The organism is Sphingosinicella rhizophila (assembly GCF_032378825.1).
GTDB classification, from domain to species: domain Bacteria; phylum Pseudomonadota; class Alphaproteobacteria; order Sphingomonadales; family Sphingomonadaceae; genus Allosphingosinicella; species Allosphingosinicella rhizophila.
On sequence record NZ_JAVUPU010000002.1, the window covers coordinates 1 to 56,376 of the forward strand.

At 63.1% G+C, this 56,376-nt stretch carries 51 protein-coding genes and 1 pseudogene; 38 read left to right on the forward strand and 14 right to left on the reverse strand.

What is annotated here, in order from left to right:
- Positions 1 to 893 (reverse strand): annotated as a pseudogene (locus RQX22_RS03070) (methyl-accepting chemotaxis protein); the annotation flags it as partial.
- 345 nt (positions 894 to 1,238) lie between these two features.
- Here RQX22_RS03070 and sdhC point away from each other — a divergent pair.
- The 6 genes from sdhC to RQX22_RS03100 all read left to right on the forward strand — a co-directional run bounded on the left by sdhC (position 1,239) and on the right by RQX22_RS03100 (position 7,827).
- Positions 1,239 to 1,631 carry a succinate dehydrogenase, cytochrome b556 subunit gene (gene sdhC, locus RQX22_RS03075; protein WP_315723571.1) on the forward strand — a complete coding sequence of 131 codons (393 nt, stop codon included), beginning with the start codon at positions 1,239 to 1,241 and terminating at the stop codon, positions 1,629 to 1,631.
- A gap of 5 nt (positions 1,632 to 1,636) precedes the next feature.
- Positions 1,637 to 2,026, forward strand: a complete 390-nt coding sequence (gene sdhD, locus RQX22_RS03080) for a succinate dehydrogenase, hydrophobic membrane anchor protein (RefSeq protein WP_410001589.1) — start codon at positions 1,637 to 1,639, stop codon at positions 2,024 to 2,026.
- On the forward strand, positions 2,019 to 3,806 hold the full coding sequence (gene sdhA / locus RQX22_RS03085; protein ID WP_315723573.1) for a succinate dehydrogenase flavoprotein subunit: 1,788 nt from the start codon (positions 2,019 to 2,021) through the stop codon (positions 3,804 to 3,806). The genes sdhD and sdhA overlap by 8 nt, the downstream gene beginning before the upstream one ends.
- A 289-nt stretch (positions 3,807 to 4,095) precedes the next feature.
- Positions 4,096 to 5,496, forward strand: a complete 1,401-nt coding sequence (gene creD / locus RQX22_RS03090) for a cell envelope integrity protein CreD (protein WP_315723575.1) — start codon at positions 4,096 to 4,098, stop codon at positions 5,494 to 5,496.
- A 90-nt stretch (positions 5,497 to 5,586) separates the two neighbouring features.
- Complete coding sequence (locus tag RQX22_RS03095) at positions 5,587 to 6,756, forward strand: sugar-transfer associated ATP-grasp domain-containing protein (RefSeq protein ID WP_315723577.1); 1,170 nt, start codon at positions 5,587 to 5,589, stop codon at positions 6,754 to 6,756.
- Positions 6,757 to 6,795: 39 nt separating this feature from the next.
- Entirely contained in the window at positions 6,796 to 7,827 is a 1,032-nt protein-coding gene (locus tag RQX22_RS03100; protein ID WP_315723579.1) for a D-alanine--D-alanine ligase family protein, read from the forward strand.
- A gap of 25 nt (positions 7,828 to 7,852) precedes the next feature.
- On the opposite strand, the gene RQX22_RS03105 is transcribed toward RQX22_RS03100, so the two are convergent.
- Positions 7,853 to 9,301, reverse strand: a complete 1,449-nt coding sequence (locus RQX22_RS03105; protein ID WP_315723581.1) for a hypothetical protein — start codon at positions 9,299 to 9,301, stop codon at positions 7,853 to 7,855.
- 111 nt (positions 9,302 to 9,412) lie between these two features.
- Between RQX22_RS03105 and RQX22_RS03110 the strand changes: the two genes are divergently transcribed.
- From RQX22_RS03110 to RQX22_RS03160, 11 genes are all read left to right on the forward strand, one after another.
- On the forward strand, positions 9,413 to 10,399 hold the full coding sequence (locus RQX22_RS03110; protein ID WP_315723583.1) for a D-alanine--D-alanine ligase family protein: 987 nt from the start codon (positions 9,413 to 9,415) through the stop codon (positions 10,397 to 10,399).
- A 67-nt stretch (positions 10,400 to 10,466) separates the two neighbouring features.
- Positions 10,467 to 11,276, forward strand: a complete 810-nt coding sequence (locus RQX22_RS03115; protein WP_315723584.1) for an NTP transferase domain-containing protein — start codon at positions 10,467 to 10,469, stop codon at positions 11,274 to 11,276.
- A gap of 69 nt (positions 11,277 to 11,345) precedes the next feature.
- Positions 11,346 to 12,131, forward strand: coding sequence for a succinate dehydrogenase iron-sulfur subunit (locus tag RQX22_RS03120; RefSeq protein ID WP_315723586.1), 786 nt, complete (start codon positions 11,346 to 11,348; stop codon positions 12,129 to 12,131).
- A 25-nt stretch (positions 12,132 to 12,156) separates the two neighbouring features.
- Positions 12,157 to 13,287, forward strand: a complete 1,131-nt coding sequence (gene zapE / locus RQX22_RS03125; protein WP_315724572.1) for a cell division protein ZapE — start codon at positions 12,157 to 12,159, stop codon at positions 13,285 to 13,287.
- A 115-nt stretch (positions 13,288 to 13,402) separates the two neighbouring features.
- Positions 13,403 to 14,365, forward strand: a complete 963-nt coding sequence (mdh, locus tag RQX22_RS03130; RefSeq protein WP_315723588.1) for a malate dehydrogenase — start codon at positions 13,403 to 13,405, stop codon at positions 14,363 to 14,365.
- 16 nt (positions 14,366 to 14,381) lie between these two features.
- Positions 14,382 to 15,266: a succinate--CoA ligase subunit alpha gene (sucD, locus tag RQX22_RS03135; protein ID WP_315723590.1), complete on the forward strand. Its 885-nt coding sequence runs from the start codon at positions 14,382 to 14,384 to the stop codon at positions 15,264 to 15,266.
- A gap of 56 nt (positions 15,267 to 15,322) precedes the next feature.
- Complete coding sequence (locus tag RQX22_RS03140; protein ID WP_315723592.1) at positions 15,323 to 18,130, forward strand: 2-oxoglutarate dehydrogenase E1 component; 2,808 nt, start codon at positions 15,323 to 15,325, stop codon at positions 18,128 to 18,130.
- A 9-nt stretch (positions 18,131 to 18,139) separates the two neighbouring features.
- Positions 18,140 to 19,447 (forward strand): 2-oxoglutarate dehydrogenase complex dihydrolipoyllysine-residue succinyltransferase, encoded by a 1,308-nt coding sequence (gene odhB, locus RQX22_RS03145; protein WP_315723594.1) that lies wholly within the window; start codon positions 18,140 to 18,142, stop codon positions 19,445 to 19,447.
- Between the two features lie 10 nt (positions 19,448 to 19,457).
- On the forward strand, positions 19,458 to 20,855 hold the full coding sequence (lpdA, locus tag RQX22_RS03150) for a dihydrolipoyl dehydrogenase (protein WP_315723596.1): 1,398 nt from the start codon (positions 19,458 to 19,460) through the stop codon (positions 20,853 to 20,855).
- A 138-nt stretch (positions 20,856 to 20,993) separates the two neighbouring features.
- Positions 20,994 to 21,647: a hypothetical protein gene (locus RQX22_RS03155; protein WP_315723598.1), complete on the forward strand. Its 654-nt coding sequence runs from the start codon at positions 20,994 to 20,996 to the stop codon at positions 21,645 to 21,647.
- Between the two features lie 134 nt (positions 21,648 to 21,781).
- Complete coding sequence (locus tag RQX22_RS03160; protein WP_315723600.1) at positions 21,782 to 22,405, forward strand: trimeric intracellular cation channel family protein; 624 nt, start codon at positions 21,782 to 21,784, stop codon at positions 22,403 to 22,405.
- A gap of 25 nt (positions 22,406 to 22,430) precedes the next feature.
- Here RQX22_RS03160 and sppA read toward each other — a convergent pair whose 3' ends face one another.
- A complete protein-coding gene (gene sppA, locus RQX22_RS03165) occupies positions 22,431 to 24,299 on the reverse strand; it encodes a signal peptide peptidase SppA (RefSeq protein WP_315723602.1) in 1,869 nt (622 codons plus the stop codon).
- A 307-nt stretch (positions 24,300 to 24,606) separates the two neighbouring features.
- On the opposite strand from sppA, the gene groES reads away from it, so the two are divergent.
- Entirely contained in the window at positions 24,607 to 24,894 is a 288-nt protein-coding gene (groES, locus tag RQX22_RS03170; RefSeq protein WP_315723604.1) for a co-chaperone GroES, read from the forward strand.
- A 53-nt stretch (positions 24,895 to 24,947) separates the two neighbouring features.
- Entirely contained in the window at positions 24,948 to 26,591 is a 1,644-nt protein-coding gene (gene groL / locus RQX22_RS03175) for a chaperonin GroEL (protein ID WP_315723605.1), read from the forward strand.
- A 105-nt stretch (positions 26,592 to 26,696) separates the two neighbouring features.
- Here groL and RQX22_RS03180 read toward each other — a convergent pair whose 3' ends face one another.
- Both RQX22_RS03180 and RQX22_RS03185 read right to left on the reverse strand, forming a co-directional pair.
- Positions 26,697 to 26,939, reverse strand: coding sequence for a hypothetical protein (locus RQX22_RS03180; protein WP_315723607.1), 243 nt, complete (start codon positions 26,937 to 26,939; stop codon positions 26,697 to 26,699).
- A 160-nt stretch (positions 26,940 to 27,099) separates the two neighbouring features.
- Positions 27,100 to 27,360 (reverse strand): lipoprotein, encoded by a 261-nt coding sequence (locus RQX22_RS03185; RefSeq protein WP_315723609.1) that lies wholly within the window; start codon positions 27,358 to 27,360, stop codon positions 27,100 to 27,102.
- Between the two features lie 193 nt (positions 27,361 to 27,553).
- On the opposite strand from RQX22_RS03185, the gene RQX22_RS03190 reads away from it, so the two are divergent.
- From RQX22_RS03190 to metH, 4 genes are read left to right on the forward strand one after another with little or no spacing between them, the layout of a single operon-like run.
- Positions 27,554 to 28,513, forward strand: a complete 960-nt coding sequence (locus tag RQX22_RS03190) for an ArsR/SmtB family transcription factor (RefSeq protein WP_315723610.1) — start codon at positions 27,554 to 27,556, stop codon at positions 28,511 to 28,513.
- Positions 28,513 to 29,433, forward strand: coding sequence for a methylenetetrahydrofolate reductase [NAD(P)H] (gene metF, locus RQX22_RS03195; protein WP_315723612.1), 921 nt, complete (start codon positions 28,513 to 28,515; stop codon positions 29,431 to 29,433). Before RQX22_RS03190 ends, metF begins: the two co-directional genes overlap by 1 nt.
- Positions 29,430 to 30,464, forward strand: a complete 1,035-nt coding sequence (locus tag RQX22_RS03200; RefSeq protein ID WP_315723614.1) for a homocysteine S-methyltransferase family protein — start codon at positions 29,430 to 29,432, stop codon at positions 30,462 to 30,464. The genes metF and RQX22_RS03200 overlap by 4 nt, the downstream gene beginning before the upstream one ends.
- Position 30,465: 1 nt before the next feature.
- Positions 30,466 to 33,069, forward strand: coding sequence for a methionine synthase (gene metH / locus RQX22_RS03205; RefSeq protein WP_315723615.1), 2,604 nt, complete (start codon positions 30,466 to 30,468; stop codon positions 33,067 to 33,069).
- Between the two features lie 10 nt (positions 33,070 to 33,079).
- Here the strand turns inward: metH and RQX22_RS03210 are convergent, their stop codons facing one another.
- Complete coding sequence (locus RQX22_RS03210) at positions 33,080 to 33,700, reverse strand: TetR/AcrR family transcriptional regulator (protein WP_315723617.1); 621 nt, start codon at positions 33,698 to 33,700, stop codon at positions 33,080 to 33,082.
- Between the two features lie 36 nt (positions 33,701 to 33,736).
- Between RQX22_RS03210 and RQX22_RS03215 the strand changes: the two genes are divergently transcribed.
- Positions 33,737 to 34,180 (forward strand): ABA4-like family protein, encoded by a 444-nt coding sequence (locus tag RQX22_RS03215; RefSeq protein WP_315723619.1) that lies wholly within the window; start codon positions 33,737 to 33,739, stop codon positions 34,178 to 34,180.
- Between the two features lies 1 nt (position 34,181).
- The gene (locus RQX22_RS03220; RefSeq protein WP_315723621.1) at positions 34,182 to 35,009 is read left to right on the forward strand and encodes a hypothetical protein; all 828 of its coding nucleotides are present in this window, start codon (positions 34,182 to 34,184) and stop codon (positions 35,007 to 35,009) included.
- On the opposite strand, the gene RQX22_RS03225 is transcribed toward RQX22_RS03220, so the two are convergent.
- Positions 34,998 to 36,281, reverse strand: coding sequence for a DUF763 domain-containing protein (locus RQX22_RS03225; protein ID WP_315723623.1), 1,284 nt, complete (start codon positions 36,279 to 36,281; stop codon positions 34,998 to 35,000). The genes RQX22_RS03220 and RQX22_RS03225 overlap by 12 nt on opposite strands.
- Before the next feature lie 239 nt (positions 36,282 to 36,520).
- Here RQX22_RS03225 and RQX22_RS03230 point away from each other — a divergent pair, with 239 nt between their 5' ends.
- Complete coding sequence (locus RQX22_RS03230) at positions 36,521 to 37,459, forward strand: right-handed parallel beta-helix repeat-containing protein (protein WP_315723624.1); 939 nt, start codon at positions 36,521 to 36,523, stop codon at positions 37,457 to 37,459.
- A 66-nt stretch (positions 37,460 to 37,525) separates the two neighbouring features.
- Positions 37,526 to 39,568 carry a protein-disulfide reductase DsbD family protein gene (locus RQX22_RS03235; protein WP_315723626.1) on the forward strand — a complete coding sequence of 681 codons (2,043 nt, stop codon included), beginning with the start codon at positions 37,526 to 37,528 and terminating at the stop codon, positions 39,566 to 39,568.
- A gap of 3 nt (positions 39,569 to 39,571) precedes the next feature.
- Here the strand turns inward: RQX22_RS03235 and RQX22_RS03240 are convergent, their stop codons facing one another.
- The gene (locus RQX22_RS03240; protein WP_315723629.1) at positions 39,572 to 41,215 is read right to left on the reverse strand and encodes an amidohydrolase; all 1,644 of its coding nucleotides are present in this window, start codon (positions 41,213 to 41,215) and stop codon (positions 39,572 to 39,574) included.
- Between the two features lie 91 nt (positions 41,216 to 41,306).
- Between RQX22_RS03240 and RQX22_RS03245 the strand changes: the two genes are divergently transcribed.
- Positions 41,307 to 42,545, forward strand: a complete 1,239-nt coding sequence (locus tag RQX22_RS03245; RefSeq protein WP_315723631.1) for a threonine ammonia-lyase — start codon at positions 41,307 to 41,309, stop codon at positions 42,543 to 42,545.
- 124 nt (positions 42,546 to 42,669) lie between these two features.
- Positions 42,670 to 43,431, forward strand: a complete 762-nt coding sequence (locus RQX22_RS03250) for an arginyltransferase (protein ID WP_315723633.1) — start codon at positions 42,670 to 42,672, stop codon at positions 43,429 to 43,431.
- 45 nt (positions 43,432 to 43,476) lie between these two features.
- Here RQX22_RS03250 and RQX22_RS03255 read toward each other — a convergent pair whose 3' ends face one another.
- The 5 genes from RQX22_RS03255 to ctrA form a co-directional block, all read right to left on the reverse strand.
- Positions 43,477 to 44,241 (reverse strand): peptidase, encoded by a 765-nt coding sequence (locus tag RQX22_RS03255; protein ID WP_315723635.1) that lies wholly within the window; start codon positions 44,239 to 44,241, stop codon positions 43,477 to 43,479.
- 7 nt (positions 44,242 to 44,248) lie between these two features.
- On the reverse strand, positions 44,249 to 45,112 hold the full coding sequence (locus RQX22_RS03260) for a transglutaminase family protein (protein ID WP_315724574.1): 864 nt from the start codon (positions 45,110 to 45,112) through the stop codon (positions 44,249 to 44,251).
- Positions 45,112 to 46,047, reverse strand: coding sequence for an alpha-E domain-containing protein (locus RQX22_RS03265; RefSeq protein WP_315724576.1), 936 nt, complete (start codon positions 46,045 to 46,047; stop codon positions 45,112 to 45,114). Before RQX22_RS03265 ends, RQX22_RS03260 begins: the two co-directional genes overlap by 1 nt.
- The gene (locus RQX22_RS03270; protein ID WP_315723637.1) at positions 46,047 to 47,489 is read right to left on the reverse strand and encodes a circularly permuted type 2 ATP-grasp protein; all 1,443 of its coding nucleotides are present in this window, start codon (positions 47,487 to 47,489) and stop codon (positions 46,047 to 46,049) included. Before RQX22_RS03270 ends, RQX22_RS03265 begins: the two co-directional genes overlap by 1 nt.
- Before the next feature lie 93 nt (positions 47,490 to 47,582).
- On the reverse strand, positions 47,583 to 48,284 hold the full coding sequence (gene ctrA, locus RQX22_RS03275; protein WP_315723639.1) for a response regulator transcription factor CtrA: 702 nt from the start codon (positions 48,282 to 48,284) through the stop codon (positions 47,583 to 47,585).
- A gap of 201 nt (positions 48,285 to 48,485) precedes the next feature.
- Here ctrA and RQX22_RS03280 point away from each other — a divergent pair, with 201 nt between their 5' ends.
- From RQX22_RS03280 to RQX22_RS03295, 4 genes are read left to right on the forward strand one after another with little or no spacing between them, the layout of a single operon-like run.
- On the forward strand, positions 48,486 to 49,142 hold the full coding sequence (locus tag RQX22_RS03280) for an RluA family pseudouridine synthase (RefSeq protein ID WP_315723641.1): 657 nt from the start codon (positions 48,486 to 48,488) through the stop codon (positions 49,140 to 49,142).
- Positions 49,129 to 49,542: an alternative ribosome rescue aminoacyl-tRNA hydrolase ArfB gene (gene arfB, locus RQX22_RS03285; RefSeq protein WP_315723643.1), complete on the forward strand. Its 414-nt coding sequence runs from the start codon at positions 49,129 to 49,131 to the stop codon at positions 49,540 to 49,542. The genes RQX22_RS03280 and arfB overlap by 14 nt, the downstream gene beginning before the upstream one ends.
- Positions 49,543 to 49,545: 3 nt before the next feature.
- Positions 49,546 to 50,055: a GAF domain-containing protein gene (locus RQX22_RS03290; protein ID WP_315724578.1), complete on the forward strand. Its 510-nt coding sequence runs from the start codon at positions 49,546 to 49,548 to the stop codon at positions 50,053 to 50,055.
- A gap of 58 nt (positions 50,056 to 50,113) precedes the next feature.
- Positions 50,114 to 51,004: an RcnB family protein gene (locus RQX22_RS03295; RefSeq protein WP_315723644.1), complete on the forward strand. Its 891-nt coding sequence runs from the start codon at positions 50,114 to 50,116 to the stop codon at positions 51,002 to 51,004.
- A gap of 96 nt (positions 51,005 to 51,100) precedes the next feature.
- On the opposite strand, the gene RQX22_RS03300 is transcribed toward RQX22_RS03295, so the two are convergent.
- Positions 51,101 to 51,553, reverse strand: a complete 453-nt coding sequence (locus RQX22_RS03300; protein ID WP_315723645.1) for a universal stress protein — start codon at positions 51,551 to 51,553, stop codon at positions 51,101 to 51,103.
- Positions 51,554 to 51,691: 138 nt separating this feature from the next.
- Here RQX22_RS03300 and RQX22_RS03305 point away from each other — a divergent pair, with 138 nt between their 5' ends.
- The 5 genes from RQX22_RS03305 to RQX22_RS03325 all read left to right on the forward strand — a co-directional run bounded on the left by RQX22_RS03305 (position 51,692) and on the right by RQX22_RS03325 (position 56,164).
- Positions 51,692 to 53,032, forward strand: coding sequence for a pyruvate dehydrogenase complex dihydrolipoamide acetyltransferase (locus RQX22_RS03305; RefSeq protein ID WP_315723647.1), 1,341 nt, complete (start codon positions 51,692 to 51,694; stop codon positions 53,030 to 53,032).
- 125 nt (positions 53,033 to 53,157) lie between these two features.
- Complete coding sequence (locus RQX22_RS19285; protein ID WP_410001600.1) at positions 53,158 to 53,496, forward strand: endonuclease domain-containing protein; 339 nt, start codon at positions 53,158 to 53,160, stop codon at positions 53,494 to 53,496.
- Positions 53,497 to 53,505: 9 nt separating this feature from the next.
- Positions 53,506 to 54,903 (forward strand): dihydrolipoyl dehydrogenase, encoded by a 1,398-nt coding sequence (gene lpdA, locus RQX22_RS03315; RefSeq protein WP_315723651.1) that lies wholly within the window; start codon positions 53,506 to 53,508, stop codon positions 54,901 to 54,903.
- A gap of 81 nt (positions 54,904 to 54,984) precedes the next feature.
- Complete coding sequence (locus RQX22_RS03320) at positions 54,985 to 55,587, forward strand: DUF4142 domain-containing protein (protein WP_315723653.1); 603 nt, start codon at positions 54,985 to 54,987, stop codon at positions 55,585 to 55,587.
- Between the two features lie 175 nt (positions 55,588 to 55,762).
- Positions 55,763 to 56,164 (forward strand): cupin domain-containing protein, encoded by a 402-nt coding sequence (locus tag RQX22_RS03325; RefSeq protein ID WP_315723654.1) that lies wholly within the window; start codon positions 55,763 to 55,765, stop codon positions 56,162 to 56,164.
- The last annotated feature ends 212 nt before the right edge of the window (positions 56,165 to 56,376 follow it).

Genomic DNA, 56,376 nt, shown 5'->3' on the forward strand with positions numbered 1-56,376 from the left:
GCGTTGAGCGCCAGCAAATTGGTCTGGCCGGCAATATCCCGGATCAGACCCAGGATCGATTCGATCGCCTGGACATGATCAGAAAGTACGTTGCTGACGACCACCGCCTGGCTCGCCTGTTCGCCCGCGCGAACCGCTACGTCGGCGGCGACCTCGACCTCGCTGCGCGCATCCTCGATGGCGCGGATCAGGCCGGCAACGGTCTGGGTGGCTTCGCGCATGGCAAGCGCCGACTGCTCCGCCGCAGCCGCAACTTCCGCAGTCTTGCCGAGCATGCCTCGGGCGGCGGAAGAAGCGTCTGCCGCCTGCGCACGAAGCTTCTTGCTGTCGGCGGACGTCCGTTCCGCAACGTTCACGATCTCCCCGTTGAACTGGGTACCGCGGGCCGTCCGCTCAAGACTTTCCGTCCGCGCGCGGAGGAGATCGAAATGGGCTGCGTAGAGATCCACCTCGAGCAAGGTCATCTGGGTCAGACAGCGCGCAAGGCGATCGAGCCGCTCCGGATCATTGCCCAGCTTCTGTCCCAGGATAGAATGGGTTTCCGCGACGGCGGCACCGATCGCCGAGATGGTCGTCGTCAGCGAAATATTCCGGTCGGCGGCGCCCTGAACATGCTCCCCGATCAGGTCGACCCAGCGCTGTCCCCGCACATCGCCATATTTCGCGGCAAGATAGGGAAGGGTGAGTTTGACCAGATCCTGCAGACTCTTGTCCGCTTCGCCACTCCCGCCGCGGGCAGCACTCTTTATCTGCATCCAATAACGTTGGGCGACCCGGGTAAGCTCATCGGCGAGCAATGCGCCGATCTCGCGACAATTCTCGGCCAGCCGGCCATCGTCGAACAAGCTGATCCGTTCGTCCAAGCTTATCCGGTTTTGTCCTGTCGCCGTCATTGCCGATCCTGTTGCACAAGCCGCTTTCGCAATTGTTAAGGCGGGACCGGTTAAGATCGCCTTAGCCAATCGCTTCTCCGACGGCGTAGCTTGCAACCTCCTGCACTTGTCTGGGGGTCCAGACCCATAAACAGCAAGGCGTGATGGAATCAGAGCGGGTCGCGGACGAGGCTGCTTGACAAATCCAGGCGCCCGCTCTGATGCCATCCCGGAGGGGAAAGGGGATGTTTGGCTTTTGGCGGCGTTGGCCCACTCGCGCCTGGCACAAGCCAAATCTCCCTTTGTCCCGGCATTGCCGTTTATGGGTCCGGACCCTAGAAGCGGCGCGTCCACAGGGAGCATGTCATGCACCGCAATCCACAGCGCCCGCTTTCGCCGCACCTCAGCGTGTGGCGCTGGGGCCCGCACATGCTGGTATCTATCCTTCACAGGATCACCGGATCCGGCCTCGCCACGATCGGGGCGTTGGCCCTGATCTGGTGGCTGACGGCCGCCGCCACCGGCGCGGAAGCCTATGAATATTTCGTCAGCTGGGCGATTTCGCCTTATGGCATCTTCGTCGGCATCGGCTTGAGTTGGGCCCTTTTCCAGCACACGCTTTCGGGCCTTCGCCACTTCGTGATGGACATCGGTGCGGGCTTCGAGCTCACGACGAACAAGTTCTGGGCGAACATGACCTTGGTCGGTTCGGCCGTCCTCACCGCCTTGTTGTGGGCCTATATTGTGATGGTGAAATGATGAAGATGGAAACGCCCATCGCTCGCGTCCGCGGTCTCGGTTCGGCGCGATCCGGCGCCCATCATTGGTGGCTCGAACGGCTGACCTCGATTTCCACCCTGGTCCTGTTCGTCTGGCTGCTCATGTCGCTGCTGCGCCTGCCGTCGCTGGATCATCAGGCGGTCACGACATGGCTGGCCAGTCCGGTCGCGGCGGTGCCCATGCTGCTGCTGATCGTTTCGACCTTCTGGCATCTGAAACTGGGGCTGCAGGTCGTGATCGAGGATTATGTCCATGAGGACGGGTGGAAACTCTTTTCCATCACCCTGCTGAATTTCCTCACCATCGCCGGGGGCGCGCTCGCCTTTTTCTCGGTGCTCAAGATCGCCTTTGGCGGAGACGTTACGAATGGCTGAAGCCTATAAGATCATCGATCACCTCTATGATGTCGTCGTGGTCGGCGCCGGCGGCTCGGGCCTCCGTGCGACCATGGGCGCCGCCGAGACTGGCCTCAAGACGGCTTGCGTCACCAAGGTCTTCCCGACCCGGAGTCACACCGTCGCAGCGCAGGGCGGCATCGCCGCCAGTCTTGGCAATATGGGCCCGGACCATTGGACCTGGCACATGTACGACACGGTCAAGGGTTCCGACTGGCTCGGCGATCAGGATGCCATCGAATATCTGTGCCGCGAGGCTCCGGCCGCCGTCTATGAGCTCGAACATGCCGGCGTTCCGTTCAGCCGCACCGCGGAAGGGCGTATCTATCAGCGCGCCTTCGGCGGCATGATGCAGAATATGGGCGAAGGTCCGCCCGCGCAGCGCACCTGCGCCGCCGCCGACCGCACCGGCCATGCCATGCTGCACGCGCTCTACCAGCAGAGCCTGAAATATGACGCCGACTTCTTCATCGAATATTTTGCCATCGACCTGATCATGGAAGGCGGCGAGTGCCGCGGCCTGATCGCGTTGTGCATGGAGGATGGCACCATCCACCGCTTTCGGAGCAAGGCGGTGGTGCTCGCGACCGGCGGTTATGGCCGCGCCTATTTCTCGGCGACGTCGGCGCACACATGCACCGGCGACGGCAACGCGATGGTGCTTCGCGCCGGCTTGCCTCTCCAGGACATGGAGTTCGTCCAGTTCCACCCGACGGGCATTTATGGCGCGGGCGTCCTGATCACCGAGGGCGCGCGCGGCGAGGGCGGCTATCTGACCAATTCGGAAGGCGAGCGCTTCATGGAGCGTTACGCGCCATCGGCCAAGGACCTCGCCTCACGCGACGTCGTCTCTCGCTCGATGGCAATGGAGATTCGCGAAGGCCGCGGGGTCGGCAAGGAGAAGGATCATATCTTCCTCCACCTCGACCATATCGATGCCAAGATCCTCGCCGAACGCCTGCCCGGCATCACCGAAACCGGCAAGGTGTTCGCAGGCGTCGACCTTACCCGTCAGCCGCTGCCGGTGGTTCCGACAGTTCATTACAATATGGGCGGCATCCCGACCAACTATCATGGCGAGGTGGTGACGCTGAAGGACGGCAATCCCGACAGCGTGGTGCCCGGACTGTTCGCCGTTGGCGAAGCCGCCTGCGTTTCGGTCCACGGTGCCAACCGGCTCGGATCGAACAGCCTGATCGACCTCGTTGTGTTCGGGCGCGCCACCGGCCATCGGCTGGGGGAGCTTGTGAAGCCGGGCGACAAGCAGCCCGCGCTGCCGAAGGGATCGGAGGAAATGGCGCTCGGACGCCTGGATTTCTTCCGAAATGCCAAGGGCGCCAGTCCGACCGCGGAGATTCGGCTCCAGATGCAAAGGACGATGCAGGCCGATTGCGGCGTGTTCCGCACCGAAGCCTCGCTTGCCGACGGCCGGGCCAGGATCGACGCCGTCTATGGGCGGATGCGCGACATCGCCGTCACCGATCGCAGCCTCATCTGGAACACGGACCTGATCGAGACCCTGGAATTGGACAATCTGATCGGCCAGGCGGTGGTGACGATGCACGGCGCCGCCAACCGCAAGGAAAGCCGCGGCGCGCATATGCATGAGGATTATCCGAACCGCGACGACAAGAATTGGATGAAGCACACGATCGCCTGGTTCGACCAAGGCAAAGTCCGGATCGATTACCGTCCGGTCCATGACTATACGCTCACCGACGATATCGCCTATATCAAGCCCAAGGCCCGCATCTACTGAGCCCTTCAATGGCGCCGGAACGGTCTGGGAGGGCATGCACGTACCGACCCAGCTCCGACGTGCAGCGGCACATGGCCGGGGCAGAGCCTGGCCCGGCTATGCCTACTGGCGATCCGTCACCCAATAAGAAAAAATTCTAAGTTGAGCGCTGGAGAGCCGGCCGCGAACACACACATCATACCTCGTTCGACTTGATCTGGCGGATATGAAGATGCTGCATCGCACGTCTTACTATCGCGGTTGACGATGAACCGTGCTACAAGTACGATGAATCGAAACAGGAGATGTTATGGCCCTGCTCACTGGCGAACGTTCTCCCGGACAGAAGCTTGCCTTCGCCATCCTGATCGGCCTGCTTCTCGCGGTGCCGCTTTTTTCGGTATGGCTCATCAACTACGATCGGCAACAGCAGTCCAATTTCGCCAAGGCATCGATCGCGGAAGGCTGGGGAGGACCCCAGGTGATGGCGGGTCCGTTGCTGGTCATTCCCTATCGCACGACCATCACCGAAACGGTGGAGGAGGCGAATCGGCCGGTCGTTCGTTCCCGGCAGGTGTGGCAGGAATTGATCTTGTCGCCTGAGCTGGTGGACCTTGCCACCCGGATCCACCCGGAGCGCCGCCAGCGTTCGATCTACGAAGTGGTGGTCTATGAGGCCGAGGTGAGCGGCAATGCGCGGTTCGCCATGCCCGCCGATCTCAGCCGCTTCGGCGTCGCGGCCGCCGATATGGCGCTGGACCGCGCCGAGCTCCGCTTCGGCATCAGCGATCCACGCGGCCTTTTCGGCCGCCCTCCGCGGGTGCGCGTCGGCGGCACGACACTGGGGCTTCAGCCGGGCGGCGGTACGGCCGCGACCAGCGGCGCCGGCTTCTTTGCCTGGCTGGACGCGGCCGGGCTCGCCGGTGCGCCGATCAACGTCTCCTTCGCATTCGACGTTCGCGGCAATGGCTGGCTGTCGCTGGCGCCGCAAGCGGGCGATACGCAATGGCGACTGACCTCGTCCTGGCCGCACCCTTCTTTCCAGGGCGGTTTCCTGCCCGTGTCGCGAAATGTCTCTGACAAGGGATTCACCGCTACCTATCGGGTGGGCAATCTGGCGCTCGGCCAATCCCTGGTGAGCACGGGCACGAAGGCATCGCCCGGTCCCCTGACGGATCGTGTCGTGCCGGCAGACCCCTATGCGGGTGGGACGGCCGCCCCCGGGCACGAAGCGCGCGTCAGCCTTATCCAGCCTGTCGACCTTTATTCGCAAGTGAACCGCTCGGCAAAATATGGGTTCCTCTTCATCGGCTTTACTTTCCTGGCCTTCCTGCTGTTCGACGTGATCGGCGGCGTGCGCGTCTCTGCAGTGGAATATCTGCTCGTCGGGGCCGCCTTGGTCCTGTTCTTCATCATGCTGCTCGCCTTTGCCGAGGTGATCGGCTTCACCCCTGCTTATATCCTGGCGAGCGCGGCTATCGTCGGCCTCAACACGGCCTATTCGGCTGCCGTACTGAAGAGCTGGCGGAGGGCGGGCTTCATTTGCGCCTTGCTCATCGCGCTCTATGTCGTGCTTTACATCCTGCTCAGCCTCGAGGCCTTCTCGCTGTTGATCGGGTCGCTGATGCTGTTCGTGGCGCTGGCTGCGGTCATGTATGTCACGCGCAATCTGAATTGGGGTGCGCGTGACCGGGAGGTCCTGAGCCCCTGAGTCCCGGATGAGCAAGCCACTGGCGGCCGGGTGCCGGGCGCAGTATCAATTCGGCATCAACATTCCTCGGACGGTTGCAAGCTCATGGGCATGGGGCGTTTCTCAGTCTACCGTCTGAAAAAGGCATTCGCGCTCTATCCGGGCGTGGTGGCGCCCGTCTCGGCCGATTTTCTCAGCCAATATTATGCGCTGCGGCGTAGGGAGCGCCTTTTGCCGCGTGCGCTGTTGGACGCGGTGACCGGCTTACTTTTCCGGTTGTGGGTCCCGTTCCGCGCGCGCCAGGTTGCGCGACGTTACGGCCTCGGCGACGATTGGGTTAGATCGGCCGTGCGCATCGGCCGGGAAGGGTTCGCCGATCCGAACGATCTTGCCTTGTTCCGGATCGACCGGCGCCAGGACCTGCGCTGTTTCATGCGCCGCTATGAATATGCAGCCATCAGCAAGCGCATCAATCCGGCCTGCTGGCGTGACGATTGCGCGCTCGCCGATAAAATCCTGTTCTACGCCCGCGCCGCCGAACATGATCTTCCCCATCCTGTGGTGTTGGCCACGATCGTTGGGGGCAAGGCCCGGGTGGCGTCGGTCCCGCCTGGTTCCACCCTGGCGATGAAGCCGGCGGACGGCGAGGGCGGAAGCGGATTTCGCCTGATCGAATGGCCCGGCGGCGACAGGGCCGCGTTCGCGCGGTTCCTCGAAGATCAGCCTGGGCTGGGCGGTTCGCTCTGGCTGGTTCAGGCCAAAATGATCCCGCATCAGACCCTCGAGCAGATCGCGCTCGCGGCGCTGCCGACAGCGCGTATAACCACCATAAAGGACGAGCAGGGGAATCCCGAGCTCGTCACATCGGTGCTTCGCTTTCCATCCCTGGCGACAGCCATCGTCGACAATATCAAGGCTGGCGGCCTGATGGCGCCGATCGACCCGATCACCGGTCGCCTTGGTCCCGCCTGCCGTGGCAAGGCTGCTGGCGAGATCAGCAGGCATCCAGTGACGGGGGGCGAGGTCGCGGGCCTCCGGCTTCCCGATTGGGAGGCCGCCAAAAAGCTGGTGCTTCAAGCGCACGCCGCCGCTTTTCCGGAATATAGCATGGTCGGTTGGGATCTCGCATTCACGCCGGATGGCCCTGTCTTCATCGAAGGCAATGGCAAGCCTTGCATCGTCGTTGCCCAGCGCGCGACCGGGCGCGGCATCGGCGACACCCGTTTCGGTCAGCTCGTGCGTCATCATCTCCACATGCGGGAAGTCGCAATTAAGCCATAGATTTCGGCCAATGGCTCCTCGTTAGAGCAGGATATATTCATGCACATTCTGAAGATTTCCAAAGCGGACAAGAACCGTCTGAAGGTCATGTTCCTGGCCAAGCACGCGCTCGGCACGGGGGCGCCCGATCCTGCTGACGGAAATCATGCGATCTATCACCATGAGATGCGGACCACGCTGGAAGAGATCGGCTTCAATGTGGTGGCCGCCAACCGCTACGAAGCGATCTTCGAGCGGCCCGACGTCGATTATGTCGTCATCCTGCTGAACCGGGGCGGGTTCCTCAACAGCGAGATGCTGGCGCCCTTGTTGCTGACCCGCCACGGCATAAAATTCATGGGCGCCTCGCCGATCATCCGCGGTCTTGGCGATGACAAGCATCTCATGAAACTTGCGGCCGCGCATCGCGGGGTGCCGGTGACGGCCTGGGAGATTTTCCGGCGCGGCGGACGGCCCGTCGAACGACCGCGCTTCGACTGGGAGCAGCTCGTCGTGAAACCCAATGCGAGCTCGGCCTCCTGGGGGGTCGGCGCGTTCGACAATTGGGAGGATGCGCGCGGGCATGCCGAACACGTGCTCGGCGAGGGCCATGACGTCATCGTCGAGCCGCATTTCGGAAGCGGCGACGTCGTCATACCGGTCGTTGGCGCCGATGGTCCAGTGATCCTCCCGGCCATGCGCTTCCGCATGCCAGGGCAGGACGACAATTTCCGGTCCTATGAAGAGAAACGGGCGCTCGTCGAAGCGCCCAGGGAAATCCTGGAGAGGATCGAGGATCCCGTGCTCGCCGAACGCCTCGCAGATTATACCGGCCGCATGCTGCCGGAGGTCTGGCCGTTCGATTATGGCCGGTTCGAATATCGCCATGACGCCGAAACCGGCGAGCTCAAGTTCATGGAGGTCAACCTGTCCTGCAACCTATGGTCGAAAAAGACCGTTTCCGGCGCCGCCCGCTTGCTCGGCGTGAGTCACGTCGAATTGGTGGAGACGATCATTGCCCATAGCATGTTGCGGCAAGGCGTGATCGATCGGGTAGACAAGATTTCCGTGGAGGCGTCGCAGGCGGCCTGAACAACGGGAATGTGCTGGCTGCCGGTCATGCCGCACAGGCCAGGATCGCGTCGGCAACGACCTCCATGTCGGCTTCGAAGGATCGGCCGAGCGAATCGTCCGCAAGGCGCGCTCTTTCCACGATCATCGGCATCGACAGGCCGATACGAAGGGTCGCTCCCCAAGCGCCGTTGGCGGTCCTGACGCATTTTACCGGCTGGCCGAGGCGGATGCCTCGCTCGACCAAACGGCGATGCCAGTGCAGCGCATCATCCAGGCTGGCGCCCCCATTCAGCGTCGACAGATCGAGCGTCGACAAAGTCCGCATCTCGATCGGATGTCTATCCGCTTCGATCCTGTCGCCAGGAGGGTAGGGGGCTACGCGGCGTATGCCCAACCTTTCCACGATCGCGCTTCGCACCGCCTGGTGGAAGGCGAGGACGACCCGGCCGACCTCCTCCGGCCCCAGGGCCTGGAAACGTTCCAGCTCGAAGATCGCGGCCTCGAGGCGGAGAAGCAGGCCGATATTGGCATCGTCGGGCAGTTGGTCGGCACCCGGCCACCCGCGCGGCCATTCGGAGCGCCTGAAGATCGTCGCGAAGCCCTCCGCGAGCGGACGGGCCAGGGCCGCGACGCCTTGCGGCACCAGCGCGAAGCCGCTGAACGGGGGAGCGCCCATGAATTTGGAACCGGTGACGAAGACGATCCCGTTCCGATCGAGATAGGCATTGATTGCCGCGGGGGTGATCCTGGCCTGACAGGCGTCGACCACGAAGCTGATATTCTCCCCATGCCTTGAGAGCAGCCCGTCCAGATCCGCCAGCGCGGGCAGGATCAGACCGGTCTTGGAACCGTGCACGACATGGATCAAAGCATGTCGCTGATCGAGCGCCGCCGCCGCGATCGCTTCATCGATCTTGGCAACGATCATTCCCGAAGGAAGTGCGTGACCCGATTGGTCACGCACGGGAAAGTCGATCGTTTCCACGGAGCCGTTGCCGAAGCCGGGTACGGGCGCTTCGGGCGTGACGGGAAGGCCGAGCGCGGTCTTGCGGGCGAAATAGCGCCCGTGAGCGGAATGGATGCAGCCGCTTCCCACTTCGTCGGCGCCGATCAGGATGTTCTGGATGCCGTTGGCAGCCCGGCCGGCGGCGCAACCGAGCGCGACATATTCGAGGTCGGTTCCGGACGGCGCGAAGACGATTTCAACATCGCCGGCAATGGCGTAAGCTGATCGGATCTGTCTTCGCAACTGCTCGAGCCGATCTCCATAAGCCGGGCCGGACAGAGACCCGCCCATCTCCTCCGCCAGTTCTTCGACGTGGGCGAAGGCTTCTTCGGAAATGTCATTGGCGGTCGAGGATGCATAAGCCAGAATATCGCGGGGACGCGGGGCGCTGTGGTAACGGTTGAGGCCGGTCGACGGCTCGAGGAGGATGCGTCCGTCCCCGCCGCAGGCCATCAACAGCGACGCCCGTTCGGCGGTAGAATTCAATTTGCTGGCGGCTGGCTCTTCCACAGCCCCGCCATTATGACCGCAACGCCAGGCTCTCAAGCATGGTTCTTTCGAAAGCGAGATTTAGTGTCCGATATCGTTCAACCGCTCATGATTCCTGCCGAAGCGAAGCGGCGGCTGCGCATCATGTTCATCGCCAAACATGCGAAATGGGAAGGGGGCCTCCATCCGGAGGACGGCAATCACGCAATCTATCATGTCGAGATACGGGAGATATTGCGTGGGCTCGGGCTGAATCTCGTTCTCGAGGATAGGTATGAGGCGCTCTTCGACAAGCCGGAGGTAGACTTCGTCTTTCCTTTGCTGAACCGCGGAGGTTTCCTCAACAGCGAGATGATGCTGCCCCTGCTCTGCACGCGGCACGACATTCCGTTCCTGGGCGCCAGCCCTATCTTGCGCGGCATGTCGGACGACAAGCATCTCACGAAATTGGCGGCGGCCTGGCGCGGCATACCGACCGCCCCCTGGGCGATCTATCGCCGCGGCGCTCCCGTCGATCGCACAGCCTGCCCCGATGGGGATCGGCTGGTCATCAAACCCAATGCCTCTTCGGCGAGCTGGGGCGTGCAGGACGCGCACGACTGGACGGGCGTCGAGGCGGCCGTGGCCGACATCCATTCCCAGGGTCATGACGCGATCGTCGAGCCTTTCCTCAACGGCAGCGATGTTGAAGTGCCGGTCATCACGGTCGACGGAAAGCCGGTGATCATGCCGATGATGCTGTTCGAACAGGCCGATCCTTCGCATCTTCGAACCTATTCGGAAAAACGCGACCTGGTCGATCGCAGCCAGAAATATCGGCTGGTCGAGTTCGTCGATTCTAAATGGGCGCCGATCATCGCCGAACATACGATCAACCTGATGCAGGAATTCCGACCTTTCGACTATGGCCGTTTCGAATTCCGGCTCGACCGCGAAGGCGGCGAGGTCCGGTTCCTGGAGGTCAACCTCAACTGCAATCTCTGGTCCGAGAAGGTCTATGGCCGTTCCGCCGCGATTGCCGGGCTCAGCCAATCCCAATTGGTCGAGACGATCCTGTGCGAAAGCCTCGCACGCCACAATCTCCTGGCGTCCTGACCCCAGATCATTGAGCAATATCCGGCGCCCCGCTATCGCGGCTGGCAGAAGAGGATCCGAGCCGCCCATGCCCCACACCTTCACAGCCGTCATCCTTGCGGCACAGCGCGGCGGCCGGATCGATCCGCTGGCCGCCGAAGCCGGTGTCACCCACAAATGCCTGGTGCCGATCCTGGGCCGTCCGCTGATCGAATATGTGCTCGACGCCCTTATTGCCGTTCCCGGCCTCGAACGGATCCGCGTCTGTATCGAGCCCGGAGCGGTGGAAGCGGTGAAGCGGGTCGCCGGTGCCTCGGGTGAAAGGGGCATTCCGGTCGATTATGTCCCTTCGGCGGAAACGATCACCGAAAGCGCCTATGCATCGGCGGAAGGGGTGGAAGGGCCGATCGTCCTGACGACCGCCGACAATGTCAATCTGACCCCCGGCGCGGTGCTCCAGATGCTCCAGGAGATCGAGCACGGTGCCGATGCCGTGGTGGCGCTCGCGAGCAAGAGCAGCGTTCTCGCCAGCCATCCCGAGGCGCAACGCCGATTCTACGAATTTTCCGACGACGCCTATTCGAACTGCAACCTCTACGCGCTCGCGGGTAGGCAGGCCCTCGCGATGGCGGAGACCTTCCGGGAAGGCGGCCAGTTCGCGAAGAGCCCGAAGCGCATGATTCGTGCTTTCGGCCTGATCAACATCCTCCTGCTTCGTTTCCGCCTCATTTCGCTGAGCGGCGCGATGAAGCGTCTTTCCAGGCGCTTCGGCGGAAGGGTCAGGGCCGCTGTGCTGGCCGATGGACGTCATGCGGTCGATGTCGACAATGAGCGGACCTACCGGATCGCGAAGCTCATTCTCGAACGGAAGGCCGCCGGTCCGGGCGTCGCTGCTTAGGGTTCGGCCCTATCAGGGATTTGCGATTTTCCTTGAGATCGTTATCCCGGCGCCAGCAAAGGATGAAGCATGGCCGAATTCGCCCTCCCGAAGAACAGCAAGATCAAGCCGCGCGGCAAGACGTACAAGGCGCCGGACGGGGCGAAGCGGGTCCGCAGCTTCAAAATCTATCGCTACGATCCCGATACGGCGGAAAATCCGCGCTACGACAGCTTCGAGCTCGATCTCGACGAGACCGGACCGATGGTGCTGGATGCCTTGCTGAAGATCAAGAATGAGGTGGATCCGACGCTCACCTTCCGTCGCTCCTGCCGCGAAGGCATATGCGGTTCATGCTCGATGAACATGAATGGCCGCAACGGCCTCGCCTGCACGACGGCGATAGAGGATTATAAGGGCGAAATCCGCATCACTCCCTTGCCGCATATGGACGTGATCAAGGATCTGGTTCCGGATTTCACCCATTTCTTCGCGCAATATGCCTCGATCGAGCCCTGGCTGAAGACGGTGAGCCCCGATCCGTCGGGTAAGGAACGCCTGCAATCCCCCGAGGATCGTGCCAAATTGGACGGGCTCTACGAGTGCATATTGTGTGCCTGCTGCTCGTCGTCCTGCCCCAGTTATTGGTGGAATTCGGATCGCTTCCTCGGTCCAGCCATTCTGCTCCAGGCCTATCGCTGGCTGGCCGACAGCCGCGACGAGATGACCGGCGAGCGCCTCGACGAACTCGAGGATCCATTCCGCCTCTATCGCTGCCATACGATCATGAACTGCGCCAATGTCTGCCCGAAGGGGCTCAATCCGGCCAAGGCGATCGCCGAGACCAAGAAGATGCTGGTCGAGCGGGCCGTCTGATTTCAAGGCTTGGAAGGGCGTGGATGTGACGGCGGTCCTCGATCGCTACGAAGCCCTGCTGGCCGCGGGTGAACTGAAGCCGGACACCGATCAGCGCCGGGCGGTGGCGTCACTCGATCGCCTGGCCGCGGAATTGGAACAGGCGCCCAAGGCGGGTTTCTGGTCGCGCCTGGCCGGCAAGACGCCGGTATCTCCACGCGGCATCTATATGTGGGGCGGCGTCGGACGCGGCAAATCGATGCTGATGGACCTTGCCTGCGCCGCGATCGGCATCCGGGAAAAGCGCCGCGTTCATTTCCACGAATTCATGCTGGAGGTGCATCGGCGGTTGCGCAGCGAACGGGCGAAGGAGAAAGGGGACCCGATTCCCCCAGTAGCGAAGGCGATTGCGACCGACGTCCGCCTGCTCGCCTTCGACGAAATGGTGATCAACAACAGCGCCGACGCGATGATCCTGTCGCGGCTGTTCGCCAATCTTCTGGAAGAAGGCGTCAGTGTGATCGCCACCTCGAACCGGCCGCCACGCGACCTGTATCTCGGCGGCCTCAACCGTGAATTGTTCATGCCCTTCATCGATCTGATCGAGCAGAGGTTGGAGGTGGTGCCGCTCAATGGGCCGACCGACTACCGGCTTTTGCGGCTGGGCGGAGTCGCCACCTGGCATGTACCCGCTGGTAGCGAGGCCACCGAGGCGCTCCGCAGTGCCTTCTTCCGTCTGACCGATTATCCGCCCGAAGACCGGGCCCATGTGCCGTCCGAAGATATCGAGGTCCCCGGCGGCCGGAACCTTCATGTCCCGAAAAGCCTCAAGGGCGTCGCCGTCTTCTCCTTCAAGCGGCTCTGTGGGGAACCGCGCGGCGCGGCGGATTATCTGGCGATTGCCCGACGATATCACAGCGTCATCATCGTCGGCATTCCCCGGCTCGGCACCGACAAGCGCAACGAGGCGGCGCGTTTCGTGACCCTGATCGACGCCTTGTACGAACATAAGGTGAAGCTGCTCGCATCGGCCGACGCGCCGCCGGAGGCGCTTTACCCGGCAGGGGATGGCGCCTTCGAATTCGAACGAACGATCTCGCGTCTGATCGAGATGCAATCGCACGACTATCTTGCCCGCGGCCACGGGCTGGACGAGGATGTCACATCGCTTCAATGACGGGCTTGTAGAGCCGAGGAGGTTGCCCCTCGGCTGCGACCGGTCTAAGCGCGCCGCATCTCGCGGCTGTGATCGCAGCCGGGTCCCGTTCGAATCAGGAAAGGTTGGAGTCTCGATGGCTCGGAAGAAAATCGCGCTTATCGGCGCAGGCATGATCGGTGGAACCTTGGCGCACCTCGCTGCGATCAAGGAGTTGGGCGATATCGTGCTCGTCGACGTCGCCGAGGGCATTCCGCAGGGCAAGGCGCTCGATCTCGCCCAGGCCGGGCCCGTCGAGGGCTATGATGCGAGGCTTACCGGCAGCCAGGATTATGCCGATCTCGCTGGCGCCGACGTCTGTATCGTCACGGCCGGCGTCGCCCGCAAGCCCGGCATGAGCCGGGACGACCTGCTCGGCATCAATCTCAAGGTGATGAAGGCGGTAGGCGAGGGCATAAAGGCGCACGCTCCGGACAGTTTCGTGATTTGCGTCACCAACCCGCTTGACGCCATGGTCTGGGCGTTGCGCGAATTTTCGGGCCTGCCGCACAACAAGGTGGTCGGGATGGCCGGCGTGCTCGATTCCGCTCGCTTCCGCCACTTCCTCGCCGAGGAATTCAATGTGTCTGTCGAGGACGTCACGGCCTTCGTGCTAGGCGGTCATGGCGATACGATGGTCCCGGTGCCTGCCTATTCGACGGTCGGCGGCATTCCGATTCCGGATCTCATCAAGATGGGCTGGTCGACCCAGGAAAAAATCGACGCGATCGTCCAGCGCACCCGCTCGGGCGGCGGCGAGATCGTCGGGCTGCTCAAGACCGGGTCGGCCTTCTACGCGCCGGCGACCAGCGCCATCATGATGGCCGAATCCTATCTCAAGGACAAAAAGAGGCTGCTTCCGGCCGCCGCCAATCTGACCGGCCAATATGGCGTCGACAATCTTTATGTCGGCGTTCCCGTGATCATCGGCGCCGAGGGCGTGGAGCGCATCGTCGAGATCGATCTGGACGACAGCGCCAAGGCCAATTTCCAGGTCTCGGTCGACGCGGTCAGGGAACTGCTCGACGCCTGCAAGTCAATCGATCCCAGCCTCTCCTAAGGACAACCCCGAGACCATGAGCATTCTCGTATCTGCCGCGACCAAGGTGATCACCCAGGGGATGACCGGGGAAACGGGGACATTCCACACGCAGCAGGCGCTCGCCTACGGGACCAAGATGGTTGGCGGCGTCACGCCCGGAAAAGGCGGCCAGACCCATATCGGTCTGCCTGTCTTCAACACGGTCAGGGAAGCCGTCGACCGGACCGGCGCCGATGCCAGCGTCATCTACGTGCCGCCGCCCTTTGCGGCGGATTCGATCCTGGAAGCGATCGATGCGGAAGTGCCGCTCATCGTCTGCATAACCGAAGGCATTCCGGTGCTGGACATGGTGCGGGTCAAGCGGGCCCTGTCCGGCTCCAGGTCGCGGCTGATCGGCCCCAATTGCCCGGGCGTGCTGACGCCCAACGAATGCAAGATCGGCATCATGCCGGGCAACATCTTCAAGAAGGGGTCGGTCGGCGTCGTCAGCCGATCCGGTACCCTGACCTATGAAGCCGTGTTCCAGACGAGCAATGAAGGGCTCGGTCAGTCGACGGCGGTCGGTATCGGTGGCGATCCTGTCAACGGCACCAACTTCATCGATGTGCTGGAGCTGTTCCTGGCGGACGAGGAGACCAAGTCGATCATCATGATCGGCGAGATTGGCGGGTCGGCCGAAGAAGATGCCGCGCAGTTCCTGAAGGACGAGGCCAAGGCCGGCCGGGCCAAACCCACGGTCGGCTTCATTGCCGGCCGCACCGCGCCTCCGGGCCGCCGCATGGGCCATGCCGGGGCGATCGTCTCCGGCGGCAAAGGTGGCGCCGAGGACAAGATCGCCGCGATGGAATCTGCTGGAATTCGGGTATCGCCGAGCCCATCTGAGCTTGGCACGACCCTGGCCGAACTCTTGAAGGGCTGAACGCAGGCAGAGGGAAGCGCACGTTTCCAATCCGCAGGATCAAAGGCGACAAGCACGTGGATATCTTCAGCGATGGTGCGCGGGAACCAGGGCCCAGCTGGGCGCGAGACAATTGGCCGCTGATCGAGCTCGATGCCCTCAATGCCGGCCTCGATCCGACACTGATGACGATCGATGGCGTCCCGGCCAGGGCCAAAGCGGCCGCACAGGCCGCCGGCAAGTCCGGGGCCGAGATCCAGCAGGCGGCCGAGGATTCGATCCGGGCGATGATGCTGATCCGCACCTATCGCGTGCGTGGCCATCTCGCCGCCAATCTCGATCCTTTGGGGCTGTCGCAGCTTGAACTGCCGGCGGATCTCACGCCGGAATTTCACGGCTTTCGTCCGGACGAGCTGGATCGCCCCGTCTTCGTCGGCGGCACATTGGGCTTCGAATATGCGACCATAAGCGAGCTGGTCGAGGTGCTGCGGGCCAATTATTGCGGCAATGTCGGCCTCGAATATATGCATATCAACGATCTGGAGGAGCGCCGCTTCCTCCAGGAACGGATGGAAGGCCGCGATGCCACCATCAGCTTTACCGACGTCGGCAAGCAGGCGATCCTGCAGAAAGTGATCGAAGCGGAGCAGTGGGAGAAGTTCCTGGCCCGCAAATATGTCGGCACCAAGCGTTTCGGCCTCGACGGCGGCGAATCCATGGTGCCGGCGCTGGAAAGTGTGATCAAATATGGCGGCCAATATGGCGTCCGCGAGATCGTCTTCGGCATGGCCCATCGCGGCCGGCTGAACGTGCTCGCGAATGTCATGGCCAAGCCTTATCGCGCTATCTTCTCGGAATTTGCCGGCGGCTCGGCCAATCCCGAGGATGTCGGCGGGTCGGGCGACGTCAAATATCATCTGGGCACATCGTCCGACCGCGAGTTCGACGGCATCAAGGTCCACATGTCGCTCGCCGCCAATCCCAGCCATTTGGAGGCCGTCGACCCGGTCGTGCTCGGCAAGGTGCGCGCGATCCAGGTCGGCCGGGGTGACGACGATGTGGCGCTCGATGCCGTGCTGCCGGTCCTTCTCCACGGCGATGCCGCCTTTGCCGGCCAGGGCATCGTCGCCGAATGTTTCGGCTTTTCCGGCCTGCCCGGCTACGGCACGGGCGGCACGATCCATTTCGTCATCAACAATCAGGTGGGCTTCACCACCTCCCCGCAATTCGCGCGCTCCTCGCCTTATCCATCGGACATCGCCAAGTCGGTCCAGGCGCCGATCCTGCACGTCAATGGCGACGATCCCGAGGCGGTGACCTTCACTTGCAAGCTCGCCATCGAATATCGGCAGAGGTTCAATCGCGACATCGTCATCGACATGTGGTGCTATCGCCGCTTCGGTCACAATGAAGGCGACGAGCCGAGCTTTACCCAGCCGCTCATGTATGCCGCGATCCGCAAGCATCCTCCCATTTCGGAGATTTACGGCGCCCGCCTGCTGGGCGAAGGCGTGGTGGATGAGGCCTGGATCGCTGCACGCATCGAGGAATTCACCGCTCTGCTGGAAGGTGAGTTCGAAACCGCCAAATCCTTTCTACCGAACAAGGCCGACTGGTTCGAAGGCCGCTGGTCCGGTCTCGGCCGGCCCGGTACGCCGGAAACCGAGCGGCGCAATGTCTCGACCAGTGTTCCCAAAGAGGTCCTCTGCGACGTCGGCGCGACGCTCACAACCATTCCCGAGGGCCTGGCGGTCCATAAGACATTGCGCCGGATCATCGACGCCAAGGCCGAGATGCTTGCCAGCGGGTCCGGCTTCGACTGGGCGACGGCGGAGGCACTCGCGTTCGGCACGTTGCTGCGCGAGGGCTATAGCGTGCGCCTGTCCGGTCAGGACAGCGGCCGCGGCACCTTCAGCCAGCGCCATTCCGTCTGGGTCGATCAGACCGATGGCCACAAATATATCCCGTTGACCCAGATCGACGGAGCGCGTTTCGAAGTGCGGGATTCGCCGCTCTCCGAGTTCGGCGTGCTCGGATACGAATATGGCTATTCGATCGCCGATCCACGCACTCTGGTGCTCTGGGAGGCCCAGTTCGGCGATTTCGTCAATGGCGCTCAGGTCATCATCGACCAGTTCATCGCCGCCGGCGAAGCGAAGTGGCTTCGTGCCAGCGGCCTCGTCATGCTCCTTCCGCACGGCTATGAGGGCCAGGGGCCGGAACATAGTTCCGCGCGGCCGGAGCGCTTCCTGCAGCTTTGCGCCGACGACAATATGCAGGTCGCCAATTGTACCACCCCGGCCAATTACTTCCATATCCTCCGCCGACAGATGCACCGCGACTTCCGGAAGCCGCTGATCATCATGACGCCGAAATCGCTGCTCCGGCACAAGCAGGCCGTGTCGGCGCTCGACGATTTTTCGGGCGAAAGCCATTTCCGAAGAATTCTTTCCGATCCGTCAGCGCCGGACGACAGGGACGTCAGGCGGCTCGTCCTCTGCACGGGCAAGATCGCCTATGAACTGATGGAGGCGCGCGACGAGGCAGGCGACAAGGGAATATCGATCGTCCGGCTCGAGCAGCTTTATCCTTTTCCCTCCGAGCCGCTGACCATAAGGCTGCAACGCATGACAGGGCTGGAAGAACTGGTCTGGGCCCAGGAAGAACCGAAGAATAGCGGCTATTGGGACTTCGTCCGCCCGCGGATCGAAAAATGCCTGGCGGAAGCCAAGGTGGGTCCGACGCGGCCGGTTTATGCCGGCCGCAAGCGGGCGGCCTCTCCGGCGACCGGCCTGGCCAAGCGCCACGCAGCCGAACAGGCGGCATTGATTGCCGACGCGCTAGGCCATAGCAGGCAGGCAACGCAGCAGCGCAAAGCAGGATAGGGAGCGACAATGGCAACCGACGTAACCGTGCCGACGCTGGGCGAATCGATCACCGAAGCGACGCTGGGCCAGTGGCTGAAGAAGCCGGGTGATCCGATCAAGGCGGACGAACCGATCGCGAGTCTGGAAACCGACAAGGTCGCACTTGAGGTGCCCTCGCCGGTCGCGGGAGTGATGGGCGACCAATTGGTGGCCGAGGGCGCGACCGTCGAGGTGGGCGCCGTAATCGCCCGGATCGAAGCCGCTGCCGGCGCTCCGGCCAAGGAGAATGCTGGTGGACCTCCGGCATCGACGCCGGTCAATCCCAAAGGGGCGGGGGAGAATGTTGAACCGCGTACCGACGAAGCGCCGGCCGACGAAGCGCCGGCCGAGGCGGACGAAGGCGCGAGCCTGACTCTTTCGCCCGCCGTCCGCCGTGCCGTGCTCGAACATCATGTCGACCCCTCCAAGATCAAGGGTACCGGCAAGGACGGCCGCCTGACCAAGGATGATGTGCTTGCGGCCGCGAAGGCGCAGCAGGACGGCGCCCCATCGGCACCGGCGACGCAGGCGCCTGCCCAGGGGGCGCAGTCGCCTGCACCGGCGGCCGGACCGTCCCCGGCTGCGTCGCAGGGGGAGAGGCGCGAGGAACGGGTGCGCATGACGCGGCTGCGGCAGACGATCGCCTCCCGTCTCAAGGAGGCCCAGAACACGGCCGCCATCCTTACGACTTTCAACGATGTCGACATGAGCGCCGTCATGGAGGCGCGGGCCCGGTACAAGGACCTGTTCGAAAAGAAGCACGGCATCCGGCTTGGCTTCATGGGCTTCTTCGTGAAGGCCGCCGCGCTCGCCGCCAGGGACGTCCCCTCGGTCAACGCATCGATCGACGGGGACGAGATCGTCTATCACGATTATCTCGACGTTTCGGTTGCCGTGAGCGCCCCCAATGGTCTGGTCGTCCCGGTCGTTCGCGACGCGGATCGGATGAGCTTCGCGGAGATCGAAAAGAAGATCGCCGATTTCGGCAAGCGGGCGAAGGACGGCAGCCTGACCATGGACGATATGAAGGGCGGTACCTTCACCATCTCCAATGGCGGCGTGTTCGGCTCGCTCCTGTCGACCCCGATCATCAATCCGCCGCAATCGGCAGTGCTCGGCATGCATCGCATCGAGGAAAGGCCGGTCGTGCAAGGCGGCCAGATCGTGGCGCGTCCGATGATGTACCTCGCTTTGTCCTACGACCATCGTCTGATCGACGGCCGCGAGGCCGTGACCTTTCTCGTCCGCATGAAGGAAGCGCTGGAAGATCCCACGCGGCTCCTGATCGACCTTTAGGAAGTTGAAAATGGCAGAGACCGACTTTGACGTGATCGTGATTGGCTCCGGACCCGGCGGCTATGTCGCGGCAATCCGCGCTGCCCAGCTGGGCCTGAAGACGGCGTGTGTGGAGAGCCGGGAGACGCTGGGCGGCACCTGCCTCAATGTCGGCTGCATTCCATCGAAAGCCCTGCTCCACGCGTCGGAGCTCTTTGAGGAGGCCAATCACGGCACGCTTGCCAAATTCGGTGTGAAACTGGGTTCGGTCGAACTGGACCTGGACACCATGCATGGCGAGAAGGCCAAGGCGGTGAAGGAACTCACCGGCGGGATCGCCATGCTGTTCAAAAAGAACAAGGTGGAATGGCTGAAGGGCCATGCTGCCTTTACCGGCGCCAATAGCATCGACGTTGCTGGCAAGGCCTACACGGCGAAGAACATCATCATCGCCACCGGATCTTCCGTCACCCCGCTTCCCGGCGTCGAGATCGACAATGAGGTCGTGATCGATTCGACCGGTGCGCTCGCCTTGCCGAAAGTCCCCAAGCACCTCGTCGTCATCGGCGGCGGTGTCATCGGCCTCGAGCTCGGCTCGGTCTGGCGGCGGCTCGGCGCCCAGGTGACCGTGGTCGAGTTCCTCGCCGAGATATTGCCCGGCATGGACGGGGAAGTGCGCAAGGAAGCGCGCAAGATCTTCAAAAAGCAGGGCTTCGACATCAAGACCTCGACCAAGGTGACCAAGGTCGTCCGCAACGGCGCCGGCGCCACGATCACGATTGAGCCTTCGGCCGGGGGCTCGGCCGAAACGATCGAGGCGGATGCGGTTCTCGTCTCGATCGGCCGGCGTCCCAATACGGACGGGCTCGCGCTGGAAAAGGCCGGCGTCCGGCCCGACAATCGCGGTGTCATCGAGGTCGACCACAGCTTCCGCACGAAAGTGCCGGGCATCTGGGCGATCGGTGACGTCACGCCCGGCCCGATGCTCGCTCACAAGGCGGAGGATGAAGGAATCGCCGTCGCCGAAAATATTGCCGGCCAGACCGGCATCGTGAATCACGATGTGATCCCGTCCGTCGTCTACACCCATCCGGAGATAGCTTCGGTGGGCAAGACCGAGGAGGAGTTGAAGGAGGCCGGCACCGCCGTCAAGGTCGGCAAATTCCCCTTCCTCGCCAACAGCCGCGCCAAGACCAATCGCGACACGGACGGCTTCGTGAAGGTCATCGCCGACGCGCGCACCGACCGGGTGCTCGGCGTCCACATCATCTCATCCCTGGCCGGAACGATGATCGCCCAGGCCGCCCAAGCGATGGAATTCGGCGCGACTTCGGAAGATATCGCTTATACCTGTCATGCTCATCCGACCCATTCTGAAGCTCTCAAGGAAGCGGCGATGGCGGTGACGGGCCTGCCGATCCACATCTAAGGTCCGGATCTCAACATCTGAATAGATTTTCCGTACCCGGAGCCTGATGCCCGGAGGATGCCATGCCCATTGGGGCACGCATCAAGGAACGCTGCATCCATGCCGCCGTTATGCTTGCGTAACGGTTGGAGAGAGACGATGTCGAACCATCTGCCCTTGGCCGCGACGATAGCCGCGCTGACGCTCGCTTCCTGCGGGCCCAAGGCGATCATGCTGCCCGAGGACCCGATCGACCGCGCGGCCACTTGCGGTGTCGTCGCGGCCGCCGAAGCCAGGACGGCGACCGACATAAGGGAGGTGCTTCCCTTCGAGGCGCAAAGCCGGATCGTCCATTTTCCGTTGCTCGCCGGTTCGGCCGGCGGCGCGTTTTCAGGCGAGGCAGCGACCCGAACGAGCGCGCGGATGGCCGAGCTCGAAGGAGGGATCACCGGCGGCAAATGGGAGGATCTGATTCCGCAATGTCGGGCGGCCTATCTCGAGACGGCGAAAGCGCAATTGGCGCTGCCCGAAAATCGCTTCGAGGCCCAACTCGGCTGCAATCAGTTGGCAGATTTCATGGTGACGGCGCTTGCCGAACAGGAAATGGACTATGGCAATGAGCTTTCCGAATATCGCGATCTGGAAAGGAGGCTCGAGCAGCCGCTCGTGCCGGGACTGAGGGCCAGAGCCGGCGTCGAACCGGCGGCACAGAAGGCGGTGCGCAACGAGGCCCTTGCCGCCTTCGCAAGGCTTGGGCCCCCAATCGCGGTCTTGAAGCTTTGTGTCGATCGGTTCGGCGAAAAGGGACGCTGAGCGCCGATCGGCCGCTGGCAATGGGCCGTGGCGATTTTTCTATCTTTTCCGTGCCACCTCGCGGAAGCTGTGCCGGGACGGAGCAAGACCGAAGCCGGAGGCGTGATGCGGGCGATAAGATCGTGGAGGGGAATGTGACGGGCCCGGCCGCAGCGATCGGACCCGTTCTCGAACTGCTCGACCTGGCCGCAATCGCGGTTTTCGCCGTGTCGGGAGCGCTGCTGGCGGCCGTCAAGCGCCAGACCCCGGTCACCTTCATATTCTTCGCAGTGATCACCGGGATTGGCGGCGGCACCGTCCGTGACTTGTTGATCGGAGCCCCCGTCTTCTGGATCCATGAGAACGCCACCCTCGTCATCTGCGTCGTGGCGGCCCTGTCGGTCTGGTTCCTGCCGGCCAGGGTGTTGAGCGGACGCGCCTTGCTCTGGTTCGATGCGGCCGGCCTTGCCGCTTATGCGACCTACGGCGCGGCCAAAGGGCTCGCTTACGGCGTGGCGCCGATCCCGGCGATCGGGATGGGCGTGCTGACGGCGTGCCTCGGCGGAATCATGCGCGACATTCTGGCGGGGGAGCCGTCGATCGTGATGCGTCCCGAACTCTATGTGACGGCGGCAGCCCTTTCGGCGGCCCTGATGGTCGGTCTGGTGCTACTGGGCCTGCCCGGCGCCCTGGCCGGTCTGATCGCCACGGCGGCCGGCTTCGCGCTGCGGGGCGGCGCGATCTGGACCGGATGGTCTTTGCCCGCCTACCGGCGCTAACCCTCTCTCGTGAGAGACTCGCCGATCACGGGCCGAAGACGCCCAGCAGGAAGGTGATGGGCGAAAATCCTGCAGATGGCCGCCGGGCTGAATCTCCGCCGGGGCAATCCAGGCACCGTGCCTGGACGGCCGGTCCCGAAAGAATGCGGTCGGCGTCGCCAAGGGCTCGTATCAGCATCGCGTCGGGACGATCGCCCAGCCGACTGAAGGCGTCTCGCGCCGGATGCTGCGCACGCGCGTTGCCGAAATCGAAGAGGAAATTCTCGATGAAGCCAGGCTCTCGTTCCAGATAGACGGCCTTGGCCTTGGCCGGATCAAGCTTTGCCCGGCGGGCAGCCTCGGCGATCGCATCGTCGAGCGAGCCGAAGGAATCGATGAGCCCGAGCTGCCGCGCTGTGCCGCCGTCCCACACCCGCCCCTGGGCGATCCGGTCGACGCGTTCGACGGGCAGCCTCCTGGCTTCCGAGACCAGGGCAAGGAACCTGCGGTACATATTGTCCACACCCATTTGCAGCATCCGGCTCGCCGCCGGACTGGGCCCCTGCAATATATCTGGTTCGCCGGACAGGGGCGTCGTCTTCACCCCGTCCGCTCCGACACCCAATTTCGCGAGCGTGCCCTGAAAGCTGGGCAGGATCCCGAACACGCCTATCGATCCGGTGATGGTGCTCGGCTCAGCGAAAATATGATCGGCGGGGGTCGCGACCCAATAGCCTCCGCTGGCAGCGAGATTTCCCATCGAGACCAGGACGGGAAGCTTCCGAGCCTTTGCAGCCATCACCGCCCGGCGGATCCGTTCCGATGCGAGCACAGAGCCGCCGGGTGAATCCACCCGCAGCACCAGAGCCTTGATGTTCCGGTGCTTCAGACCTTCCTCGAGATTGCGCACGATAGTTTCCGCGCCCGCGGTGCCGGCGCCGGCCTCTCCGTCTACGATCTCGCCGGCGACAGTGAGTATGCCGATTTGTCCACCATCGTCGCTGGACGGGTGGTCCAGCACCCACGCCTCGTAATCGATGCTTCGATAGCTCCCCGGCACATCCTCGTCGCCGGTCCCGGCGATCTCGGCCACCCGGCTGCCAAAGGCGGTGCGATCGCCGAGACGGTCGACGAGCCCCGCGGCCAGGGCGGCACGCGCCATGTCACCGCCGGCCTCGGCGACACGCTCGGCAGGAGACGCGACGTAAGCCGCGAGCTGCGCCTTCGGCCGCGCCTGTCGCACATCCTGCTGCCAGCTTTCCCAAAGTGAGGCGGCGAGGGCCTGGGAGGCCTCGCGTGCCTCGGGCGACATGTCGCTTCGCGTATAGGGTTCGACAGCAGCCTTGTAGGTGCCGGCCTTGTAGACATTGGCGGTGACGCCGATCCGATCGAGCAGTCCCTTGAAATAGGGATTGGTTCCGCCTGGCCCTGCGATCATTACGCCGCCCATCGGATCGAGCCAGACCTCGGTCGCGTGGGCCGCGAGCTGATAGGAATCATCGTCATAGGCGGTGGCATGAGCAAGGACCGGCTTGCCGGCCCGCTTGACCGTCTCCATCGCCTCGCCCACCGAGGCCAAAGCGGTCTGGCCCCCCCCGGCAAAGATGTCGAGATCCAGGACGACGGCCTCGACGCGGTCATCGGTTGCAGCGGTCTTCAAGGCATGGACAAGGTCGCGCAGCCGATATTCGCGGACGAGTCCGGAGGATGTCAGCAGGTCCGAAAATGAAATGTCCGCGGGCTGCTCCACGACCGGTCCGTCGAGGCTGATCAGCAGCGCTCCGTGCGCGCTGCCCACCGTCGGGCTGGCCGACAGGAACATATAGAGGAAGCCGAAGAAGAGCAGCATGAACAGGAGGACGAGCCCGTCTTTCACGCCCACGAGCAATCGCCACACCTTGCCTGCAAATCGCATCGTCACACTTCCGCCTGCATTTGAATAGAGCCTGATTGACGCCATCGGTGGAAGCACCAAGCGCTTCCACCTCAAACGATCAGCCTCTAGCCGCGGCGCTAGAACAAGGCCGCAATAGTGTAAATGAGGGGTGCCCCGTCGGTTTACGAGATAAAAAACTTCGTGCCCACGCCTTGACCTCAAATGAACAGCGCCTAAATCGGCCCTGCTGGCACTCACGCGGGGTGAGTGCCAATAAGTTCAACCCAAGCGTCTGCCGCGGCTCAAAGGGCCGACATGGCAGCCGCACATGCAAGAGGTGACGCGCATGACTTTTCGTCCGCTCCATGATCGAGTGCTCGTACGCCGCGTAGAGGCCGAGGAAAAAACGGCCGGCGGCATTATCATTCCCGACACGGCCAAGGAGAAGCCGCAGGAAGGTGAAGTCGTCTCCGTCGGTTCCGGCGCGCGTGCCGAAGACGGCACCGTGACCCCGCTCGACGTCAAGGCCGGCGACAAGATTCTGTTCGGCAAATGGTCGGGCACCGAGGTCAAGATCGACGGCGAGGACCTGCTGATCATGAAGGAAAGCGACATCCTGGGGATCGTCGGCTGATCCTGATTTCGCCTGAAACCTCTTCTTACAACCCAGAATAAGGAATTCGAAAAATGGCAGCGAAAGATGTGAGATTTTCGCGCGACGCCCGTGAGCGCATCATGCGCGGCGTCGACATTCTCGCCGACGCGGTGAAGGTCACTCTCGGTCCCAAGGGGCGCAACGTCGTCCTGGACAAGAGCTATGGCAGCCCGCGGATCACCAAGGACGGCGTCACCGTCGCCAAGGAAATCGAGCTGAAGGACAAGTTCGAGAATATGGGCGCGCAGATGCTGCGTGAGGTTGCTTCCAAGACCAACGATCTTGCCGGCGACGGCACCACCACCGCCACCGTTCTTGCCCAGTCTATCGTGCGTGAAGGCATGAAGTCGGTCGCGGCCGGCATGAATCCGATGGACCTCAAGCGCGGCATCGACATCGCGGTCGGCAAGGTCGTCGAGGATCTGAAGAACCGCTCCAAGCCAGTCGCCGGTTCGAACGAGATCGCTCAGGTCGGCATCATTTCCGCCAACGGCGACACCGTCGTCGGTGAGAAGATCGCCGAGGCGATGGACAAGGTCGGCAAGGAAGGCGTGATCACCGTCGAGGAAGCCAAGGGCCTCGAATTCGAACTGGACGTCGTTGAAGGCATGCAGTTCGACCGCGGCTATTTGTCGCCTTACTTCATCACCAACCCGGAAAAGATGTCGGTGGAGCTTTCCGATCCGTACATCCTCATCCACGAAAAGAAGCTGTCCAACCTGCAGGCGATGCTCCCGATCCTGGAAGCGGTCGTCCAGTCGGGCCGTCCGCTGCTGATCATCGCCGAGGATATCGAGGGCGAAGCGCTGGCGACCCTCGTGGTCAACAAGCTGCGCGGCGGCCTCAAGGTTGCGGCCGTGAAGGCGCCGGGCTTCGGCGATCGCCGCAAGGCGATGCTCGAGGATATCGCCATCCTGACCGGCGGCGAAATGATCTCCGAGGATCTCGGCATCAAGCTTGAAACCGTCAGCTTGACGATGCTTGGCCAGGCCAAGCGGGTCACCATCGACAAGGACAATACCACCATTGTCGATGGTGCCGGCCAGTCCGAGCAGATCAAGGGCCGGGTCGAAGCGATCCGTTCGCAGATCGAGAATACGACCAGCGATTACGACCGCGAAAAGCTCCAGGAGCGTCTCGCCAAGCTCGCTGGTGGCGTCGCCGTGATCAAGGTCGGCGGCTCGTCCGAGATCGAGGTGAAGGAGCGCAAGGATCGCGTCGACGACGCCCTCCACGCGACCCGCGCCGCTGTCGAAGAAGGTATCGTACCGGGCGGCGGCACCGCCCTCCTGTACGCCGGCAAGATCCTCCAGGGTCTGACGGGCGCCAATGACGACCAGACCCGCGGCATCGATATCGTCCGTCGCGCGTTGCAAGCTCCGATCCGCCAGATCGCCGAGAATGCGGGCCATGACGGCGCCGTCGTTGCCGGCAAGCTGATCGACGGCGACGACCAGACCCAGGGCTTCAACGCCCAGACCGAGGTCTATGAGAATCTGGTCACCGCCGGCGTCATCGATCCGACCAAGGTCGTCCGCACCGCGCTTCAGGATGCTGCCTCGGTAGCGGGCCTGCTCATCACCACCGAAGCGGCGGTGAGCGAGCTCCCCGAGGACAAGCCTGCGCCGGCCATGCCGGGCGGCGGCATGGGTGGCATGGGCGGAATGGATTTCTGATCCGTTCCTGACCGCACCAACGAAGAAGGGCCGGAGAGCGATTCTCCGGCCCTTTTTTATCGCCCGTCTCACCCGACGGCACGACAGTGCATTTTCAGGTGCGGCCTACTGGCTGTTTGCTGCCACATTGTCCGCGGGCACGGACGGGCTCGTTTCCAAGGTGCCGTTATCGACCATGTCGTCTTCGGTGACGGTGAGACTGTCGGCCGACGTATCCAAGGTTTCCGAAATTTCGTTGAGCTGCCGCGATTCCTCCGGCGTTACGCCGCCGGCCCCATCATCGTCGCCGCACGCTCCCAGCAGCGCCAGTCCGGCTGCGACTGCGGTCCATCCCGCGATTCGTTTCATTACTGCCTCCGCTTGCTGTCAATCGGCTCAGCTTAAGTCCCGGACTGGCGAAATGCGACTCGCAATTCTGAAAACCGCAACCCTTCGCGACGCAGACAAAGAAAGGGCCGCATACCTAGACGGCATGCGGCCCTTTCCGAGCTATTGCTGAAAGAGCGCCTTAGTTGACGGCGTTCTCGGCAACGTTGCCAGCGTCGCTGGCAACATTCTCGATCGCGTCGCCGGCGTTGTCGGCGGCGTTGCTGAGATCGTCCAGCGCATTGCCGGCGGCATCTTCAGCCGAGAGGTTGACGTCCAGATTGGCTTCCGTGTCGGTGGCTTCGATATCCGTCACGTTGTTGGCGGTCTCGTCAGCGGCGCCGTTGCAGCCGGCAACGGTGAAAGCTGCGACGGCAGCCAGGGTGATTGCAATTTTCTTCATCGGGCACTTCCCTCCCTAGTGGGGCAATTGTTGATGCTGGGCGAGGCACCGGGAGGCTTTCCCCACCGGCTTCCAGCGGCGGGTTATGTAATAGAGTGAGGCGCTTATGTCTACTGTTCCAGTTGCCAATGGCAGCGGCGGCACCGACGATCGCCCTTGACGCACATATAAAGATATCTTTATATCCTTATCAATGTCTGGGACGGCCGAAATCTTCCGCGCGCTTGGCGATCCGACGCGGCTACGCATTCTCGCCTTGCTGCGGGCGATGGAGCTTTCCGTCGGCGAACTCGCGCATGTGCTCGGCCAGAGCCAGCCGCGCGTCTCCCGCCATGTGAAGATCCTGATCGACGCCGGCCTCGTCGAACGGCGCAAGGAGGGAAGCTGGGTCTTCCTCAGCTTCGGCGACGCCGGGAGGGTGCAGCCCTTGTTCGTCTTGCTCGATCACTGGGCCGAGGTCGGTGGTGGCGAGGATCCGTGGGCGATCGCCGACGCCGCCCGCCTGGCCGCGGTCCGGGCCGATCGGGCGGCTGCGGCGGAACGCTATTTCGCCAGCCATGCCAAGGACTGGGACGAGCTGAGATCGCTGCACATCGCCGAGTCCGAAGTAGAAGCCGCCATCGCCAGGGCCCTGGCCGACCGGCCGGTGGGCCGGCTGGTCGATATCGGTACCGGAACGGGACGGATGCTGGAATTGTTCGGCCGAGACTGCGCGCATGCGCTCGGCGTCGACCGTTCCCCGGAAATGCTTCGACTGGCGCGGGTCAAACTCGCCCAGGCGGGGCTCGATTCAGCCGAGCTTCGCCAGGGAGACATGTATTCGCTGCCGCTCGCTTCCGGCGCCGCGGACACGATCATCATTCACCAGGTGCTCCATTATGCGCAGCAGCCGGCGGCGGCAGTGGCGGAAGCCGCGCGGCTCCTGGGACCGGGCGGACGGCTGCTGATCGTCGATTTCGCGGCCCATGAACGCGAGGAACTGCGCAGCCGGGACGCGCATGTCCGGCTGGGTTTCAGCGACGAGATCATGCTCAAATATCTGGAAGCTGCGGGTTTGAAGGGACGGGTGGTCGAACATCTCGAAGGCGGGGAATTGACGGTCACGATCTGGGCCGGCGAGCGCAGCGAAGCGAAACTGAAGGTGGTGGCGTGATGGTTCCTGACGTTGCACCCAGCATCGACGGTTGGGCGAAGCCGCTATTTGCCGATGTCGCCGGTGACATCCAGGTGTCGTTCGAATTCTTCCCCCCGAAGACCGAGAAGATGGAGCAGACCCTGTGGGAGTCGATTGAAACGCTGGAGCCGCTGCAGCCGCGCTTCGTCTCGGTCACCTACGGTGCCGGCGGATCCACTCGTGAGCGCACCCACAATACGGTTGCTCGCATTGCCCGCGAAACCTCGCTTGCGCCTGCGGCTCACTTAACTTGCGTCGAAGCGAGCCGCGCGGAAATCGACGATGTTGCTCGGGCTTATTGGCAGGCGGGAGTGCGTCACATTGTTGCACTGCGGGGCGACCCGCCGAATGGCGGTAGCGTCTTTTATCCGCACCCGGATGGTTATTCCAACGCTGCCGAACTGGTAGCAGGACTTAGGAAGATCGCGCCGTTTGAGATTTCGGTGGCAGCATATCCTGAATGTCATCCTGACTCTTCGAGCAAGGCTGCCGATCTGGACAATCTCAAGGCCAAGATCGACGCGGGTGCGGATAGAGCCATTACTAATTTCTTTCTTTCGGCTGACGTGTTCCTACGATTTCGCGACGATGTGGCCGCAGCCGGTCTGGATTGCGAAATTGTACCCGGCATTCTGCCAGTCAGTAACGTCGCTCAGACTCGTAAGATGGCAGCCTTTTGCGGCGTCGCCATTCCCGCCTGGATGGACCGCCTGTTCGAAGGTCTGGACAATCTGCCGGCGGCGCGGCAGTTGGTCGCCGCGACCGTCGCCGCCGAATTGTGCGGCCAGCTTTATTCCGGCGGCGTCCGCAACTTCCATTTCTATACGTTGAACCGGGCCGAGCTCGCTTATGCGATCTGCCACCTGCTTGGATTGAGGCCGAAGGGACCCTCCGCATGACCATAAGCGAAGAGATCAGGTCCGAAGCATCGAGGCGCATACTGGTCAAGGACGGCGCCTTCGGCACCCAAATCCAGGCGCGCAAGCTCGGCGAGGCCGATTATCGCGGGAGCACAGATCTGGTTAGGGACCAGAAGGGCAATAACGACCTTCTCAATTTGACCCGTCCCGATCTGATTCGCGAGATCGTCGATGATTTCGCGCAAAGCGGGGCCGACATCCTCGCCACCAACAGCTTCAATGCCAATCGCATCAGCCAGGCCGATTACGGCGCCGAGGCCCTCGTCCGTGACATCAACGTCGCCGCCGCCCGCATCGTTCGCGAGGTGGCCGATCGTCATGCGAAGAAAGACGGCCGCCGGCGCTTCATCGCCGGCGCGCTCGGGCCCACCAACAAGACCTTGTCCCTATCTCCCAACGTCAACGATCCCGGCTATCGCGAGATCGATTTCGACACGTTGAGCGATGTCTATGTCGAGCAGATCGAGGCCTTGGTCGAAGGTGGTGCGGAGATCGCGCTGATCGAGACCGTGTTCGACACGTTGAATGCCAAGGCAGCCATCCATGCCGCCCGCCGCGTCGATCCCGCGCTGCCGATCATGCTGTCGATGACGATCACCGATCTTTCGGGTCGCAATCTGTCAGGCCATTCGATCGAAGCCTTCTGGGCCTCGGTGCGTCACGCCCGGCCGCTTTCGGTCGGCCTCAATTGCTCCTTCGGGGCGTCGCAGTTGCGCAGCCATATCGCGGCTCTTTCGGAAGTCGCGGACACACTGATCATGGCCTATCCCAATGCTGGCCTGCCCAACGATCTGGGCGAATATGACGAGGACGCGGCGACCACCGCGGCGCAGGTCCGTGAATGGGCGGAGCAAGGGATCGTCAACATCGTCGGTGGCTGCTGCGGCACCACCCCGGCCCATATCAAGGCGATTGCGGATATCGTGCGGGGTTTTACGCCGCGATCGATCCCGGAGGTGCCCCGCTGGACACGCCTCTCCGGCATCGAGCCGATGGTGATTGCGGCCTGACATGACCATTCTTCCCCGCGGCACCTTCGTCAATATCGGCGAGCGCACCAACGTCACTGGCTCCGCCCAGTTCAAGAAATTGATCATGTCCGGCGATTATGCCGCCGCCGTCGAGGTCGCGCGCCAGCAGGTGGAAAATGGCGCGCAGGTCATCGACATCAATATGGACGAAGGTCTGCTCGACGCCGAAGCGGCGATGACGACCTTCCTCAAGCTGATCGCGGCCGAGCCGGACATCGCCAAAGTGCCGTTCATGATCGACAGTTCCAAATGGAGCGTGATCGAGGCCGGGCTGAAATGCGTGTCGGGCAAGCCGATCGTCAATTCGATCAGCATGAAGGAAGGCGAGGCCGAATTCCTCCGGCATGCGCGTTTGGTGCGAGATTATGGTGCAGCGGTCGTCGTCATGGCCTTCGACGAGGTGGGCCAGGCCGATACCAAAGAACGCAAGGTCGAGATTTGCGAGCGCGCTTATCACCTTCTCGTGAGTGACGACTTTCCGCCGGAAGACATCATCTTCGATCCCAACATCTTCGCGGTCGCGACGGGGATCGACGAGCATCGCCGCTATGCGCTCGATTTCATCGAGGCATGCCAGGAGATCAAGGCGCGTTGCCCGCACGTCCATCTGTCGGGTGGGCTCTCCAATCTCAGCTTCTCGTTCCGCGGCAACGAGCCGGTACGACGGGCGATGCACGCCGTCTTCCTGCTCCACGCTATTCCCGCCGGCCTCGACATGGCGATCGTCAATGCCGGTCAACTCGACGTCTACGATACGATCGACGCGGAATTGCGCGAGGCTTGCGAGGATGTGGTCCTCGACCGCCGTGACGATGCCACCGAACGGCTGGTGGCCCTTGCCGAGCGCTATCGAGGGTCCGATCCGGTGCAGGAGAAGCTTGCCGCGGAATGGCGCGGCTGGCCGGTGGCGAAAAGGCTCGAACATGCCTTGGTGAAGGGCATTGACGGGTTCGTCGTCGAGGATGCCGAGGAAGCGCGCCAGGCGGCGTCGCGGCCGATCGAGGTCATCGAAGGGCCGCTGATGGACGGCATGAACGTCGTCGGCGACCTGTTCGGATCGGGCAAGATGTTCCTGCCCCAGGTCGTCAAGTCGGCGCGGGTCATGAAGAAGGCCGTGGCGCATCTCATCCCCTTTATCGAGGAGGAGAAGGAGAAGAGCGGCGCGACCAAGGGCAAGGGCCGGATCGTGATGGCGACGGTCAAAGGCGACGTTCACGATATCGGCAAGAACATCGTCGGCGTGGTCCTTCAGTGCAACGGCTTCGAGGTGATCGACCTCGGCGTCATGGTGCCCTGGCGTGACATCATCAGTGCCGCCAATGAGAATGACGCAGACATGATCGGCCTGTCCGGTTTGATCACGCCGTCGCTGGACGAGATGGTTACGGTCGCCTCGGAAATGCAGCGCGAAAACATGCAGCTGCCGCTGCTGATCGGTGGAGCCACCACCAGCAAGGTCCATACGGCGCTTCGCATCGACCTGGCCTATGAAGGGCCGGTCGTCCATGTGCTGGACGCGAGCCGCGCCGTCGGGGTCGCCTCGACCCTGGTTTCCGACACGCTGCGGGAGAAGTTCGTTTCCGAAACCAAAGGCAGCTATAATGAAATAAGGGACACGCGCGCCAGCAAGGGCCAGAACGAGCTTGCGACGCTGGAGGAAGCGCGGGCCAACGCATTTCCGTTCGATCCCGAAGGCATGGCGCCAACGCCAAGGCAACCCGGCATACATAATTTCGGCGAATGGCCGATCCGGGAGCTCAGACCCTATATCGACTGGACACCCTTCTTCCGGGCCTGGGAGCTGGCCGGCAACTATCCCGCCATCCTCGAAGACCCGCTGGTGGGCGAGAGCGCCCGTTCCCTGTTCGCCGACGCGCAGGCGATGCTCGACCGAATCGTCGCCGAACATTGGCTGAGGCCGCAAGGGACGCTCGGCCTTTGGCGCTGCAGGCGGGAAGGCGACGATATCATTGTTCTCGCCAGTAACGAGGAAACGCGCCTGGCCATGCTTCGCCAGCAGGTGAAGAAGCGGGAAGGGCGGCCGAACATGTGTCTGGCCGACTTCATCTCACCCGAGGGGGAGGATTGGATCGGTGGTTTCGCGGTCGCCATTCATGGCCTGGAACCGCATCTCGAGCGCTTCAAGGCCGACAATGACGATTATTCGGACATCCTGCTGAAGGCGATCTCCGACCGTCTTGCGGAGGCTTTTGCGGAACGGCTCCACCAGCACGTTCGGAACAATGTGTGGGGCTACGAAGCCGAAGATCACCAAACCAACCAGGACCTGATCCGCGAAAACTATACCGGGATTCGTCCGGCGCCCGGCTATCCTGCCTGTCCGGATCATAGCTTGAAACCGATCCTCTTCGCCATGCTCGGCGGTGCGCCTGCCGGCGTGGAGCTCACCGAAAGCTTCGCCATGCTGCCGACAGCTGCGGTATCGGGCTTCTATTTCGGGCATCGCGACAGCCAATATTTCGGCGTTGCCCGCATCGGCCGCGACCAGGTCGAGGATTATGCGGCGCGTCGGGGCGTCTCCCTCCAGGAAGCGGAACGCTGGCTCCGACCGAATCTGGACTGAAACCGCTCTCTTAAACGTCCAGGTGATCCAATATGTGCGGGAGCAGGGCTTCCGCCGCACGCTCTGCCGCGCCGGGCCCGGTGCCGAACAGGCCGTCCATCGCCAACCGAGCGAAACCGTGCACGATCGACCAGGCCGCGATCGAAGGCGCCATCGAGGGATCCAGGTCGCCGGCCGACGGCCGATCGCCGCGCACCGCTTTGTCGAGGATGAGGAAAGCGCGTTTTCCGGCGGCGGCATAATCAGGGTCCGCGTCGTCGATGAGCGCCTTTCTCCACAGGAGGTCGAATTTGGCCGGATGGGCGAGGGCGAAGCGGACATAGGCCATGCCTTGTGCGCGGATGCGTGCTTTGCGGTCGCCTCCCATATCGGCTGCTGACAGCGCATCGCCGAAAGCCTGGAAGGCCTGCGTCGCGACCGCTGTCAGCAGGCCGCGCGCATCCTTGAAATGATGGCCGGGAGCAGCCGGGGAGACACCGGCCCGGCGTGCCGTCTCCCGGAGCGAGAATCCGTCCACGCCGCGTTCCGTGATCACTGCTTCTGCCGCTTCGATGAGCGCCTGGCGCAACGCGCCGTGATGATATGAGCGCGGTGACGAGGTGATGTTGACACTGTTCAGATCTTTGGCCATATATGATCTATACACCGTCAAGATTGGAGCGCAACCATGATCGATCCGTCGCTTGCCTTCTCCTTCGCCGGCCCGTTGGCGATAGCGGGCTGGCTTGGCCTCATCGCCGCTTCATTCATTAGGACCGCTCGCCCTTATGCCTGGCCTGCCGCGCAGATCCTGATTCCGGCGATTCTAGCCTGTCTGTACGCCCTGCTTATCTGGCAGGGGCGCTCTGCCTTCGGTGACGGTGGTTTCGGCTCGCTGGCAGAAGTCCGCGCGCTCTTCGCGAACGACCATGCGCTCGCCGCAGGCTGGCTGCATTATCTGGCTTTCGACCTCTTCGTCGGCGCCTGGATCGCGCGCGACGGGGCGGAGCGCGCCGTTCCCGCTTTGCTCATCCTGCCCTGCTTGCCGCTCGCCTTCCTGTTCGGACCCGCCGGGCTCCTTCTCTACCTCGCTCTTCGGTGGATCTTCTCCGTTGCTCGAAAGGAGTCGTGACATGATCAGCCTTGCACTCGCCATCCGTCCAGCGGCGCCGTCGATCATTACTGTCCTGTTCGAACGGCACAGGATGCTTGCGACTTATGGCGCCATCATGGTCGCACTGGCCGCCTTGGCCATGGCCATGCAATCCATCGATCCGCGTGTGCTCGCGAGCGGCGCCGGCATTTGGGTGAAGCCCACCAAATTCTTCTTTTCCGTCGGTATCTTCGCGCTCACCGCCGCCTGGTTCTTCGGCTATGTGCGGCCGGAGCGGCGGCAATCGCCGGCAATGCGGCGGACCGCAATCTTGCTGATCGCCACCGGAACGTTCGAGCTCGCCTATATATGCTGGCAGGCTGCGCAGGGGCTCGAATCCCATTTCAACGTCGGCACGCCGTTCCACATCCTGATGTATGCCCTGATGGGCGCGGCGGCCCTGCTTCTCGTCGGCACGACCCTTCCTTTGGCATGGGAAATCGGGCGGAGACCGGCCGCCGGGCTCCCGCGGAGCTTCGTCGCCGCCGTGGTGATCGGCCTGCTTCTCACCTTCCTGCTCGGCGGCGGCTTTGGCGGCTATATGAGCAGCCAGCCCGGCCATGCGGTCGGCGCCGAGGGCGGCAATGTCTTCCTGTTCGGTTGGAACCGGCTGGGCGGCGACCTAAGGATCGCGCATTTCCTCGGCATCCATGCCGAACAGGCGATTCCCATCCTCGCCGCTTTGACGGCCGGCCTGGCCGTGCGCGGGCGATGGCTGGTGCTCATCGTGGGAAGCCTGGCCTATGTAGCAATCACCCTGACTGTCTTCGCACAGGCTGTGGCGGGCCGCGCGCTGCTACCCGTTTGACCGCTCAGATCGGATGGCGGCATCTCCATCCGGTCCTGATTCCCATCCGAAGATGCTGCGGCCCCCATATCCTTGGCTGAGCCGGCGCTCTTCGGAGATCAGCGCATCGACCGAAGGGCCGGTGGCATGCCTCTCGAGACGGCGAGCCTCTGCATCCAGCCTCCTGATCGCTGCCAGTTCCTCCGTCTGGCCGAGCTTCGCCTTCCAGACGGCATCCTTCATCACGGCGATGGTGCGATCATAGACTTTGATCGGGACGGGAAAAGGGTGGCGGTCCTTGCCGCCATGGGCGAGCGAGAAGCGGGCAGGATCGCTGAACCGGCAAGGCGTTCCATGGACCAGCTCCGCCACCATTGCCAGGGCCCGCACCGTCCGCGCGCCCACGCCGGGCACGAGCAGCAGCTCAGCGAAGTCCCGAGGGCCACGCTCCGCGGCGGCGGCGAGATTGCCGTGCAGCCGCCGGGCGACGACGTCCTTCGGTCTCACGTCGTGATGATCGGGCAGGATGAGATGCGGCAGCAGCGCCTGGCCGTCCATTGCAGCCGACGAGGACTTGCCAGCCGTTCCATCGGCCTCGGCGAGCCGACTCAGGATCCCCTCCGGTCCGACCGAGCCGAGCAGGTCGAGTTGTCGCCGTCGAGACGCGTCCGCGCGACGGTCGGCGAGATTGACGATCACGCCCTGGCCGTGCCCTTCGATTGCCGCATGGGGCGCATCGACGAAGCTGGCGACATGTTCGGAGAGCCAGTGATAGCGCCGGGCCTGCCGCCGATCGCCGTTCATGCCTTGCTGGACCACCACCCAGCGTCCGTCATCGGTGACGATGAAGCCGTGCAGATAGAGATCGAACCCGTCCTGCACTGCCGCGCTGTCGACCTTGGCGACAAGCCGGCTGGCTCTGCCCAATGCGACGCCGTCGATGCCGATGCGGTCGCCGATCGCAAGAAGCTCCTGTGCTGTCTTGCGGGAATGTCGTCCGCGGCCGCCGCAAACATGGATGCCAAGCTCTGCTGAAAGTGGCGTCAGGCCGCGTTTCAGCGCGCCTATAACGCTGGTGGTGATACCCGAGGAATGCCAATCCATGCCCATGACGGCGCCGAAGGATTGGAACCAGAATGGATGCGCGAGGCGGCGCAGCAATTCGTCTCGGCCATATTCATGCACGACGGCCTGGACGATCACGGAGCCGAGCCGGGTCATGCGTTCGCCGAGCCATGCCGGCACGCGGCCGCCATGCAATGGCAAATCGGCGCTGCCCGACCGCTTCGTCATTCAAGGGCGCAAGAAGGAATGGAATGGGTCATGCAAATGCATTCTGGAGAACGAAGAGTGAACATATCGCATGAATCTCCAATGGTCAAACTCTTGCAATGGGTTCGCTCTCCGGTCGCCGTGCTGGATAAGAATCGCATCAGCACCCGTCCCGCACTGGGTCAGGTCAGGTATTAACCGCCTTTGCCCATCGACTTCCCGCATTCGCAGGATCAACACCCGGCGAAATCGGAGGCCGGATGATGAAGAAGAGACTCGCGCTGATCGCTGCGACCTTGTTGGCAGGTCCGCTGCCTGCCCAGGACAGCGAGGCCCCATTCCTCGTCCGCGAGCAGAACCGGGCGTTCGGCACCCTGCAGCAGGCGGTGGATGCGATCGGCGACGGCAGCGGCACGATCGAGATCGCGCCGGGCAATTATCGGCAATGCGCCGTCCAGGAGGCCGGACAGATTGCGTTTGCGGCGCGGGAGCCGGGCACCGTCACGTTCGACCGCAAGACCTGCGAGGGCAAGGCGGTTCTCGTGCTGCGTGGCCGAAGCGCCAGCGTCGACGGCATCATCTTCCAGAACATCCGCGTACCCGACGCCAATGGCGCGGGCATCAGGATCGAGCGGGGCGACCTGATCGTCACCGAATCCCTGTTCCGCGACAGCGAAAGCGGCATTCTCTCCGCCGCCGATCCTTCCGGGACGGTTCGTATCGAACGGTCGACCTTCGCCGGTCTCGGCCGCTGCGATCGCGACCTCGATTGCGCGCACAGTATCTATATCGGCAATTACGGCCGTCTGGTCGTTCGCCGCAGCCGCTTCGAACGTGGCACTGGCGGCCATTATGTGAAGAGCAGGACTGCCCGGATCGAAGTCAGCGATTCCAGCTTCGACGATACGGCCGGCAAGGCCACCAACTACATGATCGACCTTTCCGAAGGCGCCACCGGCACGATCGCCCGCAACATGTTCGTCCAGGGTCGCGACAAGGAAAATTACAGCGCGCTGATCATGGTTGCGGCGGAAGGCCAGACCAACAGTTCCGAAGGCCTCGACATCAGCGACAATGATGCGTCGATCGCGCCGGGTATCGATCGTTCGACGTCCTTCGTGGCCGACAAGAGCGGCGATTCGCTTCGTATCGCCGATAATCGGCTGGGCCCACGCATCGCCCGGTTCGAACAGCGCTGATCCTGCGGCGCTGACCTGGGACGGAGGCGTGCTATAGGCGTGTCGCGATTCGACAGGAACCCTAGCGTGACGGCCTTCGCTGCCCGGCTTCTTTTCTTTCTTCTGGTGCTGCTGCCGCCCTGCGTGCCGGCGGCGGCGCAGCTTGCCGCGCCCGGACGGAATGCCATCGCCGCGTCTCTCGTTGCGGAGACTGACGCGCCGCGGGCGGGGGAGGCGATCAGCCTCGCGCTCGTCATGAAGCCCGAACCCGGCTGGCATGGATATTGGAAGAATCCGGGCGACGCAGGGGTCGAGCCGAGGATCGAGTGGCGGCTGCCGGCAGGCATCAGCGCAGGGGCACCGCTATATCCTGTGCCACAGCGGTTGATGATCGCCGGTCTCATGAACTATGTCTATGAAGGCGATTATGCGCTGTTGATCCCGCTCACGGTCGCGCCGGACCTTGCTCCGGGAACGAACGTCAGGCTGCGCGGCACCGCGCATTATCTGGCCTGCACGGACAAGATCTGTGTGCCTGAAAAGTCGGAGATCGCGCTCGACCTGGTGGTCGGTAATGGCAGGACTTCCACGCGAACAGAGCAGTTCGACCTGTACCGGCAGGCCTTGCCGAGACCGCTCGGCAGCCCGGCCCGAATGGAGCAGACCGGCGACAGCTTCCGCCTGGCGATCCCGCTGCCGGCCGCCTTGTCCGTTTCGGATCCCTATGTATTCCCGCTGACGGACCAGGCGATCGACTATTCGGCTCCACAGCGCTTCTCCCGCAGCGGCGACATGCTGATCGTCGAGGCAAAGGCGGCCGGCAAGCTTCCGGCAAGTCTTGACGGCGTTCTCAAGTTCGGCGCAGCCGACGGATTGTCCTTCACGGCCCGGCCGGGATCGGTGCCGCCCGCCGGGACGCCCTTGGCCGGAACGGAGAATGAGTCGGACGATGACATGGTCGCCATCGCCGCCGCTTTGGCCGGGGCCATCCTTGGCGGCCTCCTGCTCAACATCATGCCCTGCGTCTTTCCGATCCTCAGTCTGAAGGCGCTCAGCCTTGCCAAGGCCGGCGGCGGCGAAACGGCCGCGCGGCGGGAAGCCTTGGCCTATACGGCCGGGGTCGTCCTCACCTGCCTGGCACTGGGTGGCGGACTGCTGGCGCTCAGGAGCGGAGGCGCCGCGATCGGCTGGGCCTTCCAACTCCAGGATCCGCGTGTGATCCTGCTATTGCTCCTGCTCGTGACCTTGATCGCGTTGAATCTTGCCGGTCTGTTCGAGCTTCCCGCACTGGGCCGCGGCGACCGCCTGGCAAATGTCGGTGGCACCAGCGGCGCTTTCTGGACCGGCGCGCTTGCGGCCTTCGTCGCGACACCATGCACCGGCCCCTTCATGGGCGCGGCGCTGGGCGCGGCCCTGATCCTTCCTTCGCTCGCCGCGCTCGCCATTTTCGCTGGTCTCGGCCTAGGTCTGGCTTTGCCTTTCCTGTTGCTCGGCTTCGTCCCCGCCCTTCGCCGCAGGCTGCCGAAGCCCGGGGCCTGGATGGTCCGGTTCAGGCACATCCTTTCCCTGCCGATGTTCGCGACCGCGATCGCCTTGGCCTGGATATTGGAGCGCCAGTCGGGGACCGAAGGTCTTGTCCTTGGCATCGCGGTCGTTCTCGCGATCGGCGTGGCGGCGTGGTGGGCCGGCAAACGGCACGGCCTCTTGCCGCTGGTTCCCGGGCTGCTGGCCGCAGCCGCTTCCTTGATGTGGGTACCTACGGCCAGGGTGCCGGCGGCTCCAGCCGAAGCAGGCCCGCTTGCCGCCACCCCGTTCAGCGAGGACAAACTGAAAAGCCTTCGCGCCGCGCAACGCCCGGTCTTCGTCTATTTCACCGCCGATTGGTGCGTTACATGCAAGGTCAACGAGAAGGCGGTTCTGGCCCGCGATGAGGTGGCGAAGAGCTTCGCGGACAAGAAAGTGGCCGTGCTCGTCGGGGACTGGACCAGGGGCGACGCCGCAATCGGGCGCTTCCTCGAAAGACATGGCCGGTCGGGCGTGCCTTTCTATCTTTACTACGCGCCGGGCAAGTCGGCCGAAATCCTGCCCCAGATCCTCACCGTCGCCAAGCTGACCGGGCTGCCCACATAAATCTCAATTGGGCCAGACGCGGGCCCCGGCCATCCATGTCTCCAGGACCTTGGTGGCGCCGATCTGCTCGGGTGTGGCGTCGGCAAAAATGTCGCGGTCGATGAAAATGAAGTCGGCCATATGGCCCTTCTCCAGCGTGCCCAGCCGATCCTCGGCAAAGCCGGCATAAGCCGCGCCTCGAGTGAAGGCGTGGAAGGCTTGCAGCAGGGTCAATCGCTGTTCCGGCTGCCAACCTCCCGGCGGCTGGCCCTGTGCGTCCGTTCGCGTCATCGCCGCCATTATTCCGCGAAAGGGATTGGGCGATTCTACCGGGAAATCAGATCCGAAGGCCAACGGCACCTCGTTTGCCAGCATGCTCCGCCACGCATAGGCGCCGCCCAGGCGGTCCGTACCCATCCGCAGCTCCGCCATTTTCCAGTCCGACGTTTGATGCACGGGCTGCATCGACGCGATCGTGCCGAAGCGGGCAAAGCGCGACAGGTCGGCGGGATCGACGATCTGGGCATGTTCGACGCGCCAACGGCGATCGCCTTTATAGGTGTCGGCCATTTCGTGGATGGCGTCCAGCAACAGGGCATTGGCTTTGTCGCCGATCGCATGGACCGCCACCTGGAACCCGTCCATCGCTGCCCGGCTCATCAGATTCTTGAGTTCGGTATCGGTGACGAGATTGAGGCCGTGCTCGTCCGGGCTGTCGAGATAGGGCTGTTTCAGCCACGCGCCCCGTGATCCGAGCGCCCCGTCTATATAGAATTTGACCCCGCCCATCCGCAGCCGGTTGTCGTAAAGCCAGGGGGTCGGGCCGGTGCCGGCTATCTCCAGCAGGGGATCGATGCCGGCGGCGTAGGACATGATGCGGATGTTGAGCCGGCCAATGTCGCCGGCACGTCGCATCGCATGCCAATCGTCGCTGGCGGTGCCCATGTCGGCAACCGCGGTGAGGCCGTTGGAGAGCAGGATTTCCTGCGCCTTTTCGAAGGCGCGGTCGCGTATCCGCGGTAAAGGTTCTGGCACCGCCCGTTGAACGAGCGAGGCCGCCGCGTCGACGAATATGCCCGTCGGCACCTTGCCGTTTCTTTCGATCTTGCCGCCGGCCGGGGCGATGCTGCTCGCGTCGATCCCGGCTTCCTTCATCGCCATGCTGTTCGCCCAGCCTGCATGGCCGTCGACCCGTTCCAGCCACACCGGTCGGCCCGGAACCACTGCGTCGAGATCGGCCGCGGTCGGGAAGCGCCCGAGACCCCATTGCTCCTGGTTCCAGCCGCCGCCGACGATCCAGCGCGGATTTGGGTTGGCTGCGGCGAAAGCGGCGATCTTGGCCTGCGCCTCCGCCAGCGAGCGGGTGTCGCTGAGGTCGAGCTGCATCGCCTGGAAACCAAGACCCATGACATGACCATGGGCATCGATGAGTCCGGGGATCAGCGTGCGTCCCTTGCCATCGAACCGATAGCGGGTGCGATCCGCCTTCTTGTCACCCTTCGAATAGAGTTGCTGCACCTTGCCGTCGTCGTCGACGAGCATCGCGCTGAAGCGAATCAATTTGCCGCCGGCATTAAGCGTGTAGCCGTTGACATTGTCGACCAGGACGTCGGCGAAAGCCGCCGGGGTAAGCAACAGGGCAGCGAGTGCCGCCAGCAACCTCTTCATCGATCAAGCCTTTTTGGATGCAACCTACGTCTTTGCCCTGTCGCATAAGCATTGTTTCGCGCTTGCGCCATATCGGATACAGGCTCCGGCCATGGCCAGTCCCGCTCTCCGACAGACTTCCGCCGTCACGTTGTCCGATGTCCAGGCGGCCGCCCGCCGCATCGAAGGCGCGGTGGTCCGCACGCCCACCCAGCTCAGCCGGACCCTTTCGGACGCGACCGGCGCAAGCGTCTACGTGAAATTCGAAAACCTCCAGTTCACCGCCGCTTATAAGGAGCGTGGCGCGCTCAACAGACTGCTGCTGATGGACGAAGCTGTCCGCGCACGGGGCGTGATCGCAGCGTCCGCGGGAAATCATGCGCAGGCCGTGGCCTATCATGGTGCCCGGCTCGGCGTTCCCGTCACCATTGTCATGCCGATCCCGACACCCAGTGTGAAGGTGATGCAGACCGAGAGCCATGGCGCGACCATCGTGCTTCACGGCGAGACGTTCGACGAGGCCTATGCCGAGGCGATGCGGCTGGCTGCGGAGCGCGACCTCACCTTTGTCCATCCGTTCGACGATCTCGACGTCATTGCCGGTCAGGGAACCGTGGCGCTGGAGATGCTGGCGGATGCCCCCGATCTCGAGGTCCTGCTGGTGCCGATCGGCGGCGGCGGCCTGATTTCCGGGATTGCCACCGCCGTCAAGTGGATCAACCCCGACATCGAGCTGCTGGGCGTCCAGGCGCAGCTATATCCTTCCATGTATTGCAGCGTCACCGGCAAGAATCTGGCATCCGCCGGCGACACGATCGCCGAAGGCATCGCCGTCAAGGAACCTGGCCGGCGCACGGCCGAAATCGTCCGCGCCCTGGTCGACGAGATTCTGTTGGTTACGGAGCCCGAGATCGAAACGGCGATCAGTCTCCTGCTCCAGATCGAAAAGACGGTGGTCGAGGGCGCCGGCGCTGCCGGTCTCGCCGCATTGCTCGCCAATGGTGAGCGATTCCGCGGACGCAAGGTCGGGATCATCCTGACCGGCGGCAATATCGACACCCGCCTTCTCGCCACCGTGTTGCTGCGCGATCTTGTGCGTTCAGGACGGATGGCGCGCCTGCGCATCCAGCTCCAGGATCGGCCGGGCGCGATGCTGTCCGTCGTGAAGCTGTTCGACCAGCATCAGGTCAATATCATCGAGATCTTTCACCAGCGGATCTTCACCGCGCTTCCGGCAAAGGACACGTTCATCGACATTGAATGCGAGGCCCGCGACGCCGAGCATCTCCAGGGCCTGGTAAGGAAGCTGGAGCAGGAAGGATTCAGTGTCCATCCGGTAGAGATTGGCTGACCGCGCGTCCCATGCTGGAACGCGGCGCGATTAACCTTCATTTGGCCGTTCGGCACTCTTCCCTTCGGCGGCGCGAGGGCTCATAAAGATTCAGGCAACCAAGCCTGTTTTCCATGGAGTCTCGGTGAGCGCACCCTTCCGCTTCCCCCGTTTTTTCGTGACCAGCCCGGCGCCTTGTCCCTATCTGCCGGGCAAGACGGAGCGCAAGGTGTTCACCGAACTGACCGGACAGCATGCGACCGATCTGAACGATGCGCTCGGCCGGATCGGCTTCCGGCGGAGCCAGGGCGTCGCCTATCGGCCGAGCTGCATCGATTGCGCCGCCTGCATTTCCGTGCGGGTCGTGGCCGGCGAATTCCAGCCGAGCGCAACCCAGCGCAAGATGCTCCGCCGTCACGCCGATCTTGAGGTCACGGCCTGCAAACCCTGGACGACCGAAGAACAATATGCGCTGCTTCGGCGGTATCTGAAGATGCGCCATCCCGGCGGGGGCATGGCCGACATGGACGAAAGCGATTTCGCCGACATGATCGAGCAAAGCCCCGTGAAGACCTATGTCATCGAATATCGCGAACCGTCGGTCGATGGGCGCCCCGGGCGGCTGGTGGGCGCTTGCCTCACCGATCAGCAGGCGGATGGCCTGTCGATGATCTACAGCTTCTTCGAACCGGACGATCCCAAACGCCCAGGTCTTGGAACTTATATCATTCTCGACCACATCATCCGCGCCGGGCGCGCAAACCTGCCTTATGTCTATCTCGGCTATTGGGTCGAGGATTCGCGGCGCATGGCCTATAAGGCCCGCTTCCGCCCGCTGGAGAAACTCGGCCCGCAGGGCTGGAGCCGCTTCGAGCCGGACCAGCGGGAATTGCCGCTGGGCCGCTGATAATCGCGAAAGAGTGGAGCGTCTCGACGCGCTCTGCTCCATTGATCAGGATCTTGCCGCTCCCTTTTCGTCCATGAAGGGCGGGTTGGGGATAGCCCGGGTGGCTTCGTGGAGCAGCAGCGACCACCGCAGTGACAAGGCGTTGAAATAATCGTCGTCGGGTTCGATGCGGCGGGTGAGGACGGCCGATCCCTTGGCGCGCGGCATCACCATCAGGTCCAGCGGCCGGGCGACGCCAAGGTTCGAGCGCATGGCGCTGTCGAAGGAAAGGAAGGCGACCTTCACCGCTTCGTGGAGTGGCATGTCCATGGCTATGCCGCGATCGAGGATCGGCTTGCCATATTTGGTCTCCCCGATCTGGAGGAAGGGCGCTTCGACGCTGCACTCGATGAAATTCCCAGCCGAATAGATCTGGAACAAAGCGGGCGGCTGATCGCCGATACGGCCGCCGAGCAACAGCGAGACGGAGCTGCTCAGATTGATCGCCTCCAGGGCGCTGCCTACCGTATTGTTGGCGATCTGGACGGCCTCGCCCACCATCTGGGCGACCCGAAACATGCTCGTCGCGCTTCCGATCGTCCGGCTGAGTTCGGATCCGTCGCCAGCCGGCAGCCCCTCCTGGATCAGGCTGATCACCGTCTGGCTCATCGACAGGCTGCCGGAGGTCACAGCGAAAATCTGCCGTTTGGAACTGTCGGCCAGAGTGTGCAGCTTCTTATAGGACGAGAAATTGTCGACGCCGGCATTGGTACGGGTGTCCGCCATCATCACCAGTCCGTCGTTCAGCAGCAATCCGATGCAATAAGTCATGTCATTCTCAACCCTGGGACTGTGATTGGGCTTGGGTGCCACGCGATTGCGACTGGCGCTGGCCGTCTGTCTGCCGAACCTGCACGCCTACCGAAAGCTTTTCGCTGCCGCCGCCGTTGCGAGCGCCGGCAAAGGGTGCCGCGTCCTGGTAATCGAGGCCGGTGGCGATGCGGATATAGGCATCGTCGGCGCAGATGCCGTTGGAAGGGTCGAACGCGATCCAGCCGAGATGTTCGATCCAGGCTTCCGCCCAGGCATGGGCGGCCTCCTGCAACAACGCGCCGTCGCGACGAAACAAATGGCCGGACACGTAGCGGGCGGGGATACCGATCAGCCGGGCGACGGCGATGAAGATGTGGGCGAAGTCCTGGCAAACGCCATGGCCGTTGAAATAGGCGTCGGTCGCGGTCGTATCGACTTCGGTCTCGCCGGTGTCGAAGGTCATCCGGCTGTGGATGGCGGAGGTCAACCGGTGCAGCTTGTCCAATGGGCTGCCGCCCTGGGCGGTGAGAGCCGATGCGAGCTGATGGAGCGGGCGTCCAGGTTCGGTGAGCAGGGTCGGGCGCAGGAAGACCTGGCGCGGAAGATCGCCTGGAACCTCGCCGATTATGCCGCCGCGATCCTGGGTCAGCACCTTTCCCGTGACGCTGACCTTCAGGCTGTCGACGGGACCATCGACATAGAGCATGTGGATGATGTTGCCATAGCCGTCCCGGCCTTCCCGGATCCGCGCGTCGCGATCGACGTCGATCCGCCAGTCGACCACATTCTGGCTTTCGAAGCTGAGCGGTGTCAGTCGCAGCAACTGGATCACCCGCTTTGCCGGGCGGCTATAATGATAGCTGGTCTCATATTGGACGCTCAGCCGCATCACCCGAACCTGAATTGCGCGGCGATCGCCTGTCCGAGCGCCGCATTGTCATTGATAAAGCCGTTCAGATATTGGTGCAGCCCCTTGCGGAACACGCCGTCAATATCCGTGTCCAGCAAATAGCGCTCGCGTTGGCGCGCCAGCCGGTCGGCCTCGCCTTGCCGTCCGGTGAGCTCGCCGAGGTCGGCCAGCAGTTCGATGGTCTCGGCAGCACACGCCACCAGCGATCGCGGCAGCTCGCGCTTGAAGATGAGCAGGTCGGCCACCAACCAAGGTTTCAATGCATCCTGATAAATATGTCGATAGGCGGTTCGCGCGGAGACTGTGTGCAGGATAGTCGTCCATTGGTCGCGATCGAGCGCGCCGCCAATCTGTTCGCCCTGCGGAAGCAGCAGATAATATTTGACGTCCAGCAATCGCGCCGTGTTGTCGCCGCGTTCGATCACCGATCCCAGTCGCATGAACCAATAGGCTTCCCTGCGCAGCATGCGGGCCACGGCACCTTCGAAGCCGCGCGTCTCGGCCTTGATGGCTTCCACCAGGTTCAAGGTCGCCTGGCCGCCGCCGGGACTGGAACGGTCGCGGACGCTTTGCCAGGCCCGATTGACCGCCTCCCACGCCTCCCGCGTCAAGGCATTGCGCGCGGCGCGCGCATTGTCCCGCGCCGCGCCGAGGTAGGCGCGCACGGAATTGGGATTTTCCTCCGCAAGGGTCAGGTAGCGGCTGACGGCGAATGGACTGAAATTCTCGATGCTTCGGGCGAAGCTCGCCGCCTCCCCCGTAACGGCGAGCGCGCTCCGCCAGGCCTGGTCGGCCTGTGCGCCACCCGACAGGGCGCTGAGCCTGATGGTCGCCTCGACCAGGCGCGTCGTGAATTCGGCGCGCTCCATGTAACGGCCGATCCAGTAGAGATTGGAGGCGGTACGGGAGAGCATCATCCTTCGTCTTCCCGTTCGGCCAGGATGAAGCTGTCCTTTGTGCCGCCGCCCTGACTGCTGTTCACGACCAGCGAGCCCTTCGAAAGGGCGACCCGGGTCAACCCGCCGGGGACGATGGAGACACCGTTCGCGCCGGTCAGAACGAACGGCCTGAAATCGACGTGGCGCGGCGCGAGCCCATCCTCCGTAAGCGTCGGCACGGTCGACAAAGCCAGTGTGGGCTGGGCGATGTAGCGATGCGGTTCGGCCTTCAATGCGGCGCGGAACCGCTCGATCTCGCTTGCGCTCGCCGTCGGTCCGACGAGCATGCCGTAGCCGCCCGAACCATCGACCAGCTTGACCACCAGCTGGTCCAGGTGGTCGAGCACATATTTGAGCGCCTGCGGTTCCCGACACCGCCACGTTTCGACATTGGGAAGCCTGGCCTCTTCTCCGGAATAATAACGGACGATGTCCGGCATGTAGGAATAGATGGCCTTGTCGTCGGCGATGCCCGTGCCGGGCGCATTCACCAGTGTCACATTCCCCGCCAGATAGGCGGCCATCAGCCCCGGAACGCCAAGCAGGCTGTCGCGGCGGAACAGCAGAGGATCGAGGAAGGCATCGTCGACACGGCGGTAGATCACGTCAACCCGCACGCGCCCGTCGATCGTGCGCATCCATACGAAATCGTCGTCGACTTCCAGGTCGGAGCCTTCGACCAGCTCGATCCCCATATTGTCCGCAAGGAAGCTGTGTTCGTAGAAGGCCGAGTTGAAGTGGCCGGGGGTGAGCAGGACGCAGACGGGGTTGCGGACCCCTTGCGGTGCCACCGAATAAAGCGTGTCGCGCAGGAGATCCGGATAGGTGTCGACCGGCTCGACTTTGTTGATGTCGAACAGTTCGGGGCAGAGACGAAGCATGGCCTCGCGATTCTCCAGCATGTAGGAGACGCCCGACGGCGTGCGGCAATTGTCTTCGAGGACAAAGAATTGATCGGCGTCTGTCCGGACCAGGTCGATCCCGCAAATATGCGCGTAGATCCCGTGGGGCGGTTCGGCGCCCGCCATTTGCAACGCGAATTGCGGATTGGCGAGTATGATATCGGCCGGAACAACACCGTCGGCGATGATACGCCTTTGCCCATAGATATCGCCTATGAAGGCATTTATCGCCCGCACCCTTTGCTCCAGGCCTTCCGACAGGCTTTTCCATTCGCCAGCGGTGAAAACGCGCGGGACGATGTCGAACGGGATGATTCGTTCGGCCGCTTCCTCCTCGCCATAGACGTTGAACGTTATGCCCAGAGTACGGAAGGCGACTTCGGCGGCCTGTTGGCGACGCACGAGCTCGGAATGCTGTGTCTCGGTCAGCCAGCGCGCAAGCGGTTCGAAGCCGGGCCGGGGCTTTTTCCCCCGCCTCGTACCCCACAATTCGTCAAACGCCGGTTTCGATCCCATTTCAGGTTGAATGCACGAAACCGGCAGAGGGTGCAAAAAAGGCCTCCGCGTCGCCGCGAAAGCCCTTTTCGTTGTTGCCAGTCGGGAGCAGGATCAGGCGACTTGGGCCGTCTCGACTTCTTCAGGATCGCGCAGGACGTAGCCGCGCCCCCAGACGGTCTCGATATAATTGTCGCCACCGCAGGCCAGGCTCAATTTCTTCCGCAACTTGCAGATGAAGACGTCGATGATCTTCAATTCCGGCTCGTCCATCCCGCCATAAAGGTGGTTGAGGAACATTTCCTTGGTGAGCGTGGTGCCCTTGCGGAGCGACAGCAGCTCCAGCATGGCATATTCCTTGCCGGTCAGATGGACGCGCGAGCCATCGACCTCGACGGTCTTCGCATCCAGGTTGACGGCGAGCTTACCGGTTCGGATGACGGACTGGGAATGGCCCTTGGAACGGCGGACGACGGCATGGATGCGTGCGACCAGTTCGTCGCGGTGAAATGGCTTAGTGACATAATCGTCGGCCCCGAAACCCAGGGCGCGAACCTTGGAATCCATCTCGCTGATTCCGGAAAGGATCAGCACCGGCGTTCCGACCTTCGCGAGCCGCAATTTCTTAAGCACGTCATAGCCGTGCATGTCCGGCAGGTTAAGATCCAGACAGATGATGTCGTAATCATAGAGCTTGCCGAGGTCCAAACCCTCTTCGCCCAAATCGGTCGTATAGACGTTGAAGCCTTCGCTGTTCAGCATCAACTCGATACTCTTCGCGGTCGTCGGCTCGTCTTCGATCAGCAGAACACGCATTGGCTCGCCCCTTCGCTCCTGCGGTTCCGGCGCCGCTCATCGGCCCCGGCTCCCCCTGGGTGCTATTCATTAACCATTGGAGATGTGAACGCAAAAGGTTAATTTCGAATTAAATCAGGATTCCCAACGAGTCGCGGCGCTGCGTTGCGCCGCCGCCACAGCCGTGGCAGGGCCTGGGCAACGAGGTGTGCGAATCCTGACATGTGGGAAAAATATGTTCTTTTCATCGATGGCGAGGCCATCGTCATCGACAAGCCTGCTGGACTGGCGGTGCATCCGGGCTCCAAGACACCCGAGAGCCTGGAAGATTATCTCCGTCATTTCCGCTTCGGCTTCGAAAGGGAGCCGCTTCCCGTCCATCGCCTCGACCGCGATACCAGCGGCTGCCTGCTGCTGGCCCGCAATCCGAAGGCCCATAAGCGTTTCCAGCGCGCGTTCGAGGACAAGAAGGTGACGAAAACCTACCTTGCCGTGCTCGATGGCGTGCCCGAACGGGAGGAAGGCGTCGTCGACATGGCGCTCGGCAAGGTGTCCAGCGCTGAACAAGGCTGGCGAATGGTTGCTGATACCAAGGGAAAGCCGGCGATCAGCCACTGGCGCCGGCTGGCCGTGAGGGGCAGCCAATCCGTCATATTGTTCCTGCCGGAGACCGGGCGAACCCACCAATTGCGGGTGCACGCAGCTTCGGGGCTGGGCATTCCTATTGCGGGGGATCCCGTTTACGGGCGCGGGAAGGGACCGATGCTCCTCCACGCACTTTCGCTGACGATGGATCGTGATGGCAAGCCGCCCGTGGCGGCGAAAGCACCCTTGCCGCCCACATTCGTCAGCGCCGGGTTCGGCGATGTCCAATTCTGAATCCTGGGCGATCCCGGAAGAAGCGCTGAAGGAAAGCTTCATCGCTGCCAGCGGACCCGGCGGCCAAAATGTCAACAAGGTGGCGACCGCAGTCCAATTGCGCTGTTCCGTCTTCAAGCTCGGCCTTTCACCGCTTGTTTATGCACGGCTAAAGGAACTGGCGGGCAGCCGGATGAACAGCGAGGGCGAGATCATCATCACCGCCCGCACTTATCGGACGCAGGAAGCGAACCGGGAGGATGCGCGGGCGCGGCTGGCGGATCTTGTCGCCAGGGCGCACATCAGGAAGGCCAAGCGGATCAAGACCAAGGTCAGCCGGGCCGCCAAGGCACGACGGGTCGAGGCCAAGTCGCAGCGCGGCGCGGTCAAGCAGATGCGGGCCAAGCCCCGATTGGATTAGATGATGTTTGCTTTTGAACTTGGTGCCGGGGACAAACGGGAGTTGTACCGGCAGCTCTGTGCAGCTGCCGATGCGCTGACGCACGGCGAGTCCGACGCGATCGCCAATATGGCCAATGTGTCGGCCCTGATCTGGGAAGGGTTGCTCGAACTCAATTGGGCGGGCTTCTATCGCAACCTCGGCGGCGAGCTCGTGCTTGGCCCCTTTCAGGGTCGCGCCGCCTGCATTCGCATTCCCTTCGGCAAAGGCGTCTGCGGGGTCGCTGCCGCGACCCGGCAGCCGCAATGCGTTGCCGACGTCCATGCCTTTCCCGGCCATATCGCCTGCGACAGCGCATCCGCATCGGAGCTGGTGATACCGCTGGTCCACGCAGGCGAGTTGATCGGCGTGCTCGATCTCGACAGCCCGATTCCTGGACGCTTCGATGACGATGATCTGGCGGGCTGTGTCGAATTGGCACGAATCGTCGCACCTCGCATTGCCCCAGTGGAAATGGGACCGCGCCAAGGTTAAAAATGTCTTAAGCGGCCCCGCCCTTGCAGGGTTCGCCAGGCATATAAGGATGCGGATCATGAAGAAGCTGAGCCTCTTTGCAATGGCGGCATCGTCGACCGTCCTGATACCGGCGGCGATGGCCCAGGCGGCGGCTCCGAATCCAGACCAAGGGGCCCATCGGCCCGGCGGCGGGGCGGTCGCGCAGCACAGGGTGCCGCAGGCGGGGCATAGCTGGCGCCAGGGCACCCGTCCGCAAACCCGCCACGTCGCGCCACCGCAGGTGCGGCACCGGGGAGGGCGCATGGAGATGCGCCAGCATCACGGCATGAAGCCGGCCGGCCAACATGGCGGCGGTTTCGCGCACGTCCGCCGCATCGATCGCGGTGGGATGTTGCCCCACGCCTGGTTCGGCCCGCGCTATCATGTTCGCAATTGGAACCTTTACGGCTTTTCCCAGCCATTCGGCGGCGGCCATTGGGTGCGTTATTATGACGATGCCCTGCTGGTCGATCCTTATGGCCGCGTTCTTGACGGTCGCTACGGCGTGAATTGGGATGTGGAGGGCGAACGCTGGGACTATGACGACAATGGCGTTCCCGCTTATGTCGGCGAAGGCGATTTTCAGCCCGGCCAGGATGATTATGAATGGGCCGAGGATTATGCGCGTGGCAACCGTGACGAAGGGTTCGTCGACGACGCCCCTGGCGATGAGCGTCCAGGCGAGCGCGGCCGCCGCTACACTTATGCTTATCCCGGCTACGCACCGCCCGGCTATGACTGCAATTGCACCGGCTATGGCTATGGCTATGGCTATGGGCCGGTCCTGGTGACGGAGACTATCGTCACCACTGCGCCAGTCATGGAATCCGTCACCCGCTACGAATATGTCAAGGAGCGACCCGCCCATCGGAAGGTGCGGCCGGTTTACCGCAGCAAGGATCGCAAGGCCGTCCGCCGGTCCAAATAGCTGTCGAGTCAGAAGCTCATCGGGTAGATCGGAAGGCTCGCGAGCAAAGGAAATTTGGCCTTTCCCCATACGACCGGTCGGGAATGGGGCCAGCCATCAGCTTAGAGCGTCCAGCGCTTCGTCGCTGAGCTGCCCCGGCACGATCACCAGCGGGCAGGCAAGGCCGCCGGCTATACCGGCGAAGTGGTTGACGAGCGGCCCGGGGCCGCCCTCAGCGGCGGCGCCCAGGACGAGCGCGGCAATATTGTCCCGTTCCTTGAGTATCTCGGTAATCGCCTTCACCGGATCGCCCTGGCGTACCAGGATCGATGGTGTCACGCCGGCTTCCTCGACGATCGAGCCGGAGGCTTGCAACGCCTTGGCTTCCGCGCGGAGGCGCGCCTCCTCTTCCATGGCCGCCTGGACGCCGCCCCATTGGACGAACTCGGCTGGGGGTATCAGCGCCAGGATCTCGATCTGGCCGCCGGTGCGCGCAGCTCTTCGCGCGGCCCAGCGCAACGCTGCCCGCGCCTCTTCGGTCTCGTCGATCACGACCAGATATGCGCGCATCCCCACTTCCCCTCAGGGTCCAAATGCCAATGCTGCGACAATATGAGGGGAGGCGCAAGCACCGCCCCCTTGACCCAGCCCCTCTTCTTGCTGTTTGGCTCCAAACGCCCCAGCCGGAAGCGAGGAGCGCGAAGCGCGATGCCCATCGAACTCAAAATGCCTGCTCTGTCCCCGACCATGGAGGAAGGGACACTTGCCAAATGGCTGGTGAAGGAAGGCGACAAGGTCGCTTCGGGCGATCTTCTCGCCGAGATAGAGACAGACAAGGCGACGATGGAGTTCGAGGCGGTCGACGAAGGGGTGATCGCCAAGATTCTGGTTCCCGAAGGTTCGGACGCAGTAAAGGTCGGCACGGTCATCGCCCTGATCGCTGCCGAAGGCGAGAAAGTGGCGGCTGCCGACACCGCCCCGTCTCCCGCTTCCGTCCGCCAGGCGGCAGAGGAACCGGTCGCGAAGGATGGTGGCGAGACGGGCGCCCCGCAGCCGCCCCCCGACAAGGCGCCTGCGGCTGACGAAGCCAAGAGCGCCGAAGCCGCTCCGGCGAAGGAAGGCCCGGCGGCAGCGCCTGCCCGTCCGGCCGAATCCGGGGAGCGGGTCAAGGCCAGTCCGCTCGCCCGCCGCCTGGCCGAGCAAAAGGGCATCGACCTTACGGCCGTAACCGGTTCCGGGCCGGGCGGCCGGATCGTCAAGGCCGATATCGACGGCGCCACCGGGAAGCCGCGGGCTCCTGCGGCCGGCGCCGCGACCGCTGCCGCTTCGCAAGCGGCGCCTGCTGAGGGCGTGCCGGAAATCCCGCATGACACGGCCAAGCTGACCAACATGCGCAAGACGATCGCGCGCCGATTGACCGAATCGAAGCAGACGATTCCTCACATCTACCTCACCGTCGATGCCCAGATCGATGCCTTGCTGAAGCTTCGCGGCGACCTCAACGCCTCGCTGGAGTCGCGCGGCATAAAGCTTTCGGTCAACGATATGCTGATCAAGGCGCTTGCTGCCGCCTTGATCGAGGTGCCCGCCTGCAACGTCCGGTATACCGGCGAACAATTGCTCACCTTCAAGCGCGCCGATATTTCGGTTGCGGTTTCGATCCCAAACGGTCTGATCACGCCGATCATCACCGGCGCCGACACAAAGAGCCTGTCGGTCATCGCCACGGAAATGAAGGACCTTGCGGCGCGCGCCCGCGAAGGCAAGCTGGAGCCGCACGAATATCAGGGCGGCACCGCCAGCATATCCAACATGGGTATGTACGGTATCACCCAGTTCGATGCCGTCATCAATCCGCCCCAGGCGATGATCATGGCGATCGGCGCCGGCGCCAAGCGCCCGTGGGTCGTCAACGACTCGCTGCAGATCGCGACCGTGATGAGCGTCACCGGCAGCTTCGACCACCGCGCCATCGACGGCGCCGACGGCGCGAAGCTGATGCAGGCCTTCAAGCGGCTGGTGGAACAGCCGTTGGGGATGTTGGCTTAGGTCCGATCATGATTGAAGACGCCGCGACCCCTCTCTCCCACCTCGCTCCCCTTCCGGGAGAGGGGCCGGAGAAAGAGGAGTCGTTTCTAACCACCGCCTGCCAAATCCGCTCCCGCGCCAAGGAAATGCGTTCTGCTCCTACCGATGCTGAACACCGCCTGTGGCAAATATTGCGCGTCAAGCGCCTCGTCGGCTTCAGATTCAGACGGCCGCTCCCGATCGATCACTATATCGCTGACTTCGTCTGCTTGAACCAACGGCTGATTGTTGAAGCCGATGGCAGCCATCATGGCAAAGAGCCACACGGGACAAGCCACTCATATTTAAAAGCGCAAGACTTCCGCATCCTCCGCTTCTGGAAGTACGATATTTTCAACAATGAGGAGGGGTTGCTTCAGTGCATTGCCGACGCGCTAGCATCCCTTCTCTCCAACCCCTCTCCCGCGGAGGGGAGAGGAGGTTAGAGGTGTTCCATGGCTGATCAATATGACCTCATCGTTCTCGGCTCCGGGCCCGGCGGCTACGTCGCGGCTATTCGGGCTTCGCATCTCGGGCTCAAGGCGGCGATCGTCGAGCGCGAGAAATTGGGGGGCATCTGCCTCAACTGGGGCTGCATCCCGACCAAGGCACTGCTCCGCACTTCGGAGATCAATCATTATCTGACCCATGCCAGCGCCTATGGCCTGAAGGCCGAGAAGGTGAGCTTCGACCTTTCCGCGATTGTCGATCGCAGCCGCAAGGTCGCCGGCCAGCTCAATGCCGGCGTCAAAGGGCTGATGAAGAAGCACAAGATCACCGTCGTGGAAGGCGACGGGGTGCTGACTGGCAAGGGCGCGATCAGCGTCACCAAGGACGGCAAGAAGACCGATCTTGCAGCGAAGAACATCATCATCGCCACGGGCGCGCGCGCGCGCGATCTGCCCTTTGCCAAGACCGATGGCGAACGGATCTGGACCTATCGCCACGCCATGGTGCCGAAGGAAATGCCGACCAAGCTGCTGGTCATCGGATCGGGCGCCATCGGCGTCGAGTTCGCCAGTTTCTATTCCGACATGGGCGTGCCGGTGACGATCGTCGAAATGCTCGACCGAATCCTGCCAGTGGAAGACGAGGATGTCTCGGCCTTCGTCCACAAGGCGCTGACCAAGCAGGGCATGACGATCCACATTTCGTCGGGCGTCGACAAGCTTGAGACCAGCACGTCGGGCGTCCGCGCCGCGATCAAGGCCAAGGACGGCAAGGTCGATTCTCAGGACTTTTCCCATGCCATCGTCGCGATCGGCATCGTTCCCAATAGCGAGAATATCGGCTTGGAGGGGCTGGGCGTGAAGATGGCGCGTGGCCATATCGACACCGATCCCTATGGGCGCACCAATGTCGAGGGCCTGTGGGCGATCGGCGATGTCACCGGTCCCCCCTGGCTCGCCCACAAGGCCATGCACGAGGCGGTCGTCACCGTCGAGGCGCTGGCCGGGCGGAAGGACGTTCACCCGCTCGACAAGTCAAACATTCCCGGCTGCACCTATTCGCGGCCGCAAGTCGCCTCGGTCGGCTTGACCGAAGCCAAAGCGAAGGAGACGGGCCGCAAGCTCAAAATCGGCAAATTCCCCTTCGTCGGCAACGGCAAGGCGATCGCGCTCGGCGAGGCCGAGGGCTTCGTGAAGACCATTTTCGACGCCGAGACCGGTGAATTGCTCGGCGCGCACATGGTTGGCGCCGAAGTGACCGAGCTGATCCAAGGTTATTGCATTGCCCGCCAGCTCGAAAGCACCGAGGCGGAACTGATGCAGACCACGTTCCCCCATCCGACCCTGTCGGAGATGATGCACGAAAGCGTTCTCGACGCATATGGCCGTGCTCTTCATTACTGAGATCAATAAGAATTCTCGGAACGCGGAGAAGAGTTTCCTCGTTGCTGCCCGGTCGTCCGAAATGAGACTGGGAGAGGAAGCATGAACATCAAGATCCTCGCGGCGTCGGCCGCGATCCTTGCTCTGGCCGCCTGTGGCGGCAACGAGCCCGCCGGCGACATCGTCGTCGACAACGAAGCGCTGAATGCGGCCGGCGAGGCCGATCCGGGCAATATGAGCCTCATGACCGCGGATCCGGCGGGGATGCCTGCGAACGGTCAGGAATATTCCACGATGGCGGCCGCCAGCGACATGTATGAAATAGAAAGTTCGCGCCTCGCGATCGAAAAGTCGCAGAATGACGAGATCAAGGAATTGGCCCGCATGATCGTGGCCGATCATGAAAAGTCCACAGCCGATCTCAAGGATGCCGCCGGCAGGGCGCAACCACCGATCGAGGTCGCTCCAGCCATGAATCCGGAACAGCAGGCGAATATGGAGGCGCTTCGTTCTGCGGCGGATCAGTTCGACCAGACATATTTGCAGCAGCAGGTGTCTGCGCATCAGAAGGCGCTTGCGATGGTGCAGGCTTATGCCGCGTCCGGCGAGGTCGAACCCTTGAAGCAGCATGCCGCAAACGTGTCGGGTCCGATCCAGAAGCATCTGGAACGGGCCCAAGAGCTCGCTCAGCAGGCTCCGCAGTAAAGGCCGGAAGGGCGGGCTTCGGCCCGCCTTTTTGCGTCATGCCGCGGCTCCCCCGACTTGTCTGCTGCCGCAAGGATAACGATATGCCTCGAAGACGCCTCATATGGCGATCGCGCAGGAACTCTGCGGGCCCGGACCGGTTGAATGGGCTGGAGCCGAATGAGGGAGCAAGAATATGAAGGGTTATGTCGACGACATCGAAAAGGTGACCTTGGCGAATGACGATTTTCGCCGCGTCCTTTACACAGGCAAGAATCTGCAACTCGTCCTCATGACCCTGAAGCCTGGAGAGGAGATTGGCGAGGAGGTTCACGAGGATCGCGACCAGTTCTTCCGCATCGAGGAAGGTGAAGGCGAGATTCGCATCGACGGTATCGCCAACAAGGTCGAGGATGATTTCGCGGTGATCGTACCGGCCGGCGCGCGGCACAATGTCGTCAATACCGGCGACGAGCCGCTTCGGCTTTACACGATATATGGACCGCCCGAACATAAGGACGGCGTCGTCCATAAGGACAAGGCCCAGGCCGAGCGCGATCACGACAATGACGAATGGACGGGCGAAACGACCGAATAGGCGCGGCGGCACTGCCCAGGACGGCAGAAGGGTTGCCTGCAAACTTCTGCCGTTGACCCATATCCCTCCCGCGGTTATAGGCCGCCTCGCCCGGGGCTGGTGGTGGGTGACAGACCAGACGCTGTCCTGCGACGGGCGCAAGAGCTTGAACATTGCTGTGCGTATCGCAAAGGCCTGGGGGGCCGATAGGGCCGCCGGGTTCTTTGCGCATT

What these genes read in the sequence shown, in the direction of transcription:
- metF (WP_315723612.1), top strand. Translation starts at nt 28,513, where the DNA reads ATGGTTCCTGACGTTGCACCCAGCATCGACGGTTGGGCGAAGCCGCTA.
- RQX22_RS03215 (WP_315723619.1), top strand. Translation starts at nt 33,737, where the DNA reads ATGATCGATCCGTCGCTTGCCTTCTCCTTCGCCGGCCCGTTGGCGATA.
- RQX22_RS03305 (WP_315723647.1), top strand. Translation starts at nt 51,692, where the DNA reads ATGCCCATCGAACTCAAAATGCCTGCTCTGTCCCCGACCATGGAGGAA.
- sppA (WP_315723602.1), bottom strand. Translation starts at nt 24,299, where the DNA reads ATGCGATTTGCAGGCAAGGTGTGGCGATTGCTCGTGGGCGTGAAAGAC.
- groL (WP_315723605.1), top strand. Translation starts at nt 24,948, where the DNA reads ATGGCAGCGAAAGATGTGAGATTTTCGCGCGACGCCCGTGAGCGCATC.
- RQX22_RS03180 (WP_315723607.1), bottom strand. Translation starts at nt 26,939, where the DNA reads ATGAAACGAATCGCGGGATGGACCGCAGTCGCAGCCGGACTGGCGCTG.
- mdh (WP_315723588.1), top strand. Translation starts at nt 13,403, where the DNA reads ATGGCTCGGAAGAAAATCGCGCTTATCGGCGCAGGCATGATCGGTGGA.
- RQX22_RS03230 (WP_315723624.1), top strand. Translation starts at nt 36,521, where the DNA reads ATGATGAAGAAGAGACTCGCGCTGATCGCTGCGACCTTGTTGGCAGGT.
- RQX22_RS03280 (WP_315723641.1), top strand. Translation starts at nt 48,486, where the DNA reads ATGTGGGAAAAATATGTTCTTTTCATCGATGGCGAGGCCATCGTCATC.
- lpdA (WP_315723651.1), top strand. Translation starts at nt 53,506, where the DNA reads ATGGCTGATCAATATGACCTCATCGTTCTCGGCTCCGGGCCCGGCGGC.
- sdhD (WP_410001589.1), top strand. Translation starts at nt 1,637, where the DNA reads ATGGAAACGCCCATCGCTCGCGTCCGCGGTCTCGGTTCGGCGCGATCC.
- RQX22_RS03245 (WP_315723631.1), top strand. Translation starts at nt 41,307, where the DNA reads ATGGCCAGTCCCGCTCTCCGACAGACTTCCGCCGTCACGTTGTCCGAT.
- RQX22_RS03190 (WP_315723610.1), top strand. Translation starts at nt 27,554, where the DNA reads ATGTCTGGGACGGCCGAAATCTTCCGCGCGCTTGGCGATCCGACGCGG.
- sdhA (WP_315723573.1), top strand. Translation starts at nt 2,019, where the DNA reads ATGGCTGAAGCCTATAAGATCATCGATCACCTCTATGATGTCGTCGTG.
- RQX22_RS03185 (WP_315723609.1), bottom strand. Translation starts at nt 27,360, where the DNA reads ATGAAGAAAATTGCAATCACCCTGGCTGCCGTCGCAGCTTTCACCGTT.
- RQX22_RS03265 (WP_315724576.1), bottom strand. Translation starts at nt 46,047, where the DNA reads ATGCTCTCCCGTACCGCCTCCAATCTCTACTGGATCGGCCGTTACATG.
- RQX22_RS03270 (WP_315723637.1), bottom strand. Translation starts at nt 47,489, where the DNA reads ATGGGATCGAAACCGGCGTTTGACGAATTGTGGGGTACGAGGCGGGGG.
- RQX22_RS03320 (WP_315723653.1), top strand. Translation starts at nt 54,985, where the DNA reads ATGAACATCAAGATCCTCGCGGCGTCGGCCGCGATCCTTGCTCTGGCC.
- arfB (WP_315723643.1), top strand. Translation starts at nt 49,129, where the DNA reads ATGTCCAATTCTGAATCCTGGGCGATCCCGGAAGAAGCGCTGAAGGAA.
- RQX22_RS03210 (WP_315723617.1), bottom strand. Translation starts at nt 33,700, where the DNA reads ATGGCCAAAGATCTGAACAGTGTCAACATCACCTCGTCACCGCGCTCA.
- RQX22_RS03325 (WP_315723654.1), top strand. Translation starts at nt 55,763, where the DNA reads ATGAAGGGTTATGTCGACGACATCGAAAAGGTGACCTTGGCGAATGAC.
- ctrA (WP_315723639.1), bottom strand. Translation starts at nt 48,284, where the DNA reads ATGCGTGTTCTGCTGATCGAAGACGAGCCGACGACCGCGAAGAGTATC.
- RQX22_RS03225 (WP_315723623.1), bottom strand. Translation starts at nt 36,281, where the DNA reads ATGACGAAGCGGTCGGGCAGCGCCGATTTGCCATTGCATGGCGGCCGC.
- RQX22_RS03155 (WP_315723598.1), top strand. Translation starts at nt 20,994, where the DNA reads ATGTCGAACCATCTGCCCTTGGCCGCGACGATAGCCGCGCTGACGCTC.
- RQX22_RS03100 (WP_315723579.1), top strand. Translation starts at nt 6,796, where the DNA reads ATGCACATTCTGAAGATTTCCAAAGCGGACAAGAACCGTCTGAAGGTC.
- metH (WP_315723615.1), top strand. Translation starts at nt 30,466, where the DNA reads ATGACCATTCTTCCCCGCGGCACCTTCGTCAATATCGGCGAGCGCACC.
- sdhC (WP_315723571.1), top strand. Translation starts at nt 1,239, where the DNA reads ATGCACCGCAATCCACAGCGCCCGCTTTCGCCGCACCTCAGCGTGTGG.
- groES (WP_315723604.1), top strand. Translation starts at nt 24,607, where the DNA reads ATGACTTTTCGTCCGCTCCATGATCGAGTGCTCGTACGCCGCGTAGAG.
- odhB (WP_315723594.1), top strand. Translation starts at nt 18,140, where the DNA reads ATGGCAACCGACGTAACCGTGCCGACGCTGGGCGAATCGATCACCGAA.
- RQX22_RS19285 (WP_410001600.1), top strand. Translation starts at nt 53,158, where the DNA reads ATGCGTTCTGCTCCTACCGATGCTGAACACCGCCTGTGGCAAATATTG.
- RQX22_RS03110 (WP_315723583.1), top strand. Translation starts at nt 9,413, where the DNA reads ATGATTCCTGCCGAAGCGAAGCGGCGGCTGCGCATCATGTTCATCGCC.
- RQX22_RS03290 (WP_315724578.1), top strand. Translation starts at nt 49,546, where the DNA reads ATGTTTGCTTTTGAACTTGGTGCCGGGGACAAACGGGAGTTGTACCGG.
- RQX22_RS03300 (WP_315723645.1), bottom strand. Translation starts at nt 51,553, where the DNA reads ATGCGCGCATATCTGGTCGTGATCGACGAGACCGAAGAGGCGCGGGCA.
- lpdA (WP_315723596.1), top strand. Translation starts at nt 19,458, where the DNA reads ATGGCAGAGACCGACTTTGACGTGATCGTGATTGGCTCCGGACCCGGC.
- RQX22_RS03115 (WP_315723584.1), top strand. Translation starts at nt 10,467, where the DNA reads ATGCCCCACACCTTCACAGCCGTCATCCTTGCGGCACAGCGCGGCGGC.
- RQX22_RS03200 (WP_315723614.1), top strand. Translation starts at nt 29,430, where the DNA reads ATGACCATAAGCGAAGAGATCAGGTCCGAAGCATCGAGGCGCATACTG.
- RQX22_RS03240 (WP_315723629.1), bottom strand. Translation starts at nt 41,215, where the DNA reads ATGAAGAGGTTGCTGGCGGCACTCGCTGCCCTGTTGCTTACCCCGGCG.
- RQX22_RS03255 (WP_315723635.1), bottom strand. Translation starts at nt 44,241, where the DNA reads ATGACTTATTGCATCGGATTGCTGCTGAACGACGGACTGGTGATGATG.
- sucD (WP_315723590.1), top strand. Translation starts at nt 14,382, where the DNA reads ATGAGCATTCTCGTATCTGCCGCGACCAAGGTGATCACCCAGGGGATG.
- RQX22_RS03295 (WP_315723644.1), top strand. Translation starts at nt 50,114, where the DNA reads ATGAAGAAGCTGAGCCTCTTTGCAATGGCGGCATCGTCGACCGTCCTG.
- RQX22_RS03220 (WP_315723621.1), top strand. Translation starts at nt 34,182, where the DNA reads ATGATCAGCCTTGCACTCGCCATCCGTCCAGCGGCGCCGTCGATCATT.
- RQX22_RS03260 (WP_315724574.1), bottom strand. Translation starts at nt 45,112, where the DNA reads ATGCGGCTGAGCGTCCAATATGAGACCAGCTATCATTATAGCCGCCCG.
- RQX22_RS03095 (WP_315723577.1), top strand. Translation starts at nt 5,587, where the DNA reads ATGGGGCGTTTCTCAGTCTACCGTCTGAAAAAGGCATTCGCGCTCTAT.
- RQX22_RS03120 (WP_315723586.1), top strand. Translation starts at nt 11,346, where the DNA reads ATGGCCGAATTCGCCCTCCCGAAGAACAGCAAGATCAAGCCGCGCGGC.
- creD (WP_315723575.1), top strand. Translation starts at nt 4,096, where the DNA reads ATGGCCCTGCTCACTGGCGAACGTTCTCCCGGACAGAAGCTTGCCTTC.